General features: G+C 65.1%; 56 protein-coding genes and 2 pseudogenes (1 of these 58 running past the window's edge). 29 read left to right on the top strand and 29 right to left on the bottom strand.

The window, feature by feature from the left end; all coding sequences use genetic code 11:
- The 5 genes in view from IVB32_RS39580 to hslV are tightly spaced (at most 53 nt apart) and all read right to left on the bottom strand, a layout consistent with a single transcriptional unit that may run on beyond the window.
- Positions 1 to 296 carry the 5' end (the start) of a hypothetical protein gene (locus tag IVB32_RS39580; protein WP_018459634.1) on the bottom strand. Its footprint begins 829 nt before the window's first position, so the window shows 296 of its 1125 coding nt (coding positions 1-296); the start codon lies at positions 294 to 296; the stop codon falls past the left edge of the window.
- A 28-nt stretch (positions 297 to 324) separates the two neighbouring features.
- On the bottom strand, positions 325 to 1629 hold the full coding sequence (gene hslU / locus IVB32_RS39575) for an ATP-dependent protease ATPase subunit HslU (RefSeq protein WP_018459633.1): 1305 nt from the start codon (positions 1627 to 1629) through the stop codon (positions 325 to 327).
- A gap of 53 nt (positions 1630 to 1682) precedes the next feature.
- Positions 1683 to 2300, bottom strand: coding sequence for a DUF2585 domain-containing protein (locus IVB32_RS39570; RefSeq protein ID WP_018459632.1), 618 nt, complete (start codon positions 2298 to 2300; stop codon positions 1683 to 1685).
- Complete coding sequence (locus tag IVB32_RS39565; protein ID WP_018459631.1) at positions 2297 to 2782, bottom strand: GNAT family N-acetyltransferase; 486 nt, start codon at positions 2780 to 2782, stop codon at positions 2297 to 2299. Before IVB32_RS39565 ends, IVB32_RS39570 begins: the two co-directional genes overlap by 4 nt.
- A 3-nt stretch (positions 2783 to 2785) precedes the next feature.
- Positions 2786 to 3346, bottom strand: a complete 561-nt coding sequence (gene hslV, locus IVB32_RS39560) for an ATP-dependent protease subunit HslV (RefSeq protein WP_018459630.1) — start codon at positions 3344 to 3346, stop codon at positions 2786 to 2788.
- 189 nt (positions 3347 to 3535) lie between these two features.
- On the opposite strand from hslV, the gene hisB reads away from it, so the two are divergent.
- The 8 genes from hisB to IVB32_RS39520 all read left to right on the top strand — a co-directional run bounded on the left by hisB (position 3536) and on the right by IVB32_RS39520 (position 8644).
- Entirely contained in the window at positions 3536 to 4129 is a 594-nt protein-coding gene (hisB, locus tag IVB32_RS39555; protein ID WP_007604059.1) for an imidazoleglycerol-phosphate dehydratase HisB, read from the top strand.
- Between the two features lie 66 nt (positions 4130 to 4195).
- Entirely contained in the window at positions 4196 to 4726 is a 531-nt protein-coding gene (locus tag IVB32_RS39550) for a DUF2628 domain-containing protein (RefSeq protein WP_018459629.1), read from the top strand.
- Positions 4723 to 5373: an imidazole glycerol phosphate synthase subunit HisH gene (gene hisH, locus IVB32_RS39545; RefSeq protein WP_018459628.1), complete on the top strand. Its 651-nt coding sequence runs from the start codon at positions 4723 to 4725 to the stop codon at positions 5371 to 5373. Before IVB32_RS39550 ends, hisH begins: the two co-directional genes overlap by 4 nt.
- Positions 5361 to 6107, top strand: a complete 747-nt coding sequence (gene hisA, locus IVB32_RS39540; RefSeq protein ID WP_018459627.1) for a 1-(5-phosphoribosyl)-5-[(5-phosphoribosylamino)methylideneamino]imidazole-4-carboxamide isomerase — start codon at positions 5361 to 5363, stop codon at positions 6105 to 6107. Before hisH ends, hisA begins: the two co-directional genes overlap by 13 nt.
- 10 nt (positions 6108 to 6117) lie before the next feature.
- Positions 6118 to 6894: an imidazole glycerol phosphate synthase subunit HisF gene (gene hisF / locus IVB32_RS39535; protein WP_018459626.1), complete on the top strand. Its 777-nt coding sequence runs from the start codon at positions 6118 to 6120 to the stop codon at positions 6892 to 6894.
- 100 nt (positions 6895 to 6994) lie between these two features.
- On the top strand, positions 6995 to 7321 hold the full coding sequence (locus IVB32_RS39530; protein WP_007598445.1) for a phosphoribosyl-ATP diphosphatase: 327 nt from the start codon (positions 6995 to 6997) through the stop codon (positions 7319 to 7321).
- Between the two features lie 20 nt (positions 7322 to 7341).
- Positions 7342 to 8298: a type I pantothenate kinase gene (coaA, locus tag IVB32_RS39525; RefSeq protein WP_007598451.1), complete on the top strand. Its 957-nt coding sequence runs from the start codon at positions 7342 to 7344 to the stop codon at positions 8296 to 8298.
- Between the two features lie 106 nt (positions 8299 to 8404).
- Positions 8405 to 8644 carry a hypothetical protein gene (locus IVB32_RS39520; protein WP_018459625.1) on the top strand — a complete coding sequence of 80 codons (240 nt, stop codon included), beginning with the start codon at positions 8405 to 8407 and terminating at the stop codon, positions 8642 to 8644.
- A gap of 84 nt (positions 8645 to 8728) precedes the next feature.
- Here the strand turns inward: IVB32_RS39520 and IVB32_RS39515 are convergent, their stop codons facing one another.
- The 5 genes from IVB32_RS39515 to IVB32_RS39495 form a co-directional block, all read right to left on the bottom strand.
- Positions 8729 to 9358, bottom strand: a complete 630-nt coding sequence (locus tag IVB32_RS39515) for a histidine phosphatase family protein (RefSeq protein WP_018459624.1) — start codon at positions 9356 to 9358, stop codon at positions 8729 to 8731.
- Positions 9359 to 9459: 101 nt separating this feature from the next.
- Positions 9460 to 11685 carry a PAS domain-containing hybrid sensor histidine kinase/response regulator gene (locus tag IVB32_RS39510; protein WP_018459623.1) on the bottom strand — a complete coding sequence of 742 codons (2226 nt, stop codon included), beginning with the start codon at positions 11683 to 11685 and terminating at the stop codon, positions 9460 to 9462.
- A gap of 140 nt (positions 11686 to 11825) precedes the next feature.
- Positions 11826 to 12293 carry a hypothetical protein gene (locus tag IVB32_RS39505; protein ID WP_085349256.1) on the bottom strand — a complete coding sequence of 156 codons (468 nt, stop codon included), beginning with the start codon at positions 12291 to 12293 and terminating at the stop codon, positions 11826 to 11828.
- Positions 12294 to 12412: 119 nt separating this feature from the next.
- The gene (locus IVB32_RS39500; protein WP_247413107.1) at positions 12413 to 12631 is read right to left on the bottom strand and encodes a hypothetical protein; all 219 of its coding nucleotides are present in this window, start codon (positions 12629 to 12631) and stop codon (positions 12413 to 12415) included.
- 178 nt (positions 12632 to 12809) lie between these two features.
- Positions 12810 to 14348, bottom strand: coding sequence for a YifB family Mg chelatase-like AAA ATPase (locus IVB32_RS39495; protein ID WP_085359551.1), 1539 nt, complete (start codon positions 14346 to 14348; stop codon positions 12810 to 12812).
- A 228-nt stretch (positions 14349 to 14576) separates the two neighbouring features.
- Between IVB32_RS39495 and IVB32_RS39490 the strand changes: the two genes are divergently transcribed.
- Entirely contained in the window at positions 14577 to 14822 is a 246-nt protein-coding gene (locus tag IVB32_RS39490) for a PilZ domain-containing protein (protein WP_007598461.1), read from the top strand.
- Between the two features lie 80 nt (positions 14823 to 14902).
- Positions 14903 to 15688 carry a tetratricopeptide repeat protein gene (locus IVB32_RS39485; protein WP_018459619.1) on the top strand — a complete coding sequence of 262 codons (786 nt, stop codon included), beginning with the start codon at positions 14903 to 14905 and terminating at the stop codon, positions 15686 to 15688.
- Positions 15689 to 15757: 69 nt separating this feature from the next.
- Here the strand turns inward: IVB32_RS39485 and IVB32_RS39480 are convergent, their stop codons facing one another.
- From IVB32_RS39480 to rsmI, 7 genes are all read right to left on the bottom strand, one after another.
- Positions 15758 to 17047 (bottom strand): AAA family ATPase, encoded by a 1290-nt coding sequence (locus IVB32_RS39480; protein WP_247370593.1) that lies wholly within the window; start codon positions 17045 to 17047, stop codon positions 15758 to 15760.
- On the bottom strand, positions 17044 to 17778 hold the full coding sequence (locus IVB32_RS39475; protein ID WP_018459617.1) for a pilus assembly protein CpaD: 735 nt from the start codon (positions 17776 to 17778) through the stop codon (positions 17044 to 17046). The genes IVB32_RS39480 and IVB32_RS39475 overlap by 4 nt, the downstream gene beginning before the upstream one ends.
- 57 nt (positions 17779 to 17835) lie before the next feature.
- The gene (locus IVB32_RS39470) at positions 17836 to 19353 is read right to left on the bottom strand and encodes a type II and III secretion system protein family protein (RefSeq protein ID WP_026233853.1); all 1518 of its coding nucleotides are present in this window, start codon (positions 19351 to 19353) and stop codon (positions 17836 to 17838) included.
- A 10-nt stretch (positions 19354 to 19363) separates the two neighbouring features.
- Complete coding sequence (gene cpaB, locus IVB32_RS39465; protein WP_018459615.1) at positions 19364 to 20167, bottom strand: Flp pilus assembly protein CpaB; 804 nt, start codon at positions 20165 to 20167, stop codon at positions 19364 to 19366.
- Positions 20168 to 20531: 364 nt separating this feature from the next.
- Positions 20532 to 21476, bottom strand: a complete 945-nt coding sequence (gene gshB, locus IVB32_RS39460) for a glutathione synthase (RefSeq protein WP_018459614.1) — start codon at positions 21474 to 21476, stop codon at positions 20532 to 20534.
- Positions 21477 to 21486: 10 nt separating this feature from the next.
- A complete protein-coding gene (locus tag IVB32_RS39455) occupies positions 21487 to 21888 on the bottom strand; it encodes a YraN family protein (RefSeq protein WP_018459613.1) in 402 nt (133 codons plus the stop codon).
- Positions 21875 to 22825, bottom strand: a complete 951-nt coding sequence (gene rsmI / locus IVB32_RS39450; protein ID WP_247295830.1) for a 16S rRNA (cytidine(1402)-2'-O)-methyltransferase — start codon at positions 22823 to 22825, stop codon at positions 21875 to 21877. The genes IVB32_RS39455 and rsmI overlap by 14 nt, the downstream gene beginning before the upstream one ends.
- Before the next feature lie 408 nt (positions 22826 to 23233).
- Here rsmI and IVB32_RS39445 point away from each other — a divergent pair, with 408 nt between their 5' ends.
- Complete coding sequence (locus IVB32_RS39445; RefSeq protein WP_018459611.1) at positions 23234 to 24424, top strand: penicillin-binding protein activator; 1191 nt, start codon at positions 23234 to 23236, stop codon at positions 24422 to 24424.
- 51 nt (positions 24425 to 24475) lie between these two features.
- Here the strand turns inward: IVB32_RS39445 and hemW are convergent, their stop codons facing one another.
- The 3 genes from hemW to rph are packed head-to-tail and all read right to left on the bottom strand — an operon-like array spanning position 24476 to position 26977.
- Positions 24476 to 25630, bottom strand: a complete 1155-nt coding sequence (gene hemW / locus IVB32_RS39440) for a radical SAM family heme chaperone HemW (protein ID WP_018459610.1) — start codon at positions 25628 to 25630, stop codon at positions 24476 to 24478.
- Entirely contained in the window at positions 25617 to 26252 is a 636-nt protein-coding gene (gene rdgB, locus IVB32_RS39435; RefSeq protein ID WP_018459609.1) for an RdgB/HAM1 family non-canonical purine NTP pyrophosphatase, read from the bottom strand. The genes hemW and rdgB overlap by 14 nt, the downstream gene beginning before the upstream one ends.
- Before the next feature lie 11 nt (positions 26253 to 26263).
- Entirely contained in the window at positions 26264 to 26977 is a 714-nt protein-coding gene (gene rph, locus IVB32_RS39430; RefSeq protein ID WP_007598482.1) for a ribonuclease PH, read from the bottom strand.
- Positions 26978 to 27158: 181 nt separating this feature from the next.
- Between rph and hrcA the strand changes: the two genes are divergently transcribed.
- Both hrcA and grpE read left to right on the top strand, forming a co-directional pair.
- Positions 27159 to 28247 (top strand): heat-inducible transcriptional repressor HrcA, encoded by a 1089-nt coding sequence (gene hrcA, locus IVB32_RS39425; protein ID WP_007598483.1) that lies wholly within the window; start codon positions 27159 to 27161, stop codon positions 28245 to 28247.
- 96 nt (positions 28248 to 28343) lie between these two features.
- The gene (gene grpE / locus IVB32_RS39420; protein WP_085349936.1) at positions 28344 to 28961 is read left to right on the top strand and encodes a nucleotide exchange factor GrpE; all 618 of its coding nucleotides are present in this window, start codon (positions 28344 to 28346) and stop codon (positions 28959 to 28961) included.
- 142 nt (positions 28962 to 29103) lie between these two features.
- Here grpE and pncA read toward each other — a convergent pair whose 3' ends face one another.
- Both pncA and IVB32_RS39410 read right to left on the bottom strand, forming a co-directional pair.
- Positions 29104 to 29826, bottom strand: coding sequence for a bifunctional nicotinamidase/pyrazinamidase (pncA, locus tag IVB32_RS39415; RefSeq protein ID WP_026233851.1), 723 nt, complete (start codon positions 29824 to 29826; stop codon positions 29104 to 29106).
- 136 nt (positions 29827 to 29962) lie between these two features.
- A complete protein-coding gene (locus IVB32_RS39410) occupies positions 29963 to 30904 on the bottom strand; it encodes a hypothetical protein (protein ID WP_018459606.1) in 942 nt (313 codons plus the stop codon).
- Between the two features lie 394 nt (positions 30905 to 31298).
- Between IVB32_RS39410 and dnaK the strand changes: the two genes are divergently transcribed.
- From dnaK to IVB32_RS39370, 8 genes are all read left to right on the top strand, one after another.
- Positions 31299 to 33200: a molecular chaperone DnaK gene (gene dnaK / locus IVB32_RS39405; RefSeq protein WP_007598490.1), complete on the top strand. Its 1902-nt coding sequence runs from the start codon at positions 31299 to 31301 to the stop codon at positions 33198 to 33200.
- A gap of 275 nt (positions 33201 to 33475) precedes the next feature.
- Positions 33476 to 34609, top strand: coding sequence for a molecular chaperone DnaJ (dnaJ, locus tag IVB32_RS39400; RefSeq protein WP_018459605.1), 1134 nt, complete (start codon positions 33476 to 33478; stop codon positions 34607 to 34609).
- Between the two features lie 88 nt (positions 34610 to 34697).
- Positions 34698 to 35297 (top strand): rRNA adenine N-6-methyltransferase family protein, encoded by a 600-nt coding sequence (locus tag IVB32_RS39395; RefSeq protein ID WP_007598495.1) that lies wholly within the window; start codon positions 34698 to 34700, stop codon positions 35295 to 35297.
- 57 nt (positions 35298 to 35354) lie between these two features.
- Positions 35355 to 35933 carry an NAD(P)H-dependent oxidoreductase gene (locus IVB32_RS39390; protein ID WP_026233850.1) on the top strand — a complete coding sequence of 193 codons (579 nt, stop codon included), beginning with the start codon at positions 35355 to 35357 and terminating at the stop codon, positions 35931 to 35933.
- 6 nt (positions 35934 to 35939) lie between these two features.
- Positions 35940 to 36650, top strand: a complete 711-nt coding sequence (gene pyrF, locus IVB32_RS39385) for an orotidine-5'-phosphate decarboxylase (RefSeq protein WP_018459602.1) — start codon at positions 35940 to 35942, stop codon at positions 36648 to 36650.
- A gap of 23 nt (positions 36651 to 36673) precedes the next feature.
- The gene (locus tag IVB32_RS39380; RefSeq protein ID WP_018459601.1) at positions 36674 to 36985 is read left to right on the top strand and encodes a DUF1330 domain-containing protein; all 312 of its coding nucleotides are present in this window, start codon (positions 36674 to 36676) and stop codon (positions 36983 to 36985) included.
- A gap of 258 nt (positions 36986 to 37243) precedes the next feature.
- The gene (gene dapB, locus IVB32_RS39375) at positions 37244 to 38059 is read left to right on the top strand and encodes a 4-hydroxy-tetrahydrodipicolinate reductase (RefSeq protein ID WP_018459600.1); all 816 of its coding nucleotides are present in this window, start codon (positions 37244 to 37246) and stop codon (positions 38057 to 38059) included.
- An 81-nt stretch (positions 38060 to 38140) separates the two neighbouring features.
- Positions 38141 to 38764: a 2,3-bisphosphoglycerate-dependent phosphoglycerate mutase gene (locus IVB32_RS39370; protein WP_018459599.1), complete on the top strand. Its 624-nt coding sequence runs from the start codon at positions 38141 to 38143 to the stop codon at positions 38762 to 38764.
- A gap of 94 nt (positions 38765 to 38858) precedes the next feature.
- Here IVB32_RS39370 and IVB32_RS39365 read toward each other — a convergent pair whose 3' ends face one another.
- Positions 38859 to 39755 carry a bifunctional helix-turn-helix domain-containing protein/methylated-DNA--[protein]-cysteine S-methyltransferase gene (locus tag IVB32_RS39365; RefSeq protein WP_018459598.1) on the bottom strand — a complete coding sequence of 299 codons (897 nt, stop codon included), beginning with the start codon at positions 39753 to 39755 and terminating at the stop codon, positions 38859 to 38861.
- Between the two features lie 56 nt (positions 39756 to 39811).
- Positions 39812 to 40345: a DUF2244 domain-containing protein gene (locus tag IVB32_RS39360; RefSeq protein WP_018459597.1), complete on the bottom strand. Its 534-nt coding sequence runs from the start codon at positions 40343 to 40345 to the stop codon at positions 39812 to 39814.
- A gap of 22 nt (positions 40346 to 40367) precedes the next feature.
- Between IVB32_RS39360 and nth the strand changes: the two genes are divergently transcribed.
- Genes nth through IVB32_RS39345 form a run of 3 tightly spaced genes read left to right on the top strand, consistent with a single transcriptional unit; the run spans position 40368 to position 43906 of the window.
- On the top strand, positions 40368 to 41120 hold the full coding sequence (gene nth / locus IVB32_RS39355; RefSeq protein ID WP_026233849.1) for an endonuclease III: 753 nt from the start codon (positions 40368 to 40370) through the stop codon (positions 41118 to 41120).
- Positions 41121 to 41154: 34 nt separating this feature from the next.
- A complete protein-coding gene (locus tag IVB32_RS39350) occupies positions 41155 to 42291 on the top strand; it encodes an HlyD family secretion protein (RefSeq protein WP_026233848.1) in 1137 nt (378 codons plus the stop codon).
- Positions 42278 to 43906 (top strand): MFS transporter, encoded by a 1629-nt coding sequence (locus IVB32_RS39345; RefSeq protein ID WP_018459593.1) that lies wholly within the window; start codon positions 42278 to 42280, stop codon positions 43904 to 43906. The genes IVB32_RS39350 and IVB32_RS39345 overlap by 14 nt, the downstream gene beginning before the upstream one ends.
- Before the next feature lie 52 nt (positions 43907 to 43958).
- On the opposite strand, the gene IVB32_RS39340 is transcribed toward IVB32_RS39345, so the two are convergent.
- On the bottom strand, positions 43959 to 44750 hold the full coding sequence (locus tag IVB32_RS39340; RefSeq protein WP_018459592.1) for a phytanoyl-CoA dioxygenase family protein: 792 nt from the start codon (positions 44748 to 44750) through the stop codon (positions 43959 to 43961).
- Between the two features lie 219 nt (positions 44751 to 44969).
- Positions 44970 to 45710, bottom strand: coding sequence for a sulfate transporter family protein (locus IVB32_RS39335; protein WP_018459591.1), 741 nt, complete (start codon positions 45708 to 45710; stop codon positions 44970 to 44972).
- Positions 45711 to 45902: 192 nt separating this feature from the next.
- Here IVB32_RS39335 and IVB32_RS39330 point away from each other — a divergent pair, with 192 nt between their 5' ends.
- Positions 45903 to 47096 carry a CoA transferase gene (locus IVB32_RS39330; RefSeq protein WP_018459590.1) on the top strand — a complete coding sequence of 398 codons (1194 nt, stop codon included), beginning with the start codon at positions 45903 to 45905 and terminating at the stop codon, positions 47094 to 47096.
- A complete protein-coding gene (locus IVB32_RS39325) occupies positions 47093 to 48040 on the top strand; it encodes a hydroxymethylglutaryl-CoA lyase (protein ID WP_018459589.1) in 948 nt (315 codons plus the stop codon). The genes IVB32_RS39330 and IVB32_RS39325 overlap by 4 nt, the downstream gene beginning before the upstream one ends.
- 300 nt (positions 48041 to 48340) lie before the next feature.
- On the opposite strand, the gene IVB32_RS39320 is transcribed toward IVB32_RS39325, so the two are convergent.
- On the bottom strand, positions 48341 to 50776 hold the full coding sequence (locus tag IVB32_RS39320; RefSeq protein ID WP_247295837.1) for a heavy metal translocating P-type ATPase: 2436 nt from the start codon (positions 50774 to 50776) through the stop codon (positions 48341 to 48343).
- 50 nt (positions 50777 to 50826) lie between these two features.
- Here IVB32_RS39320 and IVB32_RS39315 point away from each other — a divergent pair, with 50 nt between their 5' ends.
- Entirely contained in the window at positions 50827 to 51102 is a 276-nt protein-coding gene (locus tag IVB32_RS39315) for a metal-sensitive transcriptional regulator (RefSeq protein ID WP_007598521.1), read from the top strand.
- 103 nt (positions 51103 to 51205) lie between these two features.
- Here the strand turns inward: IVB32_RS39315 and IVB32_RS39310 are convergent, their stop codons facing one another.
- Entirely contained in the window at positions 51206 to 52183 is a 978-nt protein-coding gene (locus IVB32_RS39310; protein ID WP_018459587.1) for a YiiX/YebB-like N1pC/P60 family cysteine hydrolase, read from the bottom strand.
- A gap of 192 nt (positions 52184 to 52375) precedes the next feature.
- Between IVB32_RS39310 and IVB32_RS39305 the strand changes: the two genes are divergently transcribed.
- The gene (locus IVB32_RS39305; RefSeq protein ID WP_247295839.1) at positions 52376 to 53764 is read left to right on the top strand and encodes an FAD-dependent oxidoreductase; all 1389 of its coding nucleotides are present in this window, start codon (positions 52376 to 52378) and stop codon (positions 53762 to 53764) included.
- A 158-nt stretch (positions 53765 to 53922) separates the two neighbouring features.
- Positions 53923 to 54783 (top strand): annotated as a pseudogene (locus IVB32_RS39300) (IS30 family transposase); the annotation flags it as partial.
- Between the two features lie 163 nt (positions 54784 to 54946).
- On the opposite strand, the pseudogene IVB32_RS39295 reads toward IVB32_RS39300, so the two are convergent.
- A pseudogene (locus IVB32_RS39295) lies at positions 54947 to 55220 on the bottom strand (sulfite exporter TauE/SafE family protein); the annotation flags it as partial.

The following is a 55220-nucleotide window of genomic DNA, read 5'->3' as shown; positions in this document are numbered from 1 at the left end:
GTCTTCGCGGTGAAGCCGAACGTTGTCTGGAATAGTCTTGCGTACAGCCCGAGCGTCACCAGCCATGTAGCGCCGCCGAGCGCGAACACCAGCCATAGCGGCACCTTGTCGGTGAACAGCGCGACGATCGTCCCGATCAGCGCGCGCTTGATGAAGCCAAAATGGTAATCGACGAGGAGGTGGATGTAGGGGACGTAAGGCGGCAGCTGGATCTTGTGAACGAAGACGCCAACGATGATTGCCGCGTTGATCGCGAGCAGCAGGCGCCAGGGGTTTTGCAGGAAGCGTGCGGTCACGCCGCATCCATAGCGCGACCGTCCGGAATTACAAAATGAACCGGCTCAAATCCGCGTTCTTGGCGAGGTCGCCGACGTGCTTCTGCACGAAATCGGCGTCGACCCTGACGGTCTCGCCGCTGCGATCTGGGGCGGTGAAGGAGATCTCGTCCAGCACCCGCTCCATCACGGTCTGCAGCCGCCGCGCGCCGATGTTCTCGACGGTGGAATTCACGGCCACCGCGACGTCCGCAAGCGCGTCGATGGCGTTGTCGGTGATGTCGAGCGTGACGCCTTCGGTCTGCATCAGCGCGACATATTGCTTGATCAGCGAAGCCTCCGGCTCGGTCAGGATGCGGCGCATGTCGTCACGGGTCAGCGCCTGCAGCTCGACGCGGATCGGCAGGCGGCCCTGCAATTCCGGCAGCAAATCGGACGGTTTTGCGACGTGGAAGGCGCCTGAGGCAATGAACAGGATGTGGTCGGTCTTCACCGCGCCGTGCTTGGTCGAGACGGTGGTGCCCTCGATCAGCGGCAGCAGGTCGCGCTGCACGCCCTCGCGCGAGACGTCGCCGCCGGCGCGGCCTTCGCGGGCGCAGATCTTGTCGATCTCGTCCAGGAACACGATGCCGTTGTTCTCGACCGCACTGATCGCCTCCATCGTCAACTGATCGCTGTCGAGCAGCTTGTCGGATTCCTCGTTGATGAGGATCTCGTGCGAGCTCTCCACCGTCAGCCGCCGCGTCTTGCTGCGTCCGCCGAGCTTGCCGAAGATGTCGCCGATCGAAACCGCGCCCATCTGCGCGCCAGGCATGCCCGGGATCTCGAACATCGGAAAGCCGCTGCCGCCGCCTTGCGTCTCGATCTCGATTTCCTTGTCGTTGAGCTCGCCCGCGCGCAGCTTCTTGCGGAAGGAGTCCCGCGTCGCGGCGCTGGAATTGGCGCCGACCAGGGCATCAAGTACGCGCTCCTCAGCGGCGAGCTGCGCACGTGCCTGCACGTCTTTGCGCTTGCGCTCGCGGACCTGAGAAATCGCGACCTCGACGAGATCGCGCACGATCTGCTCGACGTCGCGGCCGACATAGCCGACCTCGGTGAATTTCGTCGCCTCGACCTTCAGGAACGGCGCGTTGGCAAGCTTGGCGAGCCGCCGCGCGATCTCGGTCTTGCCGACCCCGGTCGGGCCGATCATCAGGATGTTCTTCGGCAGCACCTCTTCGCGCAAGGAGCCTTCGAGCTGCTGCCGCCGCCAGCGGTTGCGCAGCGCGATCGAGACGGCGCGCTTGGCATCGGCCTGGCCGACGATGAAACGGTCGAGTTCGGAAACGATTTCGCGGGGGGAGAAGTCTGTCATGGGACCTTAGCTAGGATCAGATGCGGGGCGGGACAAGCCGCTTTTTTTGGCCGTCAGATGATCGGCGGACCCGATTGCCATAGTTTCACGGCCTCGATCGGATGGATCAGCATCAGGATATTGAGCGTCAGATTGTCGCGAATATGCAGCGCCAGCATGATTTCGAAGGCGAGCCCAAGCAGGATGGTCACTGATACAGGCAGCAGGCGCGCTACGAGGAAGCCCAGCATCATGGACAAATTGTCAGAGATCGAATTGACGATGCTGTCGCCGAAATAATCCAGCGAGATCGTGCCGGCGCGGTAGCGTTCGATGATGAAGGGCGAGTTCTCGACGATCTCCCAGGCACCTTCGATCAGAATGGCGATGATCAGGCGGGCGGGCCAGGACAGAGACACGAACGGCAGCCGCGCGAACAGCAGCCAGGTCAGCCCGTAAAACAGGAAGCCGTGCAGGATGTGCGAGAAGGTGTACCAGTCGGCGATGTGCTGCGAATTCTCCGAGCTGTTCACCACGCCATGCCACAGCTTGACATAGCCGCAGGTGCAGATCGGCACCCGGCCCATCGCAAGCAGGATCGAGGCCTGCATCGCCAGCAGCAGCAGCGCGATGCCGACCCAGGCGAGCGGCGGAAACGCGGCCTTGCTCTCATGCGTGGTTGCCAGCGTCATGGCTCGCGCACCATCAGGAGTGCGGGCCCGTCGGGCGTCTCGACCATGCGGTCGCGGACAAAGCCGGCCTTCTCATAGGCGCGCACGGCGCGCGCGTTGAGCGGATCAGGATCAGTGACGATGCGCGGCAGGCCCTGCCGCAACTGCGCGTCGGCGAATTGCCGGATGAATGCCGAACCGTGCCCGCGCGCGATCATGTCGCTTTCGCCGATGAACTGATCGATGCCACGGGTGGCCTCCGGTTGCGGCCCAACACCCGTATTCCAGGCGGTCAGGCGGTAGCATTGAAGATAGCCGAACGGCTTGCCTTCGGCCAACACGATGAACTGGTCCATTGCCGGCTCGCCGAGATCGCCGCTCACGAGCGCGAACTGCTCGTCCGGATCGCCCCACCATTCCCGCACATGCGCTTCGCCCAGCCATCGCCGAATCAGCGGCAGAACGGCCGCGGTCATCGGGCGGAAGGTGTAGGCGAGGGCCATGGCCTACCCGGCCGACAGCGCTTCGATGGTCACATTGCGGTTGGTGTAGACGCAGATATCGGCGGCGATGTCGAGGGAGCGGCGGACGATGGTCTCGGCGTCCTTGTCGGTGTCGAGTAGGGCGCGGGCGGCCGCCAGCGCGTAATTCCCGCCGGAGCCGATCGCCATGACGCCGGCTTCGGGCTCCAACACGTCGCCGGTGCCTGTCAGCACCAGGGAGACGTCCTTGTCGGCGACGATCATCATGGCCTCCAGCCGCCGCAAATAACGGTCGGTGCGCCAGTCCTTGGCGAGCTCGACGGCGGCCCGGGTCAATTGCCCCGGATATTGCTCGAGTTTGGCTTCCAGACGCTCGAACAGCGTGAAGGCGTCGGCGGTGGCGCCGGCAAAGCCGCCGATGACGTCGCCCTTGCCGAGTTTCCGGACCTTCCTGGCGTTGTGCTTGATCACGGTCTGGCCGATCGAGACCTGGCCGTCGCCGCCGACCACCACCTTGCCGCCCTTGCGGACCGTCAAAATCGTGGTGCCGTGCCAGCCCGGCGAGCTGTTTGGGGAGTCCTGCATGAATGATCCTCGTTGACCGGGCTGATTTAGGCGGTCGGGAGCGGGGGCACAACGGGCCGCTCCGGGCCCAATTTGCTCACCATAGGCAGAAGTAGAGGCCCGGCCAGCCGTTGCCGCAGTAGCGAAGGCGTCATTTGGCTGTTAAAAGACCGGCGTTTTCGGCCCGAACTAGGATGGAAGCGTGTTTTGATGCGCACCGCGACGATCAAGCGCAAGACCAAGGAAACCGACATCGAGGTCACCGTGAACCTCGATGGCTCCGGCGTGTCCAATATCGCGACCGGCATCGGCTTTTTCGACCATATGCTCGATCTCCTCGCCCGCCATTCCCGCATTGACCTCACGGTCAAGGCGGTCGGCGATTTGCACATCGATCATCACCATACCACCGAAGACACCGGCATCGCGCTCGGCCAGGCCGTCAAGCAGGCGCTCGGCAACATGGCGGGCATCACCCGCTATGCCGGCGTGCACATGCCCATGGACGAGACGCTGTCACGCGTGGTCATCGACATCTCGGGCCGCCCGGTCCTGGTGTTCAAGGTCGACTTCCCCCGCGACAAGATCGGCGAGTTCGACACCGAATTGGTGCGCGAGTGGTTCCAGGCCTTCGCCATGAACGCCGGCGTGACTCTTCACGTCGAGACCCTATATGGCGATAACAGCCACCATATCGCCGAGTCCTGCTTCAAGGGTCTGGCACGGGCGCTGCGCACCGCCGTCGCGATCGATCCGAAGGCGGTGGGCGAAATCCCGTCCACCAAGGGCTCGCTCGGCGGCTGACATCTTTCGGCCCGCGGCCCGCGCCGTTTGCGGTATCACTGAATTCCTAGGGAACGGGGCATCGCCATGTCCGTCTACACAGTTCATGCTCCCTCCCCCGCAGGATCCGATCTGCGCGCGACCGACAAGTTCGTCTTCGTGCGCGACGGCTTCCATTTCTGGGCGATGATCTTCGGACCGCTCTGGCTGCTGTGGAATCGGCTGTGGCTGGCGCTGATCGGCTGGGTGATCTTCGTTGCCGCCTTCAACGTCGGGCTGTCCAGCCTCGGTGTCGGCCGTTCGTCGATCTTTTTCGCCGACATCATCGTCGCGCTGCTGATGGGATTCGAGGCCTCCAGCCTGCGCCGCTGGACGCTCTCGCGCGGTAAATGGCGACAGCTCGACGTGGTGATTTCCGACGACGAGGACACCGCCGAGCGCCGCTTCTTCGAGCGCTGGAGCCAGAAGCAGCGCGGCATCGTCAACGATCAATGGGCCGTCGATCGCGGTGGCCCGCCGCCGACCCGCAACGTGCCGGGTCAGCAATTCTCCAACCCGCCGCCAATGCCGGCAGGTGGCATCATTGGTTTGTTTCCAGAACCGGGAGGGTCAAGATGAGCGTCGCCATCATCGATTACGGTTCCGGCAATCTGCATTCGGCCGCCAAGGCGTTCGAGCGCGCCGCGCGCGGCATGGACAACCCGCAAAAGGTGTTCGTCACCAGCGATCCAGACCAGGCCTACAGCGCCGACCGTCTGGTACTGCCGGGCGTCGGTGCCTTCGCTGATTGCCGGCGCGGGCTCGATGCCGTCAACGGCATGGTCGAGGCGATCACCGAAGCGGTGCGCGTCAAGGCGCGGCCGATGTTCGGCATCTGCGTCGGCATGCAGCTGTTCGCCACCCGCGGCAAGGAGCATGTGATCACGCAAGGGCTGAACTGGATCGGCGGCGACGTCGAGAAGATCACGCCGAACGACGAGAGGCTGAAGATCCCGCACATGGGATGGAATACGCTCGATGTGCTGCGCGAGCATCCGGTGCTGGACAGGCTGCCGCTCGGCCCCAAGGGCCAGCACGCTTATTTCGTGCACTCCTACCACCTCAACGCCACCAACGAGGCGGACGTGCTCGCGCGCGCCGATTACGGCGGGCCCGTCACCGCGATCGTCGGCAAGGACACCGCGATCGGGACGCAGTTTCACCCCGAGAAGAGCCAGCGCTTCGGCCTCGCCCTGATCTCGAATTTTTTGCGATGGAAACCGTGATTCTCTTTCCCGCGATCGACCTCAAGAACGGCCAATGCGTGCGCCTCGAACAGGGCGACATGGCGCGCGCGACCGTGTTCAACCTCAATCCCGCTGCGCAGGCGGCGAGCTTCGTCGCGCAAGGCTTTGAGTATCTCCACGTCGTCGACCTCGACGGCGCGTTTGCCGGGAAGCCTGTGAACGCGCAGGCCGTCGAGGCGATGCTGAAGACGATCACGATTCCGGTGCAGCTCGGTGGCGGCATTCGCGATCTCGCGACTGTCGAAGCCTGGCTCGAAAAGGGCATCACCCGCGTCATCATCGGCACCGCCGCGGTGCGCGACCCCGAATTGGTGAAGGCTGCCGCCAGGAAATTCCCCGGCCGCGTCGCGGTCGGGCTCGATGCACGTGGCGGCAAGGTCGCGGTCGAAGGCTGGGCCGAGACCTCGCAGGTGACGGTGCTGGAGATCGCACGGCGTTTCGAGGATGCCGGCGTTGCCGCCATCATCTTCACCGACATCGCGCGCGACGGCCTGCTCAAAGGCTTGAATCTCGATGCGACCATTGCGCTGGCGGATGCGATCTCGATTCCCGTGATCGCCTCCGGCGGCCTCGCCTCGATCGAGGACGTCAAGGCGATGCTGACGCCGCGCGCGAAAAAACTCGCCGGCGCGATCGCCGGCCGCGCGCTCTATGACGGCCGGCTCGATCCTGCGTCCGCCCTCGCCCTGATCCGTAACGCAGGCGCTGCCTAGGAGACCTCCGATGTTCAAGGTGCGCGTGATCCCCTGCCTCGACGTCAAGGACGGCCGGGTCGTCAAGGGCGTCAACTTCGTCGATTTGCGCGATGCCGGTGACCCCGTCGAAGCGGCGATCGCCTATGACGCCGCCGGCGCGGACGAACTTACGTTTCTCGACATCACCGCGACCCATGAGAATCGCGGCATCATGCTGGACGTGGTCCAGCGCACCGCGGAAGCCTGCTTCATGCCCCTCACCGTCGGCGGCGGCGTGCGTGAGGTGAACGACATCAAGACCCTGCTGCGCGCCGGTGCGGACAAGGTCTCGATCAACAGCGCCGCGGTGTCGCGGCGCGAGTTCGTCAAGGAAGCCGCCGAGAAATTCGGCGGGCAGTGCGTGGTGGTCGCGATCGACGCCAAGCGGGTCAAGCGCGCCGGTGGCGGAGAGCGCTGGGAGATATTCACGCATGGCGGCCGCAACTCGACCGGCATCGATGCCATCGAATATGCCCAGGAAGTGGTCTCGCTCGGTGCCGGTGAAATCCTGCTCACCTCGATGGACCGCGACGGCACGCGGCAGGGTTTTGACATCCCGCTGACCCGGGCGATCGCCGACAGCATTCCCGTTCCTGTGATCGCCTCGGGCGGCGTCGGCAATCTCGATCACCTCGTCGACGGTATTCGCGACGGCCACGCCACCGCCGTGCTGGCCGCCTCGATCTTCCATTTCGGGGAATTCACCATCCGCGAAGCCAAGGAGCACATGTCCCGGCGCGGGCTGCCCATGCGCCTCGATGCCTGACGACTCCCGTTCCTAAAAATGCTAAATCATCGGCGGGAACCGGCTTATCCCGTCAGAAACCGGCCAATCATCGGCCAAGGCGCGTTTTCCGAGTATTTGTATGCCGCGTTTCACCATCCACGATCTGGCCGAGACCATCGACGCCCGCGCGGCAGCGGGTGGCGAGGCGTCCTATACCCGCAAGCTCCTCGACAAGGGCGCCGAACATTGCGCCAAAAAGTTCGGTGAGGAGGCAGTCGAAACCGTAATCGCAGCAGTCGAAAACGATCGCGCGCATCTGATCGCCGAAGGCGCCGACCTGCTCTATCATTTCCTTGTGCTGCTCAAGGCCCGCGGCGTAAAGCTGGAAGAGGTCGAGGCCGCATTGGACAAGCGGACCAATATGTCAGGGTTGGAAGAAAAGGCGTCGCGTAAGGGCGGCAGCTAGCCGAGGTGGAGAGTCGCGTCATGGATATCCGCGCACCCGAGCAGCAGTATAATCCGTACCGCGTCTATACGCGCGAGGAGTGGTCGCGACTGCGCGACGACACGCCGATGACGCTGGAGCCGGGCGAGTTCGACCGGCTACGCTCGCTGCACGACCGCCTCGATTTGCAGGAGGTCGAGGACATCTACCTGCCGCTGTCGCGCCTGCTGTCGATTTATGTCGATGCGATGCAGCGGCTTTATTACGCGGAGCGCCAGTTCCTCAACATCCGCGACCGCAAGATGCCCTACATCATCGGCGTCGCCGGTTCGGTCGCGGTTGGAAAATCCACCACGGCCCGCGTGCTTCAGGCGCTGCTGGCGCGCTGGTCGCCGCGTCCCAAGGTCGAGCTGATCACCACCGACGGATTTCTGTATCCCAACGCCGTGCTGGAGCGGCAGGGCATCATGCAGAAGAAGGGCTTTCCGGAGAGCTACGACCTGCCGCTGCTGCTCAGCTTCCTCTCCGACATCAAGGCCGGCCGCCGCCATGTGCGCGCGCCGGTCTATTCGCATTTGACCTACGACATCGTGCCGAACCAGTGGGCCGAGATCGACCAGCCCGACATCCTGATCGTCGAGGGCGTCAACGTGCTGCAGACCGGCAAGCTGCCGCGTGACGGCAAGGCCGTGCCCGTGGTGTCCGACTTCTTCGATTTCTCGGTCTATATCGACGCGGACGAGGCGGCGCTGCGGCAGTGGTACATCAGGCGCTTCCTGTCGCTGCGCGACACCGCGTTCACCAATCCAAAATCCTACTTCAATCGCTACGCGCTGTTGTCGGACGAGGAAGCCACCGCCACCGCGATCGCGATCTGGGAACGCACCAACCTCGCAAATCTCGAGGACAACATCCTGCCGACTCGTCCCCGCGCGACCCTGATCCTGAAGAAGGGCGCCGATCACACGGTGGCGAGCGTGGCGCTCAGGCGGCTGTAGCAGCCTTGATGGACGGCGCCCTTTGTCAAATTTCGGGCTGAGTATCTTTTGTTGCAGACCGGCGAGGGGTATTTGGTTATGGCTTTCGGAAACGCAAACGGGCCCCATGGTTGATCGTCTCAGAAGCGCCGCCGAGCATCTCGAAGCACCGACCTGCCCGGACTGCCATATCGAGATGAAGTGGTTCCGCTCCGAACTGCTCGCGGACGAGCCGACCCCGATCATCGCGCATCTCTTCGTGTGTCCGCATTGCAAGCGCGCCGCCCAGGTAGACACCATGTTCAGGGGAGGCCAGGCGCCGCATGACAAGCTGTCTGCGCCGCGGTTTATGGCTTATGCCGCATAACGGTTCATCCCGTCGGAGCGCGCAGTGATGCCGGGCTCCCGGCCTGCTCCGCACCCAAGCTGACGTGCGTCGCCGGCAGGTGGCTCACTTGCCTGCCTTCGCGATCCAATCCGCAGGCTTGATGCGTCCTGCAAAGGTTGCGGGACCCGAGCCGCCGGCCTTGTAGACGAAGGCTTCACCTTCCTGCACGTCCCCGGCCTCCTTGCCGAAGGCATCGGCGATGTTGGTCTTGTGGGTGACCAGGAAGGTGTTTGTGCCGGCCTTGGGCGGCGCATCGACGAACTGCCGCACGGCCTGGCCCGCCTTTGCATTTGCACCGGTCGGATTTGCCATGCCCGAGGCACTCGCGTTACTGCTGTCCGTCAATGCGTCGACCGGCTTGATCTCGCGGCCGGAGATCAGTCTGCCGGCCTCGATCGCGCGGTTCAGCCGGCTGGTGTAGACGTCGCCGATCGGGATCGCGAGTTCCTTGATGGCCGTCCCGATCTGGCGCGCCATGTCCCGGCCCTTTTCACTGAGCTGACGCTGGGCGCTCATGTCGTCGAATTTGAAAGGGTAGACATCCTTTTGGCTGTCGTCGGTAGCGGTGTGGCGAAACACCAGCACGTAGCCGCCTTGCTTGAGCGAGGCGATCAGTTGCGAGCTATCGGCCGCGGCGGCTTGAGTGGAACCACAGAGAAGGATCACGAAAGCGAGGCGGCAAAGCACGTTCATGCGAAATCCTCTGTTTAAATGCCCCAGAGGATGGTGACGTGCGACGCGGTCGATTTCAATTGTCGATTACCGGCCGAGATCAGGTTCCTATGAAATCCGAATCAAACCGCGAGCTGCCGCGCCGCCGCCAGTCCGGCCAGCGCCTCTTCCAGCTTCTCGCGATCGAGCGGCTTGATCAGAAACCCGTTCATGCCCGCTTCAAAGCAGGCGTAGCGATCTTCCACCAGCGTATTGGCGGTGAGCGCGAGGATCGGCGTGTGATGGCCGCCTCTAGCTGCCTCATGCGCACGGATTCGCTTTGTCGTTTCGATGCCGTCAAGCTGCGGCATCTGGATGTCCATCAGCACGAGATCATAGGGCGTGCCGGCCGATGCCGCGCCGAGCCAGGATTCCAGCGCGGCCTCGCCATTGATCGCGATGACGACGCGGTGGCCGAGTTTCGTCAGCAGCGAGCGCATCAACAGCGCGTTGATCTCGTTGTCCTCGGCGACGAGAACCGACAGGCCTTTCGCCGGTACCGCGGCGGTGGATGGGGCCGAGGGCTCCGGCGCGAGATCGGGCGAGGCGACCTCCGGGGGTAGCGTGAGGCGTGCGGCGAGCGAGGCCGCGCGCAGCGGCTTCACCAGGAAGCCCGTGAAGGCCGGCGAAAGTTTCTCGTGGCGCGAGCCGGACGTCAGCAGCACGAGGCGTTGCGTCGCATGACTGCGTGCGGCTTCGCCGAGGCGGTCGGCGGTGGCAGCGCCGAGCGCGCGATCGATCAGGACCGAATGCCATGAGCGTTCCGGCAGCAGCGCTTCCGCCACCGCGACGTCCGTCACCATGCAGGTCTGGCCGCCCCAGCGCTCCAGCCGGCGCGCGATCAAGGAGGCCTCGATGCCGTCGGCGATCAGCAGGATCGACTTGCCGGTGAGATCGGGGACGGGGAACGCCGTCTGTTCTGCGCCAGCGTGCGCTGGCGCGAGCGGAATCGCGACCTCGAAGGTCGAACCCTTGCCCGGCTCGCTCGTGAGCGTGATGCGGCCGCCCATGCGCTTGACGATGCGCTCGCTGATGGCGAGACCGAGGCCGGTGCCGCCATAGGTGCGGGCGACGCGTTCGTCGGCCTGCTCGAATTCGCGGAAGATGCGCTGTTGCGCGTCGGCTGCGATGCCGATGCCGGTGTCGCGCACCAGAAAACTGATCTCGTTCGGCCAGATGCCGAGCTCGACGATCAGCGCGACGCCGCCGCTCGCAGTGAACTTGATGGCGTTGCCGGCGAGGTTGAGCAGCACCTGGCGCAGCCGCGCGGCGTCGCCGACCACTTCGAGCGGCAGCCGCTCGTCGACATAGGCGGCGATCTCGAGCTGCTTCGCCTGCGCGCGCGGCGCGAGCAGCTCGGTGATGTCCTCGATCAGGGCCGAGAGCGAAAAGGGACGCTGCTCGAGATCGAGCTTGCCGGCTTCGATCTTGGAATAGTCGAGCAACTCCTCGATCAGCGCCATCAGCGCTTCGCCGGAGGTCTTCACGGCCTTGGCGTAGGTCGACTGCTCAGGCGTCAGCGTGGTGTCGAGCAGCAGCCCGCCCATACCGATGATGCCGTTCAGCGGCGTGCGGATCTCGTGCGACGCCATCGCCAGGAAGCGCGATTTGGCCCGGTTGGCGGCGTCGGCCTGATCGCGGGCGTCGGACAGCGCGCGCTCGGTCTCGGTGCGGTCGGTGACGTCGCGTCCGACGCTCTGCAATTCGGCGGGCTGGCCGGCGTCGAGGCGAACATAGCCTTCGCGCCAGGCGATCCAGCGCGCGCCGAGCGGGGTTGTGATCTTCTGGTCGTGAATGCGCGTGCCGTTGCTCTCGCGGGCGCTGTCGCCCTGCTCCAGCACGGCGAAATCAAAGCGCGTGCCGACCAGCGCGCCGCGCGCCTGTCCGGCAAGCGCGCAATAGGCGTCGTTGGCGAAGGTGATGCAGCCATTTGTGTCGCGCAGCACGATCAGATCGCCCTGCTGTTCGAACAGGCTGCGGGCGCGTTCTTCCGCTTCCTTCAGCTCCCAATTGCGGTCGATCAGCGTTTCGTTGTGGGCAGCCAGCGCCCGCATCCGCTTGTTGACGAAGCGCAGGCGCATGCTGAGCGTGGCGAGGCCGAGGCAGGCGAGCGCGAACAGGAAGCTGACGCCGATCGCAAATGCATTGGGATCGTAGCCGGACGTCTCGGACCGGCTGCCGGAGACAAACCCATAGGCGCCGCCGAAGGTCGCCGAGAAGATCATGAAGGAGCGGATCGCAAAGGCGATTCGGGGGTGCTGTCGCCTGAAGCGGCGCATGCGCACCTTGATCCGGAACGTCCGACCCATCGCCACCGACCCGACTGTTTTCTTAAAACGCTACGCTCGCTGTAAACGACGATGTGCCGCCGACCTTGCGAACAGTTTGAGGCCCTGCGACCGCCTCCAAACAGGGTTGACGAGGCGTTAACGGCGCAAAGCGACGCGGCTCAAAGCGAGGCGGCCTGGAGACGGCGGTGGCCGCCGCGGGCGCCGACGATCAGCGCCGCCGCCTCGCGCTGCGAGAAGGTTTTCGAGCGCACATAGACACGGTAATCCGCCGGCCCCTCGGTGGAGAGATAGATCACCTGACCGCCGTCGACGGGCTGCGCGGCAATCGAGATCAGGCGAGTCGAGGGGTTGGCCTGGCAGGACTCCGATTCCGAGCCGAGGCCGTCGTCGACGACGGCGAAGTCGGCCGCGTCCGCATCCTCGGTGATCTGAACCCGCACCGTGGCGCGCGCGGGATCATCGGTGAAGGCGACATGCACGCCGGCGGTCCAGAACAGCGACGTCAGCTCGACCGAGGTGTCGCCGAGGGCGATGCAGGGATGCGAGACCGATCCGATCTCGCTTCGGGCAAACACCGCGGCCGCCAACAGGGGAACAACCGACGCCAGGATCTTGAAACGCAACATGACGCGCTACTCGCCGGGCCCGGTACGGGGAACTGATGGGCCTTATGGTTTGCAGAGCGTAAAGGAAACTCGTTACCGCCGGGTTGATGCCGGTATCCGGGGATGAGGATCTCAGTCGGTCAGGCGCTTCTGTTCGTTTTTCGCTCGACTTCAGTGAGAACCAAATAGCTGTTTTTGCCGAAGCTGATCGCCCACAGCGCCGCCCAGGCACCCCACCTGTTCCTGACCTCGATCTCGACGGTTTGGCCGGGAGTGGTGCGAACGACGAGCGGCTGGCTCCTGCCCCAATCAATGGTCGCCTCGATCGTGCAGGCGCCGGCCGGCAGCGTGATCTCCAACACGCCGTTGCGCGCAAGCTTCCCAACGCTGGTCCCGTTGACCCACAGCTCGTATGACCTCAGCCAATCAGCGTATTGGGACGCACGAACAAATCTGATGGTGCAGGCATTGGCGTCGGTCATAGCTTCACTCTCGGGGAACGTGCTGTTCGTCAGGAAGATGCCGCGGGCGTATCGGTCAGGCGATCTGGCGCACATCCTCCGCGAGTGCGCGGTAGGACAAGGCCTCGGCGAGATGCAGCCGGCCGATCCTGTCCGCATGATCGAGATCGGCCAGCGTGCGCGCCACCCGCAACACGCGGTGATAGCCGCGCGCCGACAGCCGCATGGTCTCGGCGGCGTCGCGCAGCAGCTTCTGGCCTTGCGCATCCGGTTTGGCAATCTCCTCCAGCACCGAGGCCGGCGCTTCGGCATTGGTGCGAACCTTCGGCAGGCCGGCGTCCGCGTAGCGGGCGAGCTGGATATCCCGCGCCGCCGCCACGCGCGCGGCGACTTCGGCCGAGCCCTCTGCGGGCGGCGGCAGGATCAAATCGGCCGCGGTCACCGCGGGAACCTCGATGCGCAAATCGATGCGGTCCATCAGCGGCCCCGAGATGCGGGCCTGGTAGTCGCCCGTGCAGCGATCGATGCGGCCGCGCTTGCAGGCATAGCCGGGCTCGAACGCATTGCCGCAGCGGCAGGGATTCATCGCCGCGACCAGCATGAAGCGTGCGGGATAGGTGACGCGGTGATTGGCGCGGGACACCGAGACCTCGCCGTTCTCCAGCGGCTGGCGCAGCGAATCCAGCACGCGCGGATCGAATTCGGGGAGCTCGTCGAGGAACAGCACGCCCTGATGCGCGAGCGAGATCTCGCCGGGCCGGGCGCGCATGCCGCCGCCGGTGAGCGCAGCCATGCTGGCGGAATGATGCGGCGAGCGAAACGGCCGCCGCGCCGTCAGTGCGCCGCCCTCGATCTCGCCGGCAACAGAGGCGATCATCGAGACCTCGAGCAACTCGCCCGGTGACAGCGGCGGCAGGATCGAGGGCAGGCGTGCCGCCAGCATCGATTTGCCGGCGCCGGGCGCGCCGATCATCAGCAGGTGATGGCCGCCGGCGGCCGCGATCTCCAGCGCCCGCTTGGCGCTCTCCTGGCCCTTGATGTCGCGCAGGTCGAGCGGCGAGCTTGCTGCTTCATGCACCTTCGGCACAGGCCGCGACAGCACCTGCGTTCCCTTGAAATGGTTGGCTATCTGGATCAGCGAACTTGCGGCGATGATCTGGATGTCCGGGCTCGCCCATGCCGCTTCCGAGCCGCAAGCCGCCGGACAAATCAGCCCCTCCTCGCGCACATTGGCGCCGATCGCGGCGGGAAGAACACCGGCCACCGGCGCGATCGATCCGTCGAGGCCAAGCTCGCCCAGAACGGTGAAGCCGGACAGCGCATCCGGAGGGATCGCGCCGATCGCCCCCATCAGGCCGAGCGCGATCGGCAGGTCATAATGGCTGCCCTCCTTGGGCAAATCGGCGGGCGCGAGATTGACGGTGATCCGCCGCGCCGGCAGCGCCAGCCCCGAGGCGATCAGCGCCGAGCGGACCCGCTCGCGCGCCTCCGACACCGCCTTGTCCGGGAGACCGACGATCGCGAAGGCCGGCAGACCGGGCGCGACCTGCACCTGCACGTCGACCGCGCGGGCCTCGATCCCCTCAAAGGCGACGGTAGAAACCCGCTGAACCATGCCCGAACCAGCCTGCCCTTTTGCACAATTAGGGGTAGCAGAGCGGGCCAATTCTTGCAAGAACAATACAGGAACGGGTCGAGGGGCGCCGGAAGGTCCTAACCAATCGTAAACACGACGAAGACACTACGCCTCGAATGCAAGCTGCTCTGCTCAGCACATTCCAACGAATGTCCGCTACTCCTAGGGGTGCGGGATGGGCCGTGGTCTAACGGGTGAACAATTCAAATGCTTGCAAATCGCCGGAGAAGCGAACGACGGATGTGCACGCGGCTCGCCAAGATTCATTTTGGCGCGGGTTCGCTGCCGCGGGACTGCACGATCACGGATATTTCGGATGGCGGCGTGAAAGTCGTGGCGGAATTTCTGGAAGTGCCGCCGCAATTCACCATCATCTTCGCGCCCGACTATTCCCGGCAGTGCCGCCTGCGCTGGCGCATCGGCTGCGAGTTCGGCGCTGAATTCACCGACTGAGCTTTCGGAAGCGCCCCGCCTTAACGGGACTTTAGCGTTAATCGGTAAGCATCTCTGATCAGTCGCCGAGTGATCAGAGTATGTCCAAGCGTTTGTCCGTCGCCTCTCTTCCGGCGAGATATCTGTTTTCCGCGCTTCTGATCCTGGCCCTCGGCGGCTGTCAGACAACCGGCATCGAGGACATCACCGGCGCGCTCGGCGGAAAGTCGGACACGGCTGGCAGGGCCGAGGCCAAGCCGGACGTGAAGCCGGACATGGATGCGCTGCGCGAGCGCTATCGCGCCAAGCCTGGCGATCCCAACGTCGCGCTCGAATACGGCAAGGCGTTGCGCCAGACCGGCCAGCGCGCGCAGGCGCTCGCGGTGCTGGAGCAGGCCGTGCTCGCCCATTCCAGCAACAAGGCGCTGCTCGCCGGCTACGGCCGTGCGCTCGCCGACAGCGGCAGTTTCCAGCAGGCGTTCGACGTCCTCGGCCGCGCGCATTCGCCCGAGGATCCCGACTGGCATATCCTGTCGGCGCAAGGCGCCGCGCTCGATCAGCTCGGTCGCAACGAGGAGGCGCAGCAATATTACGCCGCCGCGCTGAAGATCGTGCCGGACGAGCCGTCGGTGCTGTCCAATCTCGGACTGTCCTACATGCTGCAGAACAATCTGCCGCGGGCTGAGGAAACGATGCGCCGGGCGCACGAGCGCAATCCCGCCGATTTCCGCGTGCGCGCCAATCTCGCGCTCGTGCTGGGACTCGAAGGAAAGCAGGCCGAGGCCGAAGCCATCGTGAAGGCGGACCTGCCGCCGGATCAGGCGGCGGCCAAGGTCACGGCGCTGCGGCAGTTGCTGGTGAAGAAGCAGCAGCGGGCGGAGAAGTAACTCGCTCGCGCGCGTCAGGATGCCGTGTCAGGAAGCCTTGGTCCGAACGCCTTGCTCAGAACGCCTTGCTCAGGATGCCTTGCGATGCGGGGCTGACCCGCGACCCGACCTGCCCTTCAGCTTCTTCAGCAGCGGCCCGAGCAGCGAGCGCTTCGGCTTCTTCACTTCGCCCCGCCCGGCGAGGCGGTTCGCCATGTTCTGGAACAGCTCGGTGGTGCGGTGGCTCTTGGAGACCTCCGCGATCATCTGGCCGTTGTTGGCCGCGGTCGAGAACAGCTTCGAATCGAACGGGATCACCGCGATCGGCTGGCTCTCCATGGTCTTGGCGAAGGCCTTGACCTCGATCTCCGCCCGCTTGGGCATGCCGACCTGGTTGATGCAGTAGAGCGGCGGCCGGTCGTTCGGCCGCGCCGCCTTCAAGACGTTCAGCATGTTCTTGGTGTTGCGCAGGTTCGCAAGATCGGGCTCGGCCACGATGACGATGTCGTCCGCGTTGACCAGCGCGCGACGGGTCCAGCCCGACCATTGATGGGGAACATCGAGCACGATGCAGGGCGTGGTCATGCGCAGCGTGTCGAACACCGCGTCAAAGGCCTCCGCGCCGAAATCGTAGACGCGGTCAAGGGTGGCGGGCGCAGCAAGCAGGCTGAGACGCTCGGTGCATTTGGAGAGCAGACGCTCTATCAGGGCCGTGTCCGGCCGATCCTGCGACAGCACCGCATTGGCGATGCCTTGCACCGGGTCCTGGTTGTAGTCGAGACCCGCGGTGCCGAAGGCGAGGTCGAGATCGATCACGACGGAATCGAGCGCGAGGTCGCGGGCGATGGTCCAGGCCACATTGTGCGCGACGGTGGAGGCACCGACACCGCCCTTGGCCCCGACCACCGCGATGACGCGGCCGGTGATGATGGTTTCGGACGCCGAGAACAGGCTGCAGATCGAGCGGACGACGTCGAGCGTTTCGACCGGTCCCACCACATAGTCGTTGACGCCGCGGCGGACCAACTCGCGATAGGGCGCGCTGTCGTTGGGATTGCCGATCACGACCACACGGGTGCCGGGATCGCAGACGCCGGCGAGGTCGTCGAGGCCCTCGAGGATGTCGCGGGTGCCGTCGGATTCGATCACGATAACGTTCGGCGTCGGCATCGTTTCATAGACTTCGATTGCCGCCGCGAGGCCACCGTCCTTGGCCGTGAGATGCGCCTTGGCGAGACGGCGATCCTGCCCGGCCGCGGTCACCGCGGCGAGCGTCTGCGCGGTCTCGCAAAAGGCTTGCACGGAGATGCGAGGAACCGGCGCAATGTGTTCCTCGGGGTGCTGCGGATCGTCCGCTTCTTCGTCGTGGACGCGTGTCATCTGCCTGTATCGCTGAGTTTGGCCTTGTCGGCGTCTGGATTGCTGCTCGCGATCGGCGTGCCCTTGCGATAGCGCTCGAAGGCCATGTCACGCCGTGCGTTATAGACCGGCGTCTCGGACCGCGGCTGCTCCAGGTCGGCCGGATTGTCGATCATGGCCGCGAGGTTGCGCTGGCTGGCGCAGCCCAGATTGAAATAGGGCCGGTTCTCGTTGTAGCCGGGGTCGAGGATGGAGGGGCCGATATCTTCCGGCCACAGCCCGCAGGGGCCGGCGACCGCGGCGATCCGGGAATAGCTCAGGCGGATGGTGGGCAGCAGCCCTGGATCCTCGGGCCGATAGGGATGCTGGACGATGGCACGCGATGGCACGCCGACGGATGCGAGCACGGAACGGATCTCGTGATAGGTCGCCGCCGCCGCGCGCGAATTCGCCGCGTTGACCGGGACGTCGACCACGACCGAGCCGGTGCCTTCGCGCACCCAGTCCCGGGCAATGCCGGCGACGTCCGCGTGCTGCGCGGCCGAGAGGCCGCCGCGAGCCTTGCCGACGAAGATCACGATCGACTTCTTGGCTTCCTCGACCGCGATCGGGTGACGCTGGCGATAGTCGGTCGGCACCGTCTGGGTGACGATCTCGCCGGTGGTGTTGCAGGCGCCCAGCATGACGGAGAGCCCCGTCAGTGCCAGCGCGACGCTCAACCCGCGACGTCGATCGGCCATGGTCTTCGTCATCGCTTCATCCCCTCGTGCCCCGTCTCTTGCCCCGTTCCCCAACCTGTCCGTTCGTCGTCAGTCGATGATGAAGCCGAAATCGCCGGGCGTGCCCGCGATCGGATCGACGCGGCGCGCGACGCCATAGAGGCGGTTCATGCGACCGAGCAGCGCCGTCTGGGCGTCAGACGCCGGGGCGAAGCCGTCGTCGGGGCGGGACAGCTCCTTCTGAGCCACCGCGCGCACCACATAGGGCGTCACGATCACCATCAGCTCGGTTTCGTTGTTGACGAAGTCCTGGCTGCGGAACAGCGCGCCGATGATCGGCACCTGGTCGACGCCGGGCAGGCCGTTGATCGCCTGTTTGGTCTGCTGCTGGATCAGGCCGGCCATGGCCATCGAGCCGCCCGAGGGAATTTCCAGCGTCGTTTCGGCGCGGCGGGTCTGGATCGAGGGGATGGTGATCGAGTTGGTCGAGCTCGACGACAGCGCCTGGGTCACCGTGATGGCGCTTTGGTTCGACAGCTCGGACACCTCGGTCATCACCCGCAGGCTGATCCGTCCCTCGCTCAGCACGACCGGGGTGAAGTTCAGGGAGATGCCGAACTTCTTGTAGGTGATCTGGGTGGTGCAAACGTGGGTGACGGGATCGCAGGCATAGCCCGAGGGAATGGGGAATTCGCCGCCGGCGATGAAGGTGGCGGATTCGCCGGAGATCGCGGTCAGGCTCGGCTCGGCGAGCGTGCGCATGACACCGGCACTTTCCATCGCGCGCATCGTGGCGCTGACGGTCGCGAAGCCTTTGGTGAGACCGGCGACACCTAATCCGTTGTTGCTGACGATCGGTCCGCCGCTGACCGAGAACGGGTTGGAATTGTTGAAGTTCACCACCGCGGTGCCGGCGTTCAGACTGGCGCTGAGATCGACGCCCAACTGCTTGACGATATCGCGGCGCACTTCGCCGACGACGACCTTGAGCATCACCTGGTCGCGGCCGCGCACGATGATGTTATTGACCACCTTGTCGGAGCCGCCGACCAGTTTCGCGGCGACGTCGCCGGCCTGCTGGGCCTCGACCGGGCTCGATACCGAGCCTGTCAGCATCACGCTGTCGCCGACGCCTTCGATCTGCACGCCCGGCAGCGACTGGCGCAGCGCCGTGCGCATGCCGTTGAGATCGCGCTTCACCGCGATATCGTAGGCGGCGACCTGCTGGCCGTCTGCGGCGAAGAACACGACGTTGGTCTGGCCGACCTGTCCGCCGATGATATAGGCGCGTTGGGCCGAGCGGATCACGGCATTGGCGATCTTGGGATCGGCGACCAGCACGTCCTTGACGTCGCGCGGCAGGTCGATGACGGCGGACTTGCCGACGCCGAGCGACAGGAAGCGCGTCTTCGCCGGCGCGATCGTCCCGACCGGCGAAACATCGAGATCGGCTGCCTGCATCGGCGCCTGGTCGCCGACCGGCGCATCTGCGGCGCTGACGACATCGGGGGCTGCGAGGAGCCCCAGGGTCAGCATCGTCCCCGTCCAGAACGAGCGCGCGCGATTCCCCCGAATGCGCATGCCCGTCCGATCATCCCCGTAGTTCATCATGTCCCCATCACTTCTGTGACGTCAGTTGCCGCGCCTGTACGCCGTAGCGGATCACGTTGACCCCGCCGGACCGCTTGCTCGCCTGGTCCTCGGGCGTGCTGTCGACCGAGTTGGCATCGACGATGCTGCGCAGCGCGAGTGTCAGCGTGCCGCCCTGGCGCGCTGCCGATAGCGCGGCGACCTGGTCGGGTTTAAGCTCGAGCGTGACGGTCCTGCCGACGACGGCGTTCTGGCCGTCCTTTTCCTTCGGCGCCTGGTCGATCGCGAGCACGCGGATATTGGTCAGGATCGCTTCGGATAGGATGAGGTCGTTACCGGCGGCCCCGTCAGGATTCTTCAGGCGGCGGGTCAGCATGATGTCGACGCGGTCATTCGGCAGGATGAAGCCGCCGGCGGCAGTCTCGGCTGAAATCTCGGTGGAGACGGCGCGCATGCCCGACGGCAGGATCGCGGCCATGAAGCCGGAGCCGTCGGCCCTGACCAGCTTCTGCTCGCGGATTGGCTCGCCCTGCATCAACGGCACGCGTGCGATCGAGCCTGCAATCTGGATCTGCGCCTCGGGCCTGTTGTCGCGGCGGATGAAGGCGCTGCTCGCGGTCGCCGCCGGCCAGAGCTGCCATTGCAGGTCCTCGGGCTTCACGGCTTGACCGAGCTGGATGTCGTTCTTGGCGACCAGGACCTCGACCGTCGGCAGCTTCTCGGCGACGGGGAGAACGGGCGCGGGCTTGTTGTCATAGCCGCTCGCCAGATACGCAGCGACGCCGCCGGCGCCCAGTGCGATGACGAGAACGACAATGCGTGCGGTGTTCATACGCTTCTACTCTACGCGGGGCACTCGAACCGCACCTGGCGGGCTCCCCGACATCGATGAGTAGGCAGCAAAAGTATAAGCGGTGTTGCGAGGCCGAATGTGATCGACGGCCGCGCTGTGGTCTTTCGGCAGATGGTGAACGTCGCGTTAGCCGGTCGGCCACCGGCCCCGTAGTTTCACGCAGTGCGGCCACTGCGTTCGAATGATGCGCGCGGCGTCATGGTGAATGGGTGGTTAGTGGTGTGTGGGGTGATGCCGCGCATGCATTACGTAGCCTGGATGGAGCGAAGCGCAATCCGGGGCCGCTGAACATGATGTGGCATCCCGGATTTCGCTGCGCTCCATCCGGGCTACGGGCCGGCGGCTACTTCGCGCGCTTTTGCTCGATCACGTCCCAGAGCTTTGCGGCAACGTCCGGTCCGCCGAGCCGCGCGATGGCGCGGATGCCGGTCGGCGAGGTCACGTTGATCTCGGTGAGGTTGCCGTTGATGACGTCGATGCCGACGAACAACAGCCCGCGCTCGCGCAGCGCCGGGCCGACGGTAGCGCAGATCTCGCGCTCGCGCGGCGTGAGCTCGGTCTCCTGCGCAGCGCCGCCGCGCACCATGTTGGAGCGGAGGTCGTCGGCGGCCGGGACACGATTCACCGCGCCCGCGAACTCGCCGTTGATCAGGATGATGCGCTTGTCGCCGTGCTTCACCTCGGGGATGAACTGCTGGATCACCCAGGCTTCCTTGAATGTCACCGAGAACATGTCGAACAGCGAGCCGAAATTCATGTCCTGCGGCATCACGCGGAACACCGCAGCGCCGCCATGGCCGTGCAGCGGCTTCATGACGACGGCGCCATGCCTGTCGCGAAAGGCGTTGATCTCGTCGAGATCGCGCGAGATCAGCGTCGGCGGCATCAGCTGCGGGAAGTTCATCACGAACAGCTTTTCCGGCGCGTTGCGCACCGATGCGGGGTCATTGACGACGAGTGTCTTCGGATGGATGCGTTCGAGAAGGTGCGTCGAGGTGATGTAGGCGAGGTCGAACGGCGGATCCTGGCGCAGCAACACCACGTCGAAGCTGTTGAGCGCCTCGCGCCTGGGTTCGCCCAGGGTGAAATGATTGCCGGGCTCGTCGCGCACGGTGAGCAGCTGAACCGGAGCGACGATTTCCTCGCCGACCATCGAGAGCTTGTCGGGCGTGTAATAGGACAGGCCGTGGCCGCGCTTCTGCGCCTCCAGGAGCAGCGCAAAGGTGGAATCGCCCTTGATGTTGATGCGGGCGATGGGGTCCATCTGGACGGCGACGTTCAGTTTCATGGTCTGCCTTTCAGGTCGAGGCGTCGAATGCCGCCAACACATGGCGTGGAAGTCGTTTCGGCGCAATCAGCATGGCATCGAATCGCATTTCAAATTCCGCATGCTCGGGATGCGCGACGAGCCAGCCTTGCGCGGCATCGATGATGCGCTGCTGCTGGCGCGGCGTCACGGCGAAGGCGGCGTCGTCCAGCGTCGCGCGCGCCTTGACCTCGACGAAGGCGATCAAATTGCGGCGGCGCGCCACGATGTCGATCTCGCCATGCGGCGTGCGGTAACGTTTGGCGAGGATGCGGTAGCCCTTGGCCATGAGATAAGCCGCAGCGCGGCTTTCCGCAGAGATGCCGGTGTGGAACGCGGCGACGCGCTCGGGCGAGGCGATTTTCGGTTCCGACGGGACGTCAGTCTTCGCCATCGCCGCCCCGCAGATCTTTGGCAAGCTCAAGCGCGCGGGCATAGACCTCGCGGCGCGGCCGGCCCGAGAGGGCGACCGCATGCGCCACCGCATCCTTGACGCTGTTCGCGGCAAGCTGCTCACGCAGGACGTCGTCGAGCGCATCCGATGTCAGCATCTCGGCATCCGCCGCAGGCGGAGCGATCACCAGCACGAATTCGCCGCGCGTCTCCAGCGTGTCGGCATCGCGCGCCAGCTCACGCAGCGTCGCGCGCGAAATCTGCTCGTGCAGTTTGGTCAGCTCGCGGCAAATCGCGGCTTCCCGGGTCCCCATGATCTCGGCGAGCTCGGCGAGCGTGTCCTGCACGCGGTTGCCGGAATCGAACATCACCAGCGTCGCATCGATGCGCGCAAGCTCGGCCACGCGCGACTTTCGCGCGGCGGATTTCGAAGGCAGAAAGCCTTCGAAGAAGAAGCGGTCGGTCGGCAGCGCTGCGACCGATAGCGCCGCCAGCACCGAGGACGGGCCGGGCAGCGCGTAGACCGCGTGGCCGGCGGCGCAGACCTCGCGCACCAGCTTGTAGCCGGGGTCCGAGATCAACGGCGTGCCGGCATCCGACACCAGCGCGATCGAGCCGCCCTGCGAAAGCCGCTCCAGGATCTTCGGACGGGCCGCTTCAGCGTTGTGCTCGTGATACTGCTTGAGCTGCGCAGAGATGTTGTAGCGCTCGGTCAGACGCCGCGTGATGCGGGTGTCCTCGCAGGCGATGACGTCGACCCCGGCGAGGGTCTGCAGCGCCCGCAGCGTGATGTCACCGAGATTGCCGATGGGGGTCGCCACCAGGTGCAGGCCAGGCGCGGCCTTCGGCGCGACAAGCCGATGGGCGTCGACGGAGAAACCGCGCGAGGCGGCCTCCGTCGTCTCAGGTGTGTTTGTCGGGGACGGCTTTGCGCGCATAATCAGACGAACTTAGGTATGATCCCCGGGGCTGGGAACCGGTCCCCGGAAAAAGATCGTGCCTGGGCGAGGCAAGGGGCGAGGCAGGACTGGAATGTGATCCATTCGGCATCACATTCCCCAGGGAATGAAGCGTCAGCGCCATATTCGCGGCGGAAACGCCGCCTTGATGCTGGGTGACGGACGGCGGACAGCTAGCCAGAACTTGAAAGGAAGCCGCGTTAAGCGGGCATTATCCTTTTGTTTGAGTTAACTATTTGCCGACAATATGCCTGAATCCATGGCCGGTGTCGTGGAAAGAATGTCGTGACCGGCTGGCGACGGTCGGTCGGAAGAGAAACTGTCATGACGGGCCCACGTGATCCCAGATCCTCCTTTTCGGAGGAGTCTCCCGTTCAGGGGCCCCTGATGTCAGGGGCGACGCGGCGAAGCGCGCTCGGTCTGTTGCTCGGCGCGCCGCTGCTGTCGGCCTGCGCCGGCGTGCAGCAGAGCCTGAGCCAGTTCTCCAATCCGTTCAGCAGTTCCTCCCCGCCTCCGGCCCAGCCGGCCGGCCCGCCGCAACAGGCGACGACCGCCGGCACCGGCGGGGTGAAGGTTGCCGTGATCCTGCCGCTGTCGGCATCAGGCAATGCCGGCCTTGCCGCGCAGTCGATGCGCAACGCCGCCGAGATGGCGCTGGCCGAGTTCCAGAATCCCAACATCCAGCTCCTGATCAAGGACGACAATGGTAGCCCGCAGGGCGCGCAGGCCAGTGCGCAGCAGGCGGTCGATGAGGGCGCCGAGATCATCCTGGGGCCGCTATTCGCGCAGTCGGTGCCTGCGGTGGCGCAGATCGCGCGCACGCGCGGCATCCCGGTGATGGCGTTCTCGACCGATTCCAGCATCGCCGGCCGCGGTGTCTATCTGCTGAGCTTCCTGCCGGAGTCCGACGTCAACCGCATCGTCGAATATTCCGCCAGCATCGGGAAGCGCTCCGTCGCCGTGCTCGTGCCCGACAATGCCTATGGCAATGTGGTCGAGGCCGCGGTGAAGGCGGCGGTGCCGCGCCGCGGAGGGCGCATCGTCGCGTTCGAGAAATACGGCGCCGATCGCGCCACGCCGGCCCGGACCGTGGCGCAGCAGCTCGGCAGCGCCGATGCGCTGTTCATCGCCGATGATGGCGACGCCGTCGTCTCGGTCGCCGATGCGATGAGCGCGGCGGGTGCGAATCTGCGCAATATCCAGCTGCTCGGCACCGGCCTGTGGGACAGTCCGCGCGTCTATGCCAGCTCCAACTTGCAAGGCGGCCTCTACGCCGCGCCGGACCCGGCCGGCTTCCGCGCCTTCTCCGGCCGCTATCGCACCAAATATGGCGCCGAGCCCGTGCGCACCGCCACGCTTGCCTATGATGCGGTCGCCCTGGTGGCCGCGCTGGCGCGTACGCAGGGCACGACGCGCTTTTCGTCGGACGTGCTCACCAATCCCTCCGGCTTTGCCGGCATCGACGGCCTGTTCCGCTTTCGCGCCGACGGCACCAATGAGCGGGGCTTGGCGGTGATGAAGGTCACGACCGGCGGCGGCGTTGCGGTCGCGGGCTCGCCGAAGAGCTTTGGGGCGTAGCTGTTTCCTCGACGTCGTCCTGGCTTTCGCCAGGACGACGATGGAGAGACTTTACGCCGCGAGATCCGCGACCACCGCGTCCAGCACCGGAAAACCGCTGCTCGTCACGCGCAGCCGTCCCGTTGCATCCACCGTGATTGCACCTTCTTCGCTCAGCAGCGTGATGCGCTTGGGATCGAGTGAGCGGCCGGAGAGCGCTTTGTAACGCTCGGGGTCGATGCCCTCGGCGAGGCGCAATCCCATAAGCAGGAATTCGTCGGCGCGCTCTTCGCTGTTGAGGAGATCGTCGGTGACGACGCCGTGGCCGTTGGTCTCGACCCGCATCAGCCAGGCTTCGGGGCGCTTCTCGGTGGCGGTCGCGTGCCTGATACCGTCGATGTCGAGGCGGCCATGGGCGCCGGGGCCGATGCCGGCATATTCTTCGCCGCGCCAGTAGACCAGATTGTGCCGGCACTCGGCGCCGCGCCGCGCGTGATTTGAAATCTCGTAGGCGGGCAGGCCGAGCCTGTCGCAGGTCTCCTGCGTGACGTCGTAGAGCGCGCGTGCGACCGCTTCATCCGGCGTCTTCAGCTTGCCGGCTTGATGTAGGCCGAAGAACGGCGTGCCTTCTTCGATCGTCAATTGATAGAGCGACAGATGCTCGGCCGCCTCGCCGATCGCGAGACGCAATTCATCGGCCCACATCGCCGGCGTCTGGTCGGGACGGGCGTAGATCAGGTCGAACGAATAGCGATCGAACGAGCGGCGCGCGATAGCGACGGCATCGAGGGCCTCGCGCGCGCTGTGCATGCGGCCGAGCGCTTTCAGCGAGGCATCGTCGAGCGCCTGCACGCCGAGCGAGACGCGGTTGACGCCGGCGGCGCGATAGCCGGCGAAGCGCGTAGCCTCGACGCTGGTCGGGTTTGCCTCCAGCGTGACTTCGACGTCTTTCGCCACGGTCCAGTGCTTGCCGATGGCGTCGAGCACAGCGCCGACGGTTGCAGGCTGCATGAGCGAGGGCGTACCGCCGCCGAGAAAGATCGAGGTGACTTCGCGTCCGGGCGCGCGCTCGGCGGTCGCAGCGATTTCGCGCGCGAATGCTGACGCAAACCGCGGCTCGTCGATCGGGGCGTGGCGAACGTGGCTGTTGAAGTCGCAATAGGGGCACTTCGACAGGCAGAACGGCCAGTGCACGTAGACGCCGAAGGCTTCCTTAGCGCGGCTCAAGGCAGATCTCCGCCAGTTTCACGAAGGCGCGGGCACGATGCGACAGGCCGAGACCGAGCGGCGGCAGGCCGTGCTTCTCGATGCTCTCCATCTCGCCGAAGGTGCGGCTATGGCCGTCGGGCAAAAACATCGGGTCGTAGCCGAAGCCGGCGGTGCCGCGCGGCGGCCACACCAGCGTGCCGTCGACGCGCCCCTCGACCTCTTCGAGATGATCGTCGGGCCATGCAACGCAGAGCGCGGAAACGAAGTGCGCCTTGCGTTTGGCCGGCGTGGTCGCGCCGCGCTCCTGCAACAGACGCTCGATCTGCGCCATCGCTGCGGCAAAATCCTTGTTCGGGCCGGCCCAGCGCGCCGAGTAGATGCCGGGCGCGCCGTCGAGCGCGTCGACCACGATGCCGGAATCATCGGCGAAAGACGGCAGCTTCGTTGCCTGCGCCGCCGCGATCGCCTTGATCGCGGCATTGCTGCGGAAATCGTTTCCGGTTTCTTCCGGCTCGGGAAGGCCGAGCTCGCCGGCCGACACTGCTTCGATGCCGTAAGGCGCGAGTAGCTCCTTCATCTCGGCGAGCTTGCCGGGATTATGGGTCGCGATAACCAGCTTTCCGGTGATTCGGCGGTGCATCGGGCTATTGACTACGCTACCGCCAGTTTCTGCAAGTCCACGAGACGCGCGACGCCCTTGCGCGCCAGCGCCATCAACGCCAGGAACTCGGCTTCCGTGAATGGCTCGCGTTCCGCGGTGCCCTGGACCTCGATGATGCGGCCATCGCCGGTCATGACGAAATTGGCGTCGGTGTCGGCTTCGGAGTCCTCGGCATAGTCGAGGTCGAGCACGGGCGTGCCCTTGTAGATGCCGCAGGAGATCGCGGCGACGTTGTCGCGCAACACATTGGCCTTGACCATGTTGCGCGCCTTCATCCAGCTGACGCAATCGGCGAGCGCGACCCAGGCACCGGTGATCGAGGCGGTGCGGGTGCCGCCGTCGGCCTGGAGCACGTCGCAATCGACCGTGATCTGGCGCTCACCGAGCGCTTCGAGATTGATGATGGTGCGAAGCGAGCGGCCGATCAGGCGCTGGATTTCGACGGTGCGGCCGCTCTGCTTTCCGGCGGAGGCCTCGCGGCGGGTGCGTTCCGAGGTCGCGCGCGGCAGCATGCCGTATTCGGCGGTGACCCAGCCGCGGCCCTGGCCCTTCAGCCATGGCGGCAGGCGGTCTTCCAGCGTGGCGGTGACCAGCACGTGGGTGTCGCCGAATTTCACCAGGCACGAGCCTTCCGCATATTTGACCACGCCGCGCTCCAGCGTCACGGGGCGCAATTCGTCGGGCGCACGGCGGCTTGGCCGCATGGGAAATCCTCCAAAACTCTCAAAAAAGTGCTGTTGGCGGTGCTTGTAGGGGGGGTGAGGGTGGGCGGCAAGGGGGAAGATCGAGGCCTTCTTCACCCCCGATTTCCAATCCGCCAACGCCACGCTTGTCAGAAGCATCCGGGATAGACAAATTACCTGTGTCTTAGAGGAGTTACCGTCTGTGGCCCATCACGATCCGATCCATCTGATCGCGCCGCGCGCGGGCCTCGCCCAGCTCAACGAGCGTTCCCGCGACATCTTTCGTCAAATCGTCGAAAGCTATCTCGCGACCGGGGAGCCGGTGGGCTCGCGCAATATTTCGCGCCTGATTGCCATGCCGCTTTCGCCGGCCTCGGTCCGCAACGTCATGGCCGATCTGGAACAGCTTGGCCTAATCTACGCCCCGCACACCTCCGCCGGCCGATTGCCGACGGAACTTGGCCTGCGGTTCTTCGTCGATGCCCTGATGCAGGTCGGCGACCTCAATGACAGTGAACGGCAGGCGATCCAGAGCCAGTTGACCTCCGTCGGCCACGCGCAATCGGTGGAGGCTGCGCTCGAGGAGGCATTGACGCGGCTCTCCGGCCTGACCCGCGCCGCCGCCGTCGTGCTGACGCCGAAATCCAATGCGCGGCTGAAACATATCGAATTCGTCCGCTTGGAACCGGAAAAGGCATTGGTGATCCTGGTCGGCGAGGACGGGCAGGTCGAAAATCGCGTGTTGACGCTGCCGCCGGGAGTTCCATCCTCGGCGTTGACCGAAGCCGGCAACTTCCTCAATGCCCGCATTCGGGGCCGGACCCTGGCCGAGGCGCGGCTGGAGCTCGAGACCGCGCTCGGAGAGGCGCGCACCGAGCTCGATCAGCTGACGCACAAGGTGATCTCGGCCGGCATCGCCAGCTGGTCCGGCGGCGAGAACGAGGATCGTCAGCTCATCGTCCGCGGCCACGCCAATCTGCTCGAGGATTTGCATGCGCTGGAGGATCTCGAGCGCGTTCGCCTGCTGTTCGACGATCTCGAGACCAAGCGCGGCGTGATCGACCTGCTCGGCCGGGCCGAAACCGCGGAAGGCGTGCGGATCTTCATCGGCAGTGAGAACAAGCTGTTCTCGCTGTCGGGTTCGTCCACCATCATCTCGCCCTATCGGGACGCCGCCGGCCATATCGTCGGCGTTTTGGGCGTGATCGGGCCGACGCGGCTGAATTATGCCCGCGTGATCCCCACCGTGGACTACGCTGCCCGCATCGTCAGCCGGCTCTTGGGGGGCTGACCGGCGGCCGGGCCGATCACGGGCGCTTGATTTTCGCCGCCCGAAGCACGATATCCGGGCCAGAAACCCCCTGAGACGAATGCGAAAAGAGAGCCGATGACCGATCGAGACCGGCAACCCGAAGACACGAGTGCTGCGGCCGGCGAGCCCGTGGTGTCAAAACCCTACATCATGCCCGACGATCCCGAGCCCGGCTCCGTCGAGCTTCTGCAGAAGGAAGTCGCCGAGGCGCGCGACCGCATGCTGCGGACGCTGGCCGAAATGGAGAATTTGCGCAAGCGGACCACCAAGGAGGTCGCGGATGCCCGCCTCTACGGCATCACCGGCTTTGCCCGCGACGTGCTCGACATCGCCGACAACCTGCAGCGCGCGCTCGATGCCGTTCCGGCCGAAGCCCGTGCGGCGGCCGATGCAGGCCTCGCCTCGCTGATCGAGGGCGTCGAGCTGACTGAGCGCTCGCTGCTCAGCGCGCTGGAAAAACACGGCGTGAAGAAGTTCGACCCCTCGGGCCAGAAGTTCGACCCGAACTTCCAGCAGGCGATGTTCGAGGTGCCCGATGCGTCGGTGCCCGCAGGCACGGTCGTGCAGGTCATGCAGGCCGGCTACACCATCGGCGAGCGCGTGCTGCGTCCCGCCTTGGTCGGTGTCGCCAAGGGCGGCGCCAAGGCTGCGCCCGCTGCCAACAGCAACGAGCCGAACGGCGCGGCCAACTAAGTCGATCCTCATGGCGAGGAGGCGCGTCAGCGCCGTCTCGAACCATGCAGGCCGCGCTGCTGCAGCGCGGCCTTCATCCTTCGAGACGCGCGCGAAGAAGCGCGCTCCTCAGGCTGAGGGTCTTGCCGTTTTTTGACCGGGCCTACGCGCTCGCCGCGATATCCGCGGACTGAATCCGCTTCACGCCGGCCTTTGCCATGTCGGCCCAGGCTTTTGCCAGCGAACCCTGATTGTCGATGCCGCGGCAGGCGTCTTCCACCACATAGACCTCGAAGCCCGCCTTGCGCGCGTCGAGCGCGGTCCAGGCGACGCAGAAATCCGTCGCCAGCCCCGCGACGAAGACGCGCTTGATCTTGCGCGCCTTCAGATAGCCGGCGAGACCGGTCGAGGTCTTGCCGTCGGCTTCGAGGAAGGCCGAATAGCTGTCGACGTCCTTGTGAAAACCCTTGCGGATGATGAGCTCGGCGTGCGGGATCGCAAGGTCTTTCGACAGCGCGGCGCCGTCGGTGCCCTGCACGCAATGGTCGGGCCACAGCACCTGCTTGCCGTAGGGAAGATCGACGGTCTCGAACGGCTTCTTGCCGGCGTGGACTGACGCGAAGGAAATATGGCCTTGCGTGTGCCAGTCCTGCGTCATCACCACGTTCGAAAATGCTTTCGAGATCTTGTTGATGACGGGCACCACCTGCTCGCCTTCCTTCACGGCGAGGCTGCCGCCGGGCAGGAAGCAATTCTGCACGTCGATCACGAGCAGCGCGGATGCATCGTCCGGCTTGATCGATGCCGCTGCCAGAATTGCGGTTGGCGCGAGCGCCACGAGCGCGCTCGTCCCGAGCGCCGCCAAGACTTGTCGCCGATCCAGCATCATTCGCCTCCCTCCAGGATGAACTCAACGGAGGGGGAGCCTAGTTCCGTTCGTATACGAACAGAAGCCCGAAAATGCAGCCGGCTTTGGTGCTTGAGCCGCGGGTTCGGTGCACCTCTCCCGCTTGCGGATGCTGCTAGCCCTTCGGCTGGATGCCGTCGCGGACCGCGCGGAAGCGGGTGAAGGCGGCCGGCCATTGCTCGCGCGGGGCGCTGGCGATGATGCGCAGCGAGGCGCCGCCGCTGCTGAAGCGGATCCACTGCACCACGGTCACCGGCGTCTTGTCCTTGCCGCTGACGCCGTCGATCCGGGTCTCGAAACCCTGCTGGCCGCTGATGCGGATCGGCTCGGACATGGTGACGCGCGACTCGCGCACGCCGGGAATCTGGAGCGCCGCCTCTTGGGCGAAGCGGGCGCGGTCGTCGGCGGCTTGCGGTGTGGCGCCAATCACGCCGAGGATGATAAACGGCTTCGATTCATAGCCGGAGCTCTCGTCGCCGTCGGCCAGGATGATACTCGAGCCCGGCGCCAGCGTGCGGACGTCCTTGAAGTCGGCGAGATCGGTGATCTTGAACGGCATCAGTGCGATCTGCTCTTCGGCCGAGACCTGCTTCCGGGTGACGACGCTCGCGAACATCTGCCGCACCGCCTCGTCGGTGTAGATCTTGATCGCATTCTCCGGAATCTGCACCGCGACGTAGCCGGAGAAGCCGGCGCCCGGCACGATCATCGAATAGCGCCGCACTGGCGTCTCGCCCGCCTTGCCGCTCTCCGTGGTGAAATAGGCCACGCCCGCGGGCGTCTCGATCTTGTCCTGCTTGACGCCGTTGGTGCCGGCCGGGTTGGAGTTGAAGGCGCTCACGACCTCGCCATAGGCGGCCGGCGGCAGCTCCGTGATCAGCACCTTGACGTTGCCGTCCTCGCTCTCGAAGCCGGGAAAGGTCTTGGCCGTGCTGAGGCCGACCAATGGCACCATGCCGAGGCGCAAGCCGGGTGGGAAAACGGCGTCGGCGGCCAGAGCCGGAAGCGTAGAGGCGACGAGGAGGGCGAGCGCGGCGAGGGGGCGGATCAGCTTCATGGGCACTCTGATTGGTTCACATTGAGGCCGTTCGATGGTGGCCAGCCGGCCGCTTTGTCGCGCGAGGCAGCCCGAGGACGAGCCCGGCCGGCTGCCCGCCTTTTAACGGTTTTGGTCTGGCCGCAACAGGGCGGGGCGGGATGCGGTAGCGGATGCCGGCCAATCGCGGACCTGTTAATAATTCCTCACCCGCAAGGGCGGTGCAGCCCGGATATGTTCTTCCAAAACCCAATGTTTTCACGGCCGAAACTTGCGTTCGGTCCTTGCAGGCACCTCCCCCCCTCCTATATGACCCCCAACCATCGCAATATCGCGAATGTTTGATCTTAGGGGGTTTCGGTTCGGGTGCCTTCTGGGCCCAGCCAGCCTGCCGCAAAAACAAGGATACAGGACCATGGGAAAGGTCATCGGGATCGACCTCGGCACCACGAATTCGTGCGTCGCCGTAATGGATGGCAAGAACGCCAAAGTCATCGAGAATTCCGAAGGCATGCGCACGACGCCTTCGATCGTCGCCGTGACGGACGACGGTGAGCGCCTCGTCGGCCAGCCGGCCAAGCGCCAGGCCGTCACCAATCCCGAGCGCACGTTCTTCGCAGTGAAGCGCCTGATCGGCCGCCGCTACGACGACCCGATGGTCGAGAAGGACAAGAAGCTCGTTCCGTACAAGATCGTGAAGGCTTCCAACGGCGACGCCTGGGTCGAGGCCGACGGCCAGACCTACTCGCCCTCGCAGGTCTCGGCGTTCATCCTGCAGAAGATGAAGGAGACCGCGGAAGCCCATCTCGGCCAGAAGGTCGACCAGGCCGTCATCACCGTGCCCGCCTACTTCAACGACGCCCAGCGCCAGGCGACCAAGGACGCCGGCAAGATCGCGGGCCTTGAAGTGCTGCGCATCATCAACGAGCCGACCGCGGCCGCGCTCGCCTACGGCCTCGACAAGACCAAGGCCGGCACGATCGCCGTGTACGATCTCGGCGGCGGCACGTTCGATATCTCGATTCTCGAAATCGGCGACGGCGTGTTCGAGGTGAAGTCGACCAACGGCGACACCTTCCTCGGCGGCGAAGACTTCGACATGCGCCTGGTCGGCTATCTCGCCGACGAATTCCAGAAGGAGCAGGGCATCAACCTGCGCAACGACAAGCTCGCGTTGCAGCGCCTAAAGGAAGCCGCCGAAAAGGCCAAGATCGAGCTGTCGTCGACGACGCAGACCGAGATCAACCTGCCCTTCATCACCGCGGACCAGACCGGCCCGAAGCATCTGACGATGAAGCTCACCCGCGCCAAGTTCGAGGCGCTGGTCGATGACCTCGTTCAGAAGACCGTCGAGCCCTGCCGCAAGGCGCTGAAGGATGCCGGCCTCACCGCCGCCGAGATCGGCGAAGTGGTGCTGGTCGGCGGCATGTCGCGCATGCCGAAGGTCCAGGAAGTCGTGAAGCAGCTGTTCGGCAAGGAGCCGCACAAGGGCGTCAACCCAGACGAAGTCGTGGCGATCGGCGCCGCGATCCAGGCCGGCGTGCTTCAGGGCGACGTCAAGGACGTGCTGCTGCTCGACGTGACCCCGCTGTCGCTGGGCATCGAGACTCTGGGCGGCGTGTTCACCCGCATCATCGACCGCAACACCACGATCCCGACCAAGAAGAGCCAGGTGTTCTCGACCGCCGAGGACAGCCAGAACGCGGTCACCATCCGCGTCTTCCAGGGCGAGCGTGAAATGGCGGCCGACAACAAGATGCTCGGCCAGTTCGACCTGATGGGCATTCCGCCGGCCCCGCGCGGCATGCCGCAGATCGAGGTGACCTTCGACATCGACGCCAACGGTATCGTCAACGTCTCGGCCAAGGACAAGGCCACGTCCAAGGAGCAGCAGATCCGCATCCAGGCCTCCGGCGGTCTGTCGGAAGCCGACATCGAGAAGATGGTCAAGGACGCCGAGGCCAATGCCGAGGCGGACAAGAAGCGCCGCGAGGCCGTGACTGCCAAAAACGACGCGGATGGACTGGTGCATTCGACTGAGAAGGCACTGGCCGAGCACGGTTCGAAGGTCGCCGAGACCGAGCGCCGCGCCATCGAGGATGCCGTCAGCGACCTCAAGGAAGCGCTGAAGGGCGACGATGCCGAAGCGATCAAGGCCAAGACCCAAACGCTGGCCCAGGCTTCGATGAAGCTCGGCGAGGCCATGTACAAGCAGCAGGCCGAGGCCGACGCCAAGAAGGATGCGGCCAAGGACGACGTCGTCGACGCGGAATTCACCGAAGTCGACGACGACAAGACCAACAAGAAGTCCGCCTGAACCCCGCGAGGGTGATGATGCGGACGGCTTGGACCCTCCACACGCCAACGGCCTCCTCCCTCGCGGGGGAGGCCATCGTGTCGGGCTCGACAAGCCAAGGCACTGATAAAATCGGCACTGATAAAATCGGGGCCGTTACGATCGATCAATTCCCAGCCGTTATTCTGAACACTGCCGTGCAATCCTCTGCCGCGAGGCGGAAGGGTGCTTATATCGCTGCATGGCGACGTTGCTTCGCTCCGACTTGAATCGCGATCGGATAGACCGAGCTCATCATGTCCACGTCCACCAAGCGCTGCTACTACGAAACCCTCGAAGTCGAACGCGATGCCGACGATTCCGCGCTGAAATCGTCGTTCCGCAAGCTGGCGATGAAGTTTCACCCCGACCGTAATCCCGGGGACAACACCAGCGAAGTCAAGTTCAAGGAAATCAACGAGGCCTACGAGGTCCTGAAAGACAAGGACAAGCGCGCCGCCTATGACCGTTACGGCCATGCCGCCTTCGAGCAGGGCGGCGGTGGCGGCGCCGGTTTCGGCGCGGGCTTCGCCTCCTCCTTTTCCGACATTTTCGAAGATTTGTTCGGCATGGCCGGACAGCGCGGGGGCCGTGGCGGCCGCGAGCGCGGCGCCGACCTGCGCTACAACATGGAAATCACGCTCGAGGAAGCTTTTGGCGGCAAGACCGCGCAGATCGAGATCCCGGTCTCGGTCACTTGCGAAGCCTGCTCGGGCATCGGAGCCAAGGCCGGTACCAAGCCGAAGACCTGCTCGACCTGCGGCGGCGCCGGACGCGTACGGCAGTCGCAGGGCTTCTTCACGCTGGAGCGAACCTGTCCGGGCTGCCAGGGCCGCGGCCAGATGATCGAGGACGCCTGCCCGTCCTGCTCGGGTCAGGGGCGCGTCACCCGCGAGCGGACGCTGTCGGTCAACATTCCCCCTGGAGTCGAGGACGGCACCAGGATCAGGCTTGCCGGCGAGGGCGAGGCCGGGGTCCGCGGCGGCCCGCCCGGCGACCTCTACATCTTCCTGTCGCTGGCCCAGCACCAGTTCTTCCAGCGCGACGGCGCCGATCTGCATTGCCGCGTGCCGATCTCGATGGTGACGGCGGCGCTTGGCGGCGAGTTCGAGGTGCCGACCATCGAGAAGGGCAAGACCAAGGTGAAGGTCCCTGCGGGGACCCAGTCCAGCCGTCGATTCCGCATCGCATCAAAAGGCATGCCGGTGCTGCGCTCGCGCCAGATGGGCGACATGTACGTTCAGGTCGTGGTCGAGACCCCGCAAAATCTCACCAAAAAGCAGCAGGAATTGCTGGCCGAGTTCGACAAACTCTCCTCCGGCAACACCCAGCCGGAATCCGAGGGTTTCTTCACCAAGGTCAAGGATTTCTTCGGTAATCGGGCGAGTTGACGCGTCTTGACCGTGCCGCTTTCGGCCTATACGTCTTTATGACCATTTTCTGACACGCCGCGGTCCCGCGGTCCCGGCCGGTCCCGACATGCCATTGCCATCGTCCGCGCGTGCGTTGAAGAAGCCCCGTCTCGATGACGAGGTGCGTTTTCTCCGGTCATGGATCGAAAAGCCCCTGCACATGGGTGCGGTGATGCCGTCGGGCAAGCTGCTGGCCCGGACCATGGCCCATTACGTCGACGTCAATTCGGACGCACCGGTGGTCGAGCTTGGGCCCGGCACCGGCGCCATCACCTCGGCCCTGGTCGAGCGCGGCGTCGATCAGAAACGTCTCGTCCTCGTCGAATACAATCCGGGCTTCTGCGCCCTGCTGCGCGACCGCTATCCGCAGGCCAAGGTGGTGCAGGGCGATGCCTATCGTCTGCGCGACACCCTGTGGAACGTGCTGAGCGCGCCGGCCTCCGCGGTCGTCTCCGGCCTGCCGCTGGTCACAAAACCGATGCTGACGCGGCTGCGGCTCATCCGCGACGCCTTCACGGCCCTGGCGCCCGGTGCGCCCTTCGTCCAGTTCACCTATGCGGTGGTGCCGCCGATTCCGAAATCGCTGCCCGGCGTGTCCACAGAGGCCTCCGAACGGATCTGGATGAACCTTCCGCCGGCCCGCGTCTGGGTGTATCGCAAGGACTAATTCCGCCGGCATTCCTGTTTGCGTGGCGGTCTCGTTTCGCCGAACGCATGGAAGCGGATGTCCGCACCGAAAATTCTGATCATTCCCGGCTCCCTGCGCACCGGCTCGCAAAATGCGAAGCTGGCAGCGGTCGCTGCCTATGCATTCGATCAGGCCGGTGTCGACGTCACCCGGATCTCGCTCGCCGATTTTCCGCTGCCGATTTATGACGGCGACCTGCAGGCCAAATCCGGTGTGCCGAAGCACGCGATCAATCTCAAGCGCATGATCGGCGCGCATCATGGCGTGTTGATCGTCTCGCCCGAATACAACGCCTCGGTGCCGCCGCTGCTGAAGAACGCGATCGACTGGGTCAGCCGCGTGCATGAGCTGCACGAGCCGCGCGGCGAGGTGTTCCGCAACCGCGTCTTCGCGCTCGCCGGCGCCTCGCAGAGCCGGCTTGGCGCGGCTCGCGCGCTGCAGGCGTTGCGGCTGATCCTGACCTCCTGCCACGCCAATGTGATTGCCAGCCAGCTGACGCTCGCCTTTGCCGACCAGGCCTATGACGATATGGACAGGCTGAAGCACGAGGGCGATATCGCCGCGTTGAAGGAACTGGTGCGGCAGTTGATCGACGTTTCCCAACGCATGATGTGAGGTGACATGACGCCAGCCGAGATTGCCCCGAAAGACCGCCTGATCGTCGCGCTCGATCTGCCCAGCGTTGATGCCGCGGAAGCTATGGTCAACCGGCTCGGCGACAGCGTCACCTTCTACAAGATCGGCTATCGGCTCGCTTATGCCGGCGGCTTGCCGCTGGTCGGCAAGCTCGCCGACCAGGGCAAGAAGGTCTTTCTCGATCTCAAGCTGCACGACATCGGCAACACCGTGGCGCAGGGCGTCGACAGCATCACAAGGCTCGGCGCGACCTTCCTCACCGTGCACGCTTATCCGCAGACCATGAAGGGTGCCGTCGAAGGTCGCGGCAGCTCGAACCTGAAGATCCTCGCCGTCACTGTTCTGACGTCCTACAACGAGGACGATCTGCACGCGGCAGGCTTCCGGCTCGGCGTCTCCGAGCTCGTCGAAGCGCGCGCGCAGCAGGCGCAGGTGCTCGGCATCGACGGGCTGGTATCGTCGCCCGAGGAAGTCGGAGCCTTGCGCAAGATCGTCGGCCACCAGATGAGCCTCGTCACCCCCGGCATCCGGCCGGCGGGCGCCGCGAGCGGCGACCAGAAACGCATCATGACGCCGGGCCGCGCGATTGCGGCCGGCGCGGATTATCTCGTGGTCGGGCGGCCGGTGGTGGAAGCCACGGACTCCAGGGCGATCGCCGAGGCCATCCAGGCCGAGATCGCGCAAGCGCTCGGCTAACTACCAACACAGGGAGAAGAACAATGGCAAAAGGCTACTGGATCGGACGCGTCGACGTGAGCAGTGACGAGGGCTACAAGCCCTATGCCGTCGCCAATGGTCCGATCTTCAAGAAATGGGGTGGCCGCTTCGTCGTCCGCGCCGGCAAGTTCACCACCGTCGAAGGCGCCAGCCGCACCCGCAATGTCGTGATCGAATTCCCGGACTACGAGACCGCGATCGCCTGCTACAACTCGCCGGAATACCAGGCCAACATCAAGGTGCGCCAGCCGCACTCCGTCGCCGACCTCATCGTCATCGAGGGCTATGACGGCCCGCAACCGTCAGACGGCTGAGGCGCGAACTCCTCTTATTACTCTTGCCGAAATGCTCGGCCTGCATGGTTCGCCCGGCGATGCAGAGCATCGTCCGGAACGCCCGCCTTGCGGGCTCCTCACCATGAGGGTCTGATATCTTGCCGCAAGACGCGACCTCATCCTGAGGGCCGCCACAGGCGGGCGTCTCGAAGGATGGCCGCAGGCGACCTGCCCCTAATCCCCCTCGGTTGCCGGAACTGCATCCCCCCGCTACAACGGCCGTGAGAGGATCGCACCATGTCCGATATGCGCTTGATCGTTGCTGGAGCCGGCGGCCGGATGGGCCGGGCGCTGACGCGGGCGATTGCCGAGACCAAAGGCGCGGTGCTGGCCGGCGCGCTGGAGGCGCCGGGCTCGGAGCTGCTCGGCAAGGATGCCGGCGTGCTGGCAGGTCTGCCGGCCAATGGCATCAAACTCTCCGGCGATCTCTGGGCGATGTCGAAGGACGCCGACGGCATTCTGGATTTCACCGTGCCCGCGGCGACCCTCGCCAATGTCGCGATCGCCGCCGAGCGCGGCCTCGTGCACGTGGTCGGAACGACCGGCCTGTCGGGCTCCGACAACGCCGTGATCAAGAGCGTCACCAACCGCGCCGTCGTGGTGCAGTCCGGCAATATGAGCCTGGGTGTCAATCTGCTTGCCGCTGTGGTCAAGCGAGTCGCCAAGGCGCTCGACGAGAGCTTCGACATCGAGATCGTCGAGACCCATCACCGCATGAAGATCGACGCGCCCTCGGGCACGGCACTGATGCTGGGCCAGGCCGCAGCTAGCGGCCGCGGCATCGCGCTCGACGAGCATGCAGACCGCGGCCGCGACGGCATCACCGGCGCACGCAAGCCCGGCGACATCGGCTTTGCGTCGTTGCGCGGCGGCACCGCGGCCGGCGATCACAGCGTGAGCTTCCTCGGCGCGTTCGAGCGCCTGACGCTGTCGCATCACGCGGAGGATCGCATGCTGTTCGCCCACGGCGCGCTGAAAGCCGCGCTCTGGGCGCATGGCAAGAAGCCGGGGCACTACTCCATGGCCGACGTACTCGGCCTGTCCGACATCTGAACGAAGCATGATCCGGAAAAGTGTGAAGCGGTTTTCCGACAAGATCATGCTTAAACAACGAACGAAACGGAAAAGCAGTCGATGAGCGAACGTCTTCTCGTGCTGGTGCGGCACGGCCAGAGCGAATGGAATCTGAAGAACCTCTTCACGGGCTGGAAGGATCCTGATCTCACCGAGCTCGGCGTCAAGGAAGCCTCGGAAGCCGGCCGCAAGCTGAAGGCGCAGGGTCTCGTGTTCGACGTTGCATACACCTCGGTCTTGACGCGCGCACAGCACACGCTCGATCTCATTCTCGGCGAGCTCGACCAGAAGGGCCTGTCGACGACGAAGAACCTCGCGCTGAACGAGCGCGACTATGGCGATCTCTCCGGTCTCAACAAGGATGACGCCCGCAAGAAATGGGGCGAGGACCAGGTGCTGATCTGGCGCCGCTCCTACGACGTGCCGCCGCCCGGTGGCGAAAGCCTGAAGGACACGCTGGCGCGCGCGCTGCCGTATTACGTGCAGGAGATCCTGCCCGGCGTGCTCAACGGCAAGCGCACATTGGTCGCGGCTCACGGCAATTCGCTGCGCGCGCTGATCATGGTGCTGGAAAAGCTCTCGCCCGAAGGCATTTTGAAGCGCGAGCTCGCCACCGGCGTGCCGATCATCTACCGGCTCAATGCGGATTCGACGGTGGCATCGAAGCTGGATCTGGCGGGATAAAGACGTTCGCGCGCGACTGAGTCCCGCCAAGCACTCGGTGTCGTCCTGGCTTTCGCCAGGACGACTAAGTGGGGCAGTTTACGCGTGGCAACTCTTACTGCAGCCCCAGCTGCCCGGCCTCCCAGCCCAGCATCGCCTGCTTGCGAGTGATGCCCCAGTGGTAGCCGGTGAGCGTGCCGCTCTTGCCGAGCGCGCGGTGGCAGGGCACGACGAAGGACACCGGGTTCTTGCCGACGGCGGCGCCGACGGCGCGTGACGCTTTCGGGCTGTTGATGTTGCAGGCGATGTCCGAATAGGACACCGCGCGGCCCATCGGGATCTTCAGCAAGGTCTCCCACACCCGCACCTCGAAATCGGTACCGATCATCACCACGCGCAGCGGCTGGTCCGGCCGCCAGAGTTTTGTGTCGAAGATGCGCTGCGCCAATGGTGCGGTACCTTCGTGATCCTCGACGTAAGTTGCGTTCCGCCATCGCCGCGTCATATCGGCAAGCGCCACCTGTTCCTCACCGGGATCGGCGAAAGCGAGTCCCGACAATCCGCGATCGGTCGCGATCACGATCGCGGTGCCGAACGGTGAGTGATGGAAGCCGTAGCGCAAGGTGAGGCCGGCGCCGCCGTTCTTCCATTCGCCCGGCGACATCGCCTCATGGGTGACGAAGAGATCGTGCAGCCGGCCCGGACCCGACAAACCGGAGTCAAGCGCGGCGTCGAGGATACTCGCCGAATCCCTGAGCAAGCCCTTGGCGTGATCGAGCGTGAGCGCCTGCATAAAAGCCTTCGGCGTGATCGAGGCCCAGCGGCGGAACAGATGGTGCAGCTCGTCCGGGGTGACGCCGGCCGCATCCGCCATCGCCTCGATGGTCGGCTGCGTGCGCCATTTTTCGGAGATGAAGGCGATCGCCCGGCGCACGGAATCATAGTCGCGCATCGCGGCGTTCTGGGAGCCCGGCCCGGCCAGGCGCTGGTCATGTATCGCGAGTGTCATCATGCCTGGAAATGTAGGAGGGGGCGGGGTACGAAACCACCCGATTTCCGATCCGCAAATCAGGTCACCGGATTGTAGGTCGGACCGCGCCTGGCGGCATTTAAGGCCTCAACCAAACCCTTGTAGAAACTTGCCTTTTCGTCCGGCCCCAGGAAGCGGGCGATCTGGATCTGGTGACCTCGCGAGATCAGATAGAGGTGCTCGATGCCAAAATCCTCGTCGATTTCCATGTCGAGTCGAACCCAGAGCGGATTGAAGGTCCATTCGACGACCTGGCCATGCTGGCTGACGCGCCGCACGCGCAATTCAGATGGCGTGACCACGATCTCCTCGCTGGCCCGCGCCGCACGGAAATTGGCCTTGAAAGCCCACCAGATCACCAGCACGTCGAGGCCGAAAAAGCCGAACACCGGCCAGGCGCCCATCATCAGGAAGACGAGGCCGGTGACGAAGCTGACGGCGCTCAGGAACAGCATCACGGCGAGGAAGCCGGTGCGGTTCAGCGAGCGGTGCGGCGTCAGGCGCGCGGAAAAGATCTGAGGCTCAGCCTCGCTTGCAGATCGTTCGCGCTCAATTTCATTGCCTGTGCTCATCGTCCCTCAGTATATCCCGATCATGGCGAAAATCACCCGCACGCCGGCCCCCCGCAAAACGTCCGTGCCGAAGAAAAAGGCGAAGGTGGCCGCCGCGAAGCCCAAGGCCCCCGGCAAGAAATCTCTCAAAGCCATGAAACCCTGGACGCCGCCCGAAGTCCGCGAGGCCTTCAGCCGTTTCCGCAAGGCTAACCCGGAGCCAAAGGGGGAGCTCGAGCACGTCAATCCGTTCACGCTGCTGGTTGCCGTGGTGCTGTCGGCACAGGCGACTGACGCCGGCGTCAACAAGGCGACGCGCGCGCTGTTTGCGGTCGCCGACACGCCCCAGAAGATGCTTGACCTCGGCGAGGAACGCCTGCGCGAGTACATCAAGACCATCGGGCTCTATCGCACCAAGGCCAGAAACGTCATCGCGCTGTCGGCGAAGCTGCTCAGCGAGTTCGGCGGCGAGGTGCCGCGCACGCGCGTCGGGATCGAGTCGTTGCCCGGCGCCGGGCGCAAGACCGCCAATGTCGTGCTCAACATGGCCTTCGGCGAGCACACCATGGCGGTCGATACGCATGTCTTCCGCGTCGGCAACCGGACCGGACTTGCGCCCGGCAAGACGCCGCTGGAGGTCGAGCTCGGTCTCGAAAAGGTGATCCCGGCCGAGTTCATGCTGCATGCCCATCATTGGCTGATCCTGCATGGCCGCTATACTTGCCTCGCGCGCAAGCCGCGCTGCGAGGTTTGCCTGATCAACGATCTCTGCCGGTGGCCGGAAAAGACGGTCTGAAAATAGCGTTCGGGAAAGTGGTTTGGAGTCTAGCGTGAGTCAGCAGGAACAAATCTCGCCATCGCCACCTCCTGCTACACCGCCGCCGCCACCGAAGCCAACGCAGCCACCGGCGAGTTCGCTCTGGAGCCGGCTCGCGATTCCGCTGTTCGCGGTGATCGTCGCGCTCGGCTTCGTCGCGCTTGCAACGCAGCGCTTCGACGAATGGGTCGGCAATTCGGTGGTCCAGACCACCAACGACGCCTATGTGCGCGCCGAGCTGACGCGGCTCGCCAGTCGCGTCTCCGGCGAAGTGCTGACCGTCGGGGTCACCGACTTCCAGCGCGTCAAGGCCGGCGATCTCCTGATCCAGATCGATCCTGCCGACTATGAGACGCAAGTCGCGCAGGCCGAAGCGGCGGTCGCCGCTGCGCAGGCCGTGCTCGACAATCTGGCGAACCAGATCGAGCTGCAATATGCGACGATTGCGCAGGCGCAAGCCGCGCGGCTCTCGGCCGAAGCCGTGGAGGTCGAGGCGCGGCAGGAGCAGGAGCGTCAGCAGTCGCTGTCGCAGACCGAATCCGGTACGCGGCAGCGCTTCGAACAGGCGGTCGCAGGCTATGCCAAGGCGCAGGCCGACGTGCGCGCGAGCCGCGCCGTGATCGCGGCCCAGCAGCATCAGCTCGAAGTCCTGCAAGGCACCAGGAAGCAGCGCGCGGCCGATCTCGAAGCGACCAAGGCGACGCTGGCGAGCGCGAAGCTAAAGCTCGGCTACACCAAGATATCCGCGCCGTTCGATGGCGTCGTCGGCGAGCGACAGGTCCAGCCCGGCGACTACGTCAACATCGGCACCAACCTCATCAACGTCGTGCCGTTGCCGAAGGTCTATGTGATCGCGAATTACAAGGAGACCCAGCTTACCCACGTCGCACCGGGTCAGCCGGTCGAGATCACCGTCGACAGTTTCCCGCGCGAGAAGCTGCGCGGCCGGGTCGAGCGCATTGCGCCCGCGACCGGCGCGCAGGTCGCGCTGCTGCCACCGGACAACGCAACCGGCAACTTCACCAAAGTCGTGCAGCGCATTCCCGTGCGCATCCAGTTCGACGACAACCAGCCGCTGCTGGCGCGGCTGGTGCCGGGCATGTCGGTCGTCACCAGCATCGACACCAAGGCCGGCAATGGCGGAAAATGACGATTCCAGTCGCGGACCGCTCTCGCGCGGCGGCGTCGCCCCGCAGCCGCTGTTTGCGGTGGCGGCGGTGCTGCTCGGCTCGTTCCTCGCCAATTTTGACAGCCGGCTGACCACGATTGGCCTGCCGGACCTGCGCGGCGCGTTCTCGCTCTCGTTCGACGAAGGCGCATGGCTCTCCACGGCGGGCATCGGCTCGCAGATCTTCATCGCGCCCGCGGTGGCCTGGCTTGCCACCGTATTCGGCCTGCGTCGCGTGCTGGGTATCCCCAGCCTCGTCTATGCCGCGGTCTCGCTGATCATCCCGTTCGTGCACGACTATCCGACATTGCTCGCGCTCAGCGTCGTGCATGGCCTCCTGCTCGGCACCTTCGTGCCGGCGACGCTGATGATCGTGTTCCGCAATTTACCGATCCGCTGGTGGCTTCCGGCGATCTCGATCTATTCGATCCGCGTCGGCTTCGCGCTCGATACATCGAGCTCGCTGGTCGGCTTCTATGTCGACCATCTCGGCTGGCAATGGCTGTACTGGCAGAGCGTCCTGATCGCGCCGCTGATGGGCCTGATGGTCTATTGGGGCACGCCGAACGAGCCGGTGAATCGCGCTTTGCTGCGCGACGCCGATTGGGGCGGCATGCTGCTGCTCGGCGCCGGCGTCTCGATGATCTATGCCGGGCTCGACCAGGGCAACCGTCTGGACTGGCTGGGGTCGGGGACTGTGATGGCGTTGATCATTGCCGGCGCGGTGCTGGTCGCGGGCTTCCTCGTCAACGAGTCCCTGGTGCGGCAGCCCTGGGCGCATGTGAACGTCTTGTTCTCGCGCAATATCGGCCTGGGGCTGGTCCTGATCCTGCTCTACACGCTGACCAGCCTCTCCAACGCGTCGCTGGTGCCGAATTTCCTCGCCACCATCGCCCTGCTCAGGCCGGAGCAGAGTGGCTTGCTGCTGCTCACCTATGGCGCCTTGCCAATGTTCGTGCTGGTGCCGCTCTCGATCTGGCTGCTGCGGCATTTCGATACGCGCACGGTGGTGGTCGTGGGATTTGCCTGTTTCGCCGCCGCCAATCTCTGGGGCACGCAGCTCAGCCATGATTGGGCGCGCGAGGATTTCGCGGGCATCGTGCTGCTCCAGGCGATCGGGCAGTCGCTGACCTTGCTGCCGCTGATCATCACGCTGCTGTCCAACTCCGATCCGAGCCGTGCGACCTCGTTTGCCGCCTATATCCAGATCATGCGGCTCGGTGGCGCCGAGATCGGCGTCGCGTTGATGGGGACGTGGCTGCGCGTCCGCGAGCAGATCCATTCCTTCTATCTCGGCCAGAATCTCGGTGTCGGCGACGTCGACGTGGTCCGCATGCTGAAACAGCTCGCCGACCATTTTGCGGCCCATGGTGCCGGCTCGGCACAGGCACGCGCGGTCGGTACGCTCGCCGGCCTCGTCCAGCGCGAGGCCAATGTGCTCGCCTATATCGACGGCTTCTGGCTGTGCTTCTGGGTCGCGATGGCGGCGCTCGGCGTCGTCGCCCTAGTCACCCGTGCCCCGCCCGGCCCGTTCACGCCGGCGCCGTTCGGCTTCGCCAGGATGCTGTTGCGCAGATGCGGAGTGCCCCTGACGTAGGTTCAGGATCCAGACGACCCACGCGCCGAGCGACGGTCCGGGTTGGCTCTGACTATAACGTCAGACCACAAGCCCGACGGATGGCGATCTGAACCGGCGAGGGTGGCAACGCCGGGTCGAACTCGCCTGTTGGCAGCAGCGGCGGCTGTGCCATGAAACGCGGGCGCTTCCCCCGGTGAGGTTGCGCGGCGTGAACCAGGAATGGATGGCAGAGATAAACGGTCCCTGCCGCACCGATTGCCAGTTCAACGTCGCAATCTTCCGTAGAAGCGTAACCGTTGGCAGAGATCTGCTCCAGCGTTGCGCCTGCATCGCCATAGGGCAGCAGCTCCCGGGCGATGGTGGCGTGCGAACCTTTCCGTATCTTCGTTGGCGCATCCTCAGGGCCTACGCCCGAGAACAGGAAGAGCATTAGCAATGCGCGTCCGCTGCTCTTCACATTGACGCGCCACTGCATGAAATCCGGATTATCGAAGCCGAAACTCATGTCCACATGCCAGCCATCATCACCAGGGGATTCCGGTGAGGGAAAGCGGACCGGAAAAGTTCCGAGCGCATTGGGCGCGATCCAGCGGCGGTCACCCGCGAGTTGGTCATAGGCTTCGTGCAGGATCGGCGTGTTGGCGGCTTCAATGAATGGTGGCGAGGTCTTGGATCCCACCCGAATGACCGGCTGGGTCCAGCTTTCGGGCTCGTGTGGCGATAGACCAATATCCGCCCACAATTCGTCCCTGCATTGTTCCGCAAGGTGCGTGCTGAAGGCGTTCTCGATCTTGATGAAACCGTCGTCGATGAAGTTTAGGACCCGATGAGAGGTCACGCCGATGCGCTCGGTTTTGGGCATTGCACATTTCTCCGTTCGGCCACCGCGTCAGCGCAGCCGTCTTGATCTGATTGGCGCGATACGCCGGAACGACTTGGTCGCTCAGATCAGCGGGAAGAATGTGGACATGAAAATCATGCTGCGTACCTTACGGCGGCGGAGAGCAAAATCAAGACAAGCGGGACGCAGAGCGCCTCTACGAGGGGGCGTCGTACGAGCGCGCCGCCAAGTCCGCTTGACCTACCGCATCTGCCGCGCCGGCTCGATCAGCTCGGGCCGCGGACCTGACAGCCGCTTGTGCATGTGAACCATGAAGGCCATGGCGAAGATCGGCGTCGCCAGATTGACGATCGGGATCGAGACGAAGGCTGCGATGAACAGGCCCGCGGTGAAGATGGTGGCGGCGTTGTCGCGCCGCATCGCCTTGGCTTCCTCCGGCGAGCGAAACCGCATCGCCGCGAGCTCGAAATATTCGCGGCCGAGCAGCCAGGCCGTGGCGAGGAAGAAGACCAGGAAACCGGCGCCGGCGAAAAGCACCAGCGGTAATGCGACCAGATAGACCAGGATCGTCAGCAGCGCGGTCTTGACGCCCTCGTAGATCGCCTGGCTGAACGGCAGCGCGATCCCCGGCCGCTCCGCCGGATAGTGCTCGCGCTCGACGATGTCGGCGACGTCGTCGACGAACACGCTCGCAACCAGGGAGGTGATCGCGGGCATCAGGAACACAGCCCCGAACACGACGCCGAGGCCCGCGGCGATCGAAATGATCCAGGACAACACCTCGAGCGATGAGTGCCAACCCGGACCGAGCAGGCCTTCCAGCCACGCCTCGCCATAGGTCGCAAACCAGCTCAGCAGCCGCTGCAAGCCGATCGCCAGCACGATGATCAGCACCAGTGCGACGCCGATCGACCGCCACAGGATCGAGCGCATCGGCGGCGAGATCATTTGTGACAGCGCCTTGACGGCGGCATCCAGCATGGGAGTTCCTCTCACGAAATCACCCGCGAGAGGTAGACACCCCGGGCCACTTCGGCAAGGGAGATCGGCGGCACCGCTTATGGCCGGATTGACCGCTGGCATCAACGAAGCCACGATGAATTCGGCAAGACCGTTGCTCCACCAACCCGCTTGACAACAAGCGGAACCAGCGCGGCAAAGGAACAGGCGCATATGGCGATGGAAGAATCGGCGGACGGATTGCCGCTTGCAGGCGTGCGCGTGGTCGAGATGACCCACATGGTCATGGGCCCGACCTGCGGCATGATCCTGGCGCAGCTCGGAGCCGACGTGATCAAGGTCGAGCCGCCTGCGGGCGACAAGACCCGGAGCTTGGGGGGCATGGGGACCGCCTTTTTCCCATTGTTCAACCGCGGCAAGCGCAGCGTGGTGCTGGATTTCGAGAAGACTGAGGATCGCGACACCATGCACCGGCTGCTGGCGACCGCCGACGTGTTCCTTGAGAATTTTCGCGACGGCCAGCTCGGTAAGCAGGGGCTTGGCGCGGACGAATTGCGCCGCCGGCATCCGGGTCTGATCATTGCCGGCCACAAGGGATTCCTCTCCGGTCCCTACGAGCACCGCCCCGCGCTCGACGAGGTGGTGCAGATGATGGCGGGCCTTGCCGCCATGACCGGCACCAGCGAAAAGCCCCAGCGCGTCGGCTCGTCCGCCAACGACATCATGGGCGGCATGTTCGGTGTGATCGCGATCCTCGCGGCGCTCTATCAGAAGCGCGGAGGAAAACGCGACGGCGCCGACATCCGCATCGGCCTGTTCGAGAACTGCCTGTTTCTGGTTGCCCAGCACATGGTCGAATACGAGATGACCGGGAACAAGCCGCGCTCGATGCCGGAGCGCGAGCATGCCTGGCCAATCTATGACATCTTCGAGACCGCCGGCGGCGAGCGCATCTTCATCGGCGTCGTCACCGAAGGCCATTGGCAGAGCTTTTGCCGCGAGTTCGGCCTGACTGAATTCCTCGATGATCCCGCCTTGCGCACCACGACCGATCGCATCCTGGCGCGTGGCCGGATCATTCCGCGCGCGGCCGGGATCATCAGGCAGTGGGACGTGGCAAGACTGTCCGAGAGGCTCGATGCGCTCAACATCTGCTTTTCGCCGATCAACCGGCCCGAGGATCTCTTCACCGATCCGCATGTGCTGCGGCCGGGCGGGCTCGTCAACAATGTCACCGCCGACGGCAAGCCGTTCCGGGTGCCGGCGCTGCCGATCGAATGGAACGGCAGCCATATCGGCGAAGGCCTGAGGGTCGCGCCGCTCGGCGCCGACACTGCGGCCGTTCGCGCCGAGATCGACAATGAAAATGAAGATGTCACGTCAAAAACAACAGGGAGGCGCGGATGAGCCGGATTCAGGAGATTTACCCCGCAGAACGCGTCAGCCTGCGCGAAGTCGGCCTGCGCGACGGGCTCCAGCTCGTGAAGAAAATTCCGTCCACCGACGCCAAGCAACGCTGGGTGCGCGAGGAATATGCCGCTGGCGTGCGGCATTTCGAGGTCGGCTCGTTCCTGCCGGCGAAGACTTTTCCGCAATTCGTCGATGTTCGTGATGTCGTCGCGACCGTCGCTTCATTGTCCGGCGCGCATGGCATCGCGCTTGCGCTCAACGAACGCGGCGTGAACGAGGCGCTGGAATCCGGCGTCGGCGAAATCGCCTCCGTGGTCTCTGCGACGGAAGAGCACAGCCAGGCCAATGCGCACCGCTCGCGCGAGTCCGCCATCGCCAATCTGAAACGCCTGTGCGAGATGCGCGATGCCACCAGCCACAAGCCGCTCGTCAACGCGGCGATCTCGATGGCGCTGGGCTGCTCGATCACCGGGGCGGTCGACCCTGCAGAAGTGCTGCGGCTGGTCGACAAATGCCTCGAAGCCGGTGTCGATTTCGTCGGCATCGCCGACACCGTGGGCTATGCCGGGCCGAAGCAGGTGGCGGAGCTGACGCGCGCCGCGGTGAAGCTCGCAGGGTCGAAGCCGATCTGCATCCATCTACACGATACCCGCGGCATGGGCATCGCGAACGCGGCCGCGGCGCTCGACGAAGGCGCGCGGATCCTCGACGGCTCGCTCGGCGGCCTCGGTGGCTGCCCCTTCGCCCCCGGTGCGACCGGCAATGTCGTGTTCGAGGATCTCGTGTTCCTGTGCGAGAGCAAGGGCTTTGCGACCGGCATCGATTTGGAGAAGCTGATCACGGTGCGCAGGATCCTGCGCGAGGAGATGCCGAACGAGCAGCTCTACGGCGGCCTCGCTCGGGCGGGATTGCCGGGTGGGAGCGCGGCGAAGGCGGCTTAAATCCGCAAGCGGAACGCCCTTCCCTTCTCCCCCTTGCGGGAGAAGGTGGCGCGAAGCGCCGGATGAGGGGTCTCTCTCCGCAAGCTCGAAGGAAAGTAGTCGCGGAGACATACCCCTCACCCGTCTCGCCGCTTCGCGGCGAGCCACCCTTTCTCACAAGGGGAGAGGGGAACGCACCGCCTGCGCGGCAAATCTACTCATGCCGGTGCGCGTGCTGGCGTGCCTTCGTCGGCTCCGCTTCGTCCAGGCTACGCGCATCTTACCGCGTTTCGTGAACGGTGCGAGAGAGAAGGCGCTCGCTCACAGCCGCGTTGCCCGTAGCCGCAGCGCGTTTCCAACGACGCTGACCGAGGACAGCGCCATCGCGGCCGCGGCGATGATCGGCGACAGCAGCACGCCGAACGTTGGATAAAGGATTCCGGCCGCGATCGGAATGCCTGCGGCGTTGTAGATGAAGGCAAAGAACAGGTTTTGCCGGATGTTGCTCATCGTCGCCTGCGACAATTTTCGCGCACGCACGATGCCGGTCAGATCGCCCTTCAGCAAGGTGACGCCGGCGCTCTCCATCGCCACGTCCGTGCCGGTGCCCATGGCGATGCCGACTTCGGCTGCGGCCAGCGCTGGCGCGTCGTTGACGCCGTCGCCAGCCATCGCGACGCTGCGGCCGGCCTTCTGCAGCTTTGTCACCACCGCGCTCTTCTGATCCGGCAGCACCTCGGCCTCGACATCGGCGATGCCGAGCCTGCGCGCGACAGCCTCCGCCGTCGTGCGGTTGTCGCCGGTCAGCATGATGACCTTGATGCCTTCGGCCGCGAGTGCCTTCAGCGCCTCCGGCGTGGAAGCCTTGACCGGATCGGCGATCGCGAACAGGCCGGCGAGCCGGCCGTCGACGGCCATGTTGATCACGGTCGCGCCATCGCCGCGCAGCCGTTCGGCCTCGCCATCGAGCGTTTTGGTGTCGATGCCGATCGACATCAGATATTTGGCATTGCCGAGCACGATGGTTTTGGCGTCGACCTTGCCGGTGGCGCCCTTGCCTGTCGGCGAATCGAATTGCTCGACCTGGCCCAGCGCGAGCTGCTTCTCCTTCGCCGCGCGCATGATCGCGTCGGCCAGAGGATGCTCGCTGGCGCGCTCCACGCTGGCGGCCAAGCGGAGGATGTCATCTTCCGCAAAGCCGGCCGCCGGCACGATCGCGACCACCTTCGGCTTGCCCTCGGTCAGCGTGCCGGTCTTGTCGACCACCAGCGTGTCGATCTTCTCCATCCGTTCCAACGCCTCGGCGTTCTTGATCAGCACGCCTGCCTGCGCGCCGCGGCCGACGCCGACCATGATCGACATCGGAGTCGCCAGGCCAAGCGCGCAGGGGCAGGCGATGATCAGCACGCTGACGGCGGCGACGAGGCCGAAGGCCAGCCGCGGCTCCGGTCCGAACCAGGCCCAGGCTGCGAACGCGATGACGGCAACGGCGATCACCGCCGGCACGAACCAGCCCGCGACCTGGTCGGCGAGACGCTGGATCGGCGCGCGCGAGCGCTGCGCGTCCGCGACCATCTGCACGATCTGCGACAGCAGCGTCTCACGCCCGACCTTCTCGGCGCGCATGATGAAGCTGCCGGACTGGTTGAGCGTGCCGGCGATCACCTTCGCGCCCGTCTCCTTGGTGACCGGCATGGATTCGCCTGTTACCAGCGACTCGTCGAGCGAGGAGCGGCCTTCCAGAATGACGCCGTCGACCGGCACTTTTTCGCCCGGCCGCACGCGCAGGCTGTCACCGGCATGAAGGGCGTCGATTTCGACCTCATGCTCGCTACCGTCGGCATCGACGCGGCGCGCGGTCTTCGGAGCGAGCTGCAGCAGCGCCTTGATCGCACCTGAGGTCGCGTCGCGTGCGCGCAGCTCCAGCACCTGCCCGAGCAGCACCAGCACGGTGATGACCGCCGCGGCCTCGAAATAAACCGCGACCGCGCCTTCATGGCCGCGGAAGGTGGCCGGGAAAATCTGCGGCGTGATGGTGCCGATCAGGCTGTAGACATAGGCGACGCCCGTGCCCATCGCGATCAGCGTGAACATGTTGAGGTTGCGCGTCAGCAGCGACTGCCAGCCGCGGACGAAGAACGGCCAGCCGGCCCACAGCACCACTGGCGTTGCAAAGACGAGCTGGATCCGATTCGACAGCGTCGCATCGATCCAATTGTGCGGGCCCGCGAGATGGCCGCCCATCTCCAGCACGACGGCCGGCAGCGCCAGCGCGCCGCCGATCCAGAACCGCCGCGTCATGTCGGCAAGCTCGGGATTGGGACCGGTCTCCAGGCTCGCCACTTCCGGCTCCAGCGCCATGCCGCAGATCGGGCAGGTGCCGGGTCCGGCCTGGCGGATCTGCGGATGCATCGGGCAGGTGTAGATCGTGCCTGCGGGCATCTCGGGCTCGGGTGTCTTGTCCTTGGCGAGATATTTTGCGGGGTCGGCGGCGAATTTGCTGCGGCAGCCGGCCGAGCAGAAATGGAAGGTCGCGCCGTGATGATCGAAGCGGTGCTTGGACGTCGCGGGATCGACCGTCATGCCGCAGACGGGATCGCGGACTTTTGCCGCGGCGCGGTGGTCATGCGCGTGATAGCCGTGCGCGCCGCAGCATGAGGCAGCCGCGGGCTTCTCGACCGGGACAGCCTTACTGGAACAGCCGCAGCCGGAATGTGTTTCCGGCTTGCGATGGTGCTCGTGTTCGGCGTCGTTCATTGCCACGCTCCGGCCTTGCAAGTGATACCCCAGGGGGGTATATAGTCCGCATGCGCAAGGACATCAAGGCATCCGTCGGAAAACGTCTCGGCCGGATCGAGGGGCAGGTTCGCGGCCTCTCGAAAATGGTCGAGGAAGACCGCTATTGCATCGACATCGTCACGCAGATCTCGGCGGTGCGCGCCGCGCTGCGCCGGGTCGAGGAAGAGGTTCTGAAAGATCACGTCGCCCATTGCGTCGAGCATGCGATCGCGAGCGGCGACAAGGCGGACCAGCGCGAGAAGATCGCGGAGCTGATGGCGGTGATTGGGCGGGCGGAGCGGTAGATCGCCGTCATTGTGAGGAGCGTAGCGACGAAGCAATCCAGACTGCTCAGGCAGAGACCTGGATTGCTTCGCTGCGCTCGCAATGACGATAGTGGAGCGACGGCTACGCCGCCCGTTCGCGCGCCCGACCGCGCCGCCTTGGGCGGTCCATGGCCAGCTTCTTCAGCCGCCGGAAGCGCTCCGAGACGGTGACGCGATCGACCGTCTCCGCTGGGTGCGCGCTCACTTCTTCAGCCGGAATCGGCGCCTCTTCGTCAATCGTTTCAGGAACGAGCGGCGGCGCACGGAACGTTTCTGGAAACACACCGAAGGTGCCGGCTACCTCCTCGAGCGGCTTCTGCTTGTCGGCCCAGTGCAAGGCGGTGTAGTCGAAGCCGTGCACGATGGTGGGTTTGACGACTTCGAAATAGGGCGAGATGTCGAAGTCGCGGGGCATGTAGAGCGAGGAATCGCGGATGTGCAGGATCTCGCGGCGGGCAGCACGGCTGCCGGCCTTGGTGATCTTGGGCAGGATCGGGTAACGCACGGCGTCGAACGCTTGCGCGATCAGGGCCGAGCAGATGATCTTGGTGGGATCGCCCGAGCCGATCGAGATCATGCGCCGCCGCCAGCGCTGCGGGATCGGCAGCGGAAACAGAAAGCGCATCAGGTCGACGATGTTCTTGGTGTCGTAGCCGAAGCCGATGCGGTTGATTGCATAGCGGCAGACCGTGGTGCGGTCCTCATAGGACAGCCCGACCGGGCGGCAGACGCGGGTGTGATAGGGAAAATATTTCGACAGCGGCGCGGAGGTGACGCCTTCGCCGATATTGGCCTCGATCAGCACGTGCGGCTCGCCGTCGGGCTCTTCCGCACCCTCGATCGGGCCGACATAGAGTGCGCCGTGGGACCAGGTCGACTGCGTCAGATATTTGATGATGCCAGAGATGCGGTTGTTGCCCTCGACCAGCAGCACGTCGCCGGGCTCGATGACGCCGCGCAGATGCTCCGGGTCGCTCGGCGTGAACGGCTCATAGCCCGGCACCTCCTTCGAGAGGTACGCGGCAATCAGCTTGCCGACTGAGTCCAGGACCGTCCCCATTTCAAAACTCCCCCACGGCCTTTTCCGGCCGTCTTTTTCTCTTCTCTACCATGGTCGGAACGTGTTGCAATTCGGTTCATCGATTTGTGACATCAAGCACGATTGATTCACCATGATGGTTGCCGCGCAACATCAGATACGGCAAGGTTCGCTAGCTGTTCCCGTTTGCCGCAAGTCTCCGGAAACCATGACATGACAATCACGCGCCGCAGCTTCCTATCGGCGTCGGCGGGCCTTGCCGCGATGCCGGTCCTGCGCGCAACCGCCGCGACCCTGCCGCGCGAGGCTGACATTGTCGTGATCGGCGCGGGCGCGGCGGGAATTGCCGCGGCGCGGCGTATCATGGCGGCCAATCGCAAGGTCGTGGTGGTGGAGGCTGCGTCGCAGATCGGCGGCCGCTGCATCACGGATACGACCACCTTCGACACGCCGTTCGATCGCGGCGCGCGCTGGATGCACAATCCCGACACCAATCCGATGATCCGGCTGGCGCGCAGTGCCGGGCTCGACGTTCTGCCGGCGCCCTCAGGCCAGAAGATGCGCATCGGCCGCCGCAACGCACGGGCCGGCGAGACCGAGGAGTTCCTGGCGGCGTTGGTCCGGGCCAACCGCGCCATCGACGAGGCCGCGCGCGGCAAGCTCGATACCGCCTGCGCCTCGGTGCTGCCGAAGGATCTCGGCGACTGGGCCGGGGCGGCCGAGTTCATGTTGGGTGCGAGCTTCGCCGGCAAGGACCTGAAGGAGCTGTCTGTGATCGACAAGGCGCGTGCACAGGATCGCAACGCCGCGATCGCCTGCCGCCAGGGCCTGGGGACCCTGATCACCAAACTGGGTGAGCAGGCGCCGGTCGCACTGTCGACACCGGCGAGCCGGATCGTCTGGAGCAATCGCGACGTCAGCGTGGAGACACAGGCCGGCAGGATCGCCGCCCGCGCGGCCATCATTACGGTCTCGACTAATGTCCTGACCTCGGGCGCGATCAAGTTCGGGCCTGACATTCCGAAGCGCACGCTCGATGCCGCATCAAAGCTCACGCTCGGGAGCTACGATCACATCGTGCTGCAGCTACCGGGCAATCCGCTCGGCCTGTCGCGCGACGACATCCTGATCGAGCAGAGCAACTCGACGCGCACGGCGCTGATGTTCGCCAATATCGGCGGCTCCTCGCTGTGCTCGATCGATGTCGGCGGCTCGTTCGGCCGTGATCTCACCCAGCAAGGCGAGAAGGCGATGACGGCCTTCGCCAGAGAATGGATCACGAAGCTGTTCGGCAGCGAGGTCGCCGCAGCCGTGCAGAAAGCCAGCGTGACGCGCTGGAACGCCTCGCCGTTCGTGATGGGTGCGATGTCGGCGGCCTCGCCCGGCGGTCAGTTCTCGCGAAGAATCCTCGCCGAGCCGATCGGCAACATGTTCCTCGCCGGCGAAGCCACGCACGAGACGCTCTGGGGCACCGTCGACGGCGCCTGGGAAAGCGGCGAGCGCGCCGCGGACGCGGCCTTGCGCAAGATCGGCGCGCTCAAGGACGAGCCGGCCGACGTCCCGACGCAGTCCACGAAGAAGCGGCGAGCGCCGCGGCAATAGGCAATTGACCTGGACAAGCGCAGCGCAGATCCAGGACCCATGACCCCAGAAGTCGTTTGGCGAAGACTTGTGGTGGCCAGCTCGCGCTACAAACGCTGGGGTAATGGGTCCCCTGAGTTCACAAACGAAGTGCAACACTTCCATCTGGAGGTGTTGCCATGGGGCGGACTTACAAACAGCTCTCCCTTGACGATCGATGCGAGATTGCCCGCCTTTCGGCCAATGGCGGCTCGGTCGGGCAAATCGCGGCAGCTTTGGATCGGCCGCCATCAACGATCTCTCGGGAGCTGAGGCGGAACCGTGGCAGGCAAGTCGGCTACAAGCCAAGCTATGCTCAGCAGCAGACCCGGGCGCGGCGCTGGAAGGGCTCTCGCCTCGAGCGGGACGCCAGCTTGCGCCGCGAGGTCTTGGCAGGCTTGAGCCGCGGTTGGTCACCCGAACAGGTCGCAGGCAGGCTGGCCCGGGAACGTGGCCGTAGGGTGATCTCCTGCGAGAGCATCTACCGCTTCATCTACGCCCAGATCACACGCACGACGGACTTCACCTGGCGGCGCTATCTGCCTCGGGGCAAGAGCAAGCGAGGCCACCGCGGCAAACGAGGCGGGAGCCCCGCAAGCTTCATCGAAGGCCGTGTTTCGCTGGCAGAACGGCCTGCCGAGGTCGCCGATCGCAAAGTCCCGGGCCACTGGGAAGCCGATCTGATGATGTTCTCCAAATACCGGCAGGCCATCTTGGCCGTCCACGAGCGAACCTCGCGCCTGCTGCTCGCCGTTCCCATCGAACGCAAGTTCGCCGCCGGTATCGCTAGCCATCTCGTACGCCTGTTCAAAGCCGTACCGGAGGCACTGCGCCGTACCGTCACCTTCGACAACGGCACCGAGTTCGCCGCCCACCTTTCCTTGCAGCGCCTCTTGATGAAGACCTTCTTCTGCGACCCGCACGCGCCGTGGCAAAAGGGCGGCATCGAGAACGCCATCGGCCGCTTGCGCCGCTTCATCCCCCGAAAGACCGACCTTGAAAAGCTCCCAACCAAGCGCTTCCGTCAGTCCATTGCCGCCTACAACAACACCCCGCGCAAATGCCTTGACTTCAGAACCCCGGCAGAGGCCTTCTCCTCTCAACTGTTGCACTTCGAGTGTGAATCCACCTCCTGGCTTTCGCCAGGACGACTCGCGGAGAGACTTACCGTAACACCCCGTCCAGCAGCGGCAGTCCCGCGATCACCGCGAGCGCGATCAGCGCGTAGCAGATGGCGCGAAACACTTTCTCGCTGGCACGGCCGAACAGCGACGCACCGAAGGCGACGCCGATCGCATAGACCGGCCCGACGATGAGCGATAGCACAAGCGATTCGCGTGAGATCAGGCCTGTGGTCGCGTAACTGATCATCGAGAAGAAATCCGACGCGCCGAAGAACAGCAAGATGTTGGCGCGCGCGACGATCGATGCGACCGGG

The sequence above is a fragment of the Bradyrhizobium sp. 23 genome (genome assembly GCF_023073295.1).
In the GTDB taxonomy this organism is placed as follows: domain Bacteria; phylum Pseudomonadota; class Alphaproteobacteria; order Rhizobiales; family Xanthobacteraceae; genus Bradyrhizobium; species Bradyrhizobium canariense_D.
The sequence above is the reverse complement of the archived record's forward strand: the minus strand, read 5'-3'. Positions and strand labels throughout refer to the sequence as shown.

Coding starts and splice junctions, on each gene's coding strand:
- hslU (WP_018459633.1), bottom strand. CDS start 1,629: ATGACAGACTTCTCCCCCCGCGAAATCGTTTCCGAACTCGACCGTTTC.
- IVB32_RS39570 (WP_018459632.1), bottom strand. CDS start 2,300: ATGACGCTGGCAACCACGCATGAGAGCAAGGCCGCGTTTCCGCCGCTC.
- IVB32_RS39565 (WP_018459631.1), bottom strand. CDS start 2,782: ATGGCCCTCGCCTACACCTTCCGCCCGATGACCGCGGCCGTTCTGCCG.
- hslV (WP_018459630.1), bottom strand. CDS start 3,346: ATGCAGGACTCCCCAAACAGCTCGCCGGGCTGGCACGGCACCACGATT.
- hisB (WP_007604059.1), top strand. CDS start 3,536: ATGCGCACCGCGACGATCAAGCGCAAGACCAAGGAAACCGACATCGAG.
- IVB32_RS39550 (WP_018459629.1), top strand. CDS start 4,196: ATGTCCGTCTACACAGTTCATGCTCCCTCCCCCGCAGGATCCGATCTG.
- hisH (WP_018459628.1), top strand. CDS start 4,723: ATGAGCGTCGCCATCATCGATTACGGTTCCGGCAATCTGCATTCGGCC.
- hisA (WP_018459627.1), top strand. CDS start 5,361: ATGGAAACCGTGATTCTCTTTCCCGCGATCGACCTCAAGAACGGCCAA.
- hisF (WP_018459626.1), top strand. CDS start 6,118: ATGTTCAAGGTGCGCGTGATCCCCTGCCTCGACGTCAAGGACGGCCGG.
- IVB32_RS39530 (WP_007598445.1), top strand. CDS start 6,995: ATGCCGCGTTTCACCATCCACGATCTGGCCGAGACCATCGACGCCCGC.
- coaA (WP_007598451.1), top strand. CDS start 7,342: ATGGATATCCGCGCACCCGAGCAGCAGTATAATCCGTACCGCGTCTAT.
- IVB32_RS39520 (WP_018459625.1), top strand. CDS start 8,405: ATGGTTGATCGTCTCAGAAGCGCCGCCGAGCATCTCGAAGCACCGACC.
- IVB32_RS39515 (WP_018459624.1), bottom strand. CDS start 9,358: ATGAACGTGCTTTGCCGCCTCGCTTTCGTGATCCTTCTCTGTGGTTCC.
- IVB32_RS39510 (WP_018459623.1), bottom strand. CDS start 11,685: ATGGGTCGGACGTTCCGGATCAAGGTGCGCATGCGCCGCTTCAGGCGA.
- IVB32_RS39505 (WP_085349256.1), bottom strand. CDS start 12,293: ATGTTGCGTTTCAAGATCCTGGCGTCGGTTGTTCCCCTGTTGGCGGCC.
- IVB32_RS39495 (WP_085359551.1), bottom strand. CDS start 14,348: ATGGTTCAGCGGGTTTCTACCGTCGCCTTTGAGGGGATCGAGGCCCGC.
- IVB32_RS39490 (WP_007598461.1), top strand. CDS start 14,577: ATGCTTGCAAATCGCCGGAGAAGCGAACGACGGATGTGCACGCGGCTC.
- IVB32_RS39485 (WP_018459619.1), top strand. CDS start 14,903: ATGTCCAAGCGTTTGTCCGTCGCCTCTCTTCCGGCGAGATATCTGTTT.
- IVB32_RS39480 (WP_247370593.1), bottom strand. CDS start 17,047: ATGACACGCGTCCACGACGAAGAAGCGGACGATCCGCAGCACCCCGAG.
- IVB32_RS39475 (WP_018459617.1), bottom strand. CDS start 17,778: ATGACGAAGACCATGGCCGATCGACGTCGCGGGTTGAGCGTCGCGCTG.
- IVB32_RS39470 (WP_026233853.1), bottom strand. CDS start 19,353: ATGAACTACGGGGATGATCGGACGGGCATGCGCATTCGGGGGAATCGC.
- cpaB (WP_018459615.1), bottom strand. CDS start 20,167: ATGAACACCGCACGCATTGTCGTTCTCGTCATCGCACTGGGCGCCGGC.
- gshB (WP_018459614.1), bottom strand. CDS start 21,476: ATGAAACTGAACGTCGCCGTCCAGATGGACCCCATCGCCCGCATCAAC.
- IVB32_RS39455 (WP_018459613.1), bottom strand. CDS start 21,888: ATGGCGAAGACTGACGTCCCGTCGGAACCGAAAATCGCCTCGCCCGAG.
- rsmI (WP_247295830.1), bottom strand. CDS start 22,825: ATGCGCGCAAAGCCGTCCCCGACAAACACACCTGAGACGACGGAGGCC.
- IVB32_RS39445 (WP_018459611.1), top strand. CDS start 23,234: ATGTCAGGGGCGACGCGGCGAAGCGCGCTCGGTCTGTTGCTCGGCGCG.
- rdgB (WP_018459609.1), bottom strand. CDS start 26,252: ATGCACCGCCGAATCACCGGAAAGCTGGTTATCGCGACCCATAATCCC.
- rph (WP_007598482.1), bottom strand. CDS start 26,977: ATGCGGCCAAGCCGCCGTGCGCCCGACGAATTGCGCCCCGTGACGCTG.
- grpE (WP_085349936.1), top strand. CDS start 28,344: ATGACCGATCGAGACCGGCAACCCGAAGACACGAGTGCTGCGGCCGGC.
- pncA (WP_026233851.1), bottom strand. CDS start 29,826: ATGCTGGATCGGCGACAAGTCTTGGCGGCGCTCGGGACGAGCGCGCTC.
- IVB32_RS39410 (WP_018459606.1), bottom strand. CDS start 30,904: ATGAAGCTGATCCGCCCCCTCGCCGCGCTCGCCCTCCTCGTCGCCTCT.
- dnaK (WP_007598490.1), top strand. CDS start 31,299: ATGGGAAAGGTCATCGGGATCGACCTCGGCACCACGAATTCGTGCGTC.
- dnaJ (WP_018459605.1), top strand. CDS start 33,476: ATGTCCACGTCCACCAAGCGCTGCTACTACGAAACCCTCGAAGTCGAA.
- IVB32_RS39395 (WP_007598495.1), top strand. CDS start 34,698: ATGCCATTGCCATCGTCCGCGCGTGCGTTGAAGAAGCCCCGTCTCGAT.
- IVB32_RS39390 (WP_026233850.1), top strand. CDS start 35,355: ATGTCCGCACCGAAAATTCTGATCATTCCCGGCTCCCTGCGCACCGGC.
- pyrF (WP_018459602.1), top strand. CDS start 35,940: ATGACGCCAGCCGAGATTGCCCCGAAAGACCGCCTGATCGTCGCGCTC.
- IVB32_RS39380 (WP_018459601.1), top strand. CDS start 36,674: ATGGCAAAAGGCTACTGGATCGGACGCGTCGACGTGAGCAGTGACGAG.
- dapB (WP_018459600.1), top strand. CDS start 37,244: ATGTCCGATATGCGCTTGATCGTTGCTGGAGCCGGCGGCCGGATGGGC.
- IVB32_RS39370 (WP_018459599.1), top strand. CDS start 38,141: ATGAGCGAACGTCTTCTCGTGCTGGTGCGGCACGGCCAGAGCGAATGG.
- IVB32_RS39365 (WP_018459598.1), bottom strand. CDS start 39,755: ATGATGACACTCGCGATACATGACCAGCGCCTGGCCGGGCCGGGCTCC.
- IVB32_RS39360 (WP_018459597.1), bottom strand. CDS start 40,345: ATGAGCACAGGCAATGAAATTGAGCGCGAACGATCTGCAAGCGAGGCT.
- nth (WP_026233849.1), top strand. CDS start 40,368: ATGGCGAAAATCACCCGCACGCCGGCCCCCCGCAAAACGTCCGTGCCG.
- IVB32_RS39345 (WP_018459593.1), top strand. CDS start 42,278: ATGGCGGAAAATGACGATTCCAGTCGCGGACCGCTCTCGCGCGGCGGC.
- IVB32_RS39340 (WP_018459592.1), bottom strand. CDS start 44,750: ATGCCCAAAACCGAGCGCATCGGCGTGACCTCTCATCGGGTCCTAAAC.
- IVB32_RS39335 (WP_018459591.1), bottom strand. CDS start 45,710: ATGCTGGATGCCGCCGTCAAGGCGCTGTCACAAATGATCTCGCCGCCG.
- IVB32_RS39330 (WP_018459590.1), top strand. CDS start 45,903: ATGGCGATGGAAGAATCGGCGGACGGATTGCCGCTTGCAGGCGTGCGC.
- IVB32_RS39325 (WP_018459589.1), top strand. CDS start 47,093: ATGAGCCGGATTCAGGAGATTTACCCCGCAGAACGCGTCAGCCTGCGC.
- IVB32_RS39320 (WP_247295837.1), bottom strand. CDS start 50,776: ATGAACGACGCCGAACACGAGCACCATCGCAAGCCGGAAACACATTCC.
- IVB32_RS39315 (WP_007598521.1), top strand. CDS start 50,827: ATGCGCAAGGACATCAAGGCATCCGTCGGAAAACGTCTCGGCCGGATC.
- IVB32_RS39310 (WP_018459587.1), bottom strand. CDS start 52,183: ATGGGGACGGTCCTGGACTCAGTCGGCAAGCTGATTGCCGCGTACCTC.
- IVB32_RS39305 (WP_247295839.1), top strand. CDS start 52,376: ATGACAATCACGCGCCGCAGCTTCCTATCGGCGTCGGCGGGCCTTGCC.